Genomic DNA, 43013 nt, shown 5'->3' with positions numbered 1-43013 from the left:
CTTCGCGCGCGCCTTCCAGCAGCAGGAGGCCAACCGCCAACCCAAAGGCTCGGCCTCGGCGTTAGGCGCCGGGCTGTGGCGGGCCCCCGGGACGGACCAGTCCAGTGCCCTGCACCTGTACAGCCTGGGCTTTGACGCGAGCTGGGAGCTGGATCTGTTTGGCGGCACCCGCCGGGCGGTCGAATCGGCCCAGGCCCAGTCCCAGGCGGTGCAGGCCGACCTGGCCGACGCCCAGGTGTCCCTGGCGGCCGAGGTGGCCTCCGCCTATGTCGGCCTGCGCGCCCAGCAGCGGCGCCAGGCCCTGCTGCAGGAGACCGCCAGCGGGGACGCGCGTGCGCTGGCCCTGACCCAGCTGCGCCGGACCCAGGGCGTGGCCACGGCCGACGAGGTGGAGCAGCGCCTGCAGCAAGGTGCGGCCACGCAGGCCGAGCTGGCGCAGCTGCAGGGTGACATCGCGGCCTCGCTGGACCGTCTGGCCTTGCTCACCGGGCAGGCCTCGGGTCAGCTCGACGGGGTGCTGGTTGCCCCGGGCGCCTTGCCGACGCTGCCTGCATCGGTGGCGGTGGGCAACCCGGCCCAGCTGCTGCAGCGGCGGCCGGACGTCCGCGCGGCCGAGCGTCGCCTGGCCAGCCACAACGCCCAGATCGGCCAGCAGGTGGCGAACTACTTTCCCAAGGTCAGCCTGCTGGGCAACATCGGCCTGGCTGCCACGCAGGCCGGCGACCTGTTGCACCGGGACAGCCTCTCTCTGCTGGCGGTGCCCTACCTGAGCTGGAACGTGCTGGACTTCGGCCGCACGGCGGCCGCGGTGCGGCAGGCCGAAGCCGGCCGCGACGAGGCCCTGGCCAACTACCAGACCGCCGTGCTGACGGCCCTGCAGGACGCCAACACGGCCCTGGCCCGCTTTGGGCAGCAGCGGCAGTCGCTCCTGCAGCTGCAGAGCCAGCAGGCCTCGAGCCAGCGGCAGCTGGCGCTGACCCTGCAGCGCCGCCAGGCGGGCATTGCCAGCGACATCGAACTGCTGGACGCGGCGCGCGCCAGCAACCAGGCCAGCATCCAGGCCCTCAACGGCGAAGCCAGCCTGCTGACCGACTTCGTCGCCCTGGAAAAGGCCCTGGGCCTGGGCTGGAGCCAGCCGGGCTGAGCCTCAGGCCGCAGGCGCCGCCAGCGGGTGCGGGATGCCCCCGTCCCCATGGGAGCGCAGAACCTGCGCCACCACCACGTGGTAGCCCTTGAGCCACCGGGCTTGCCGGGCCTTGGCTTCGCGGTGGACCGGGTGATCCATCAGCCGCTGCAGGGCCTCCAGCGTCTGCCAGTAGTAGACGTTGGAGACCAGCCCATTGGCCGGGTTCTCCCAGGCCTCTTCGCCCAGATAACCGGGGATGGCGCGGGCCGCTTCAGCGATGGCTTGATCCAGGCGGTGGAACTCGTCGTCGTATTCGCCCGGGGCGAAGGTGAAGGTGGCGGTGTACATCGCGGTGGCTCTTCCGTTGTCAGGGCAGGGTGTCTCGCATGGCCTGGGCCAGCGCGCCCTGGCCACGGGCATCCAGGGCCTGGATGGCGCCCTCGCGGTCCCGCAGCTCATGGTTCTGACCCAGCTTGCGCTTGCCCACCAGGCGGGTGATGCGCAGCTCGATGCCCACGATGCGCTGCAACTGCTCGGCCAGGTAGTCGGCCGGCGCGTCGCCCATCTTCCAGGGTTGGGGCTGGGTGGCCTCGTGGGTGCGGGTCAGCAGGGCCAGCAGGCGGCGCAGGAACTTCTCGTCCTCATGCACATGCAGGGTGCCGTGGGCATGCACCACCTCGTAGTTCCAGGTGGGCACGCGGCGGTGGGCGTCCTGCTTGCCGGGGTACCAACTGGGCGAGATGTAGCCCTGCGGGCCGTGGAAGATGGCCAGCACCGGCGCGCCGTCGGTCAGCGTCTGCCACAGCGGGTTGGCCCGGGCCACATGGGCCAGCAGCGTGCCGGCTTCACCCGCCTGGGCGTCCAGCAGAAAGGGCAGGTGGTTGGCGTCCAGGCCGTCGGCACCGTGGCTGACCAGGGTGCCCAGCGGGTGGGCCTGGATCAATCGGTGCAGTTCGTCCTGGCGAGGCTCGGCAAAGTGGGCAGGCAGGTACATGGGCAGAAGGGAAGTGGACAGCTGAGCAGGGTATTCTGCAGAACGTGAAGCGTCTTCGGTCCCGTGCCTTGCGCCTGTTGCGCGCCCATCCCCGTCTGTTCGGCTCCATCGTGGTGGGCGTGCTGGCGGCGGTGTTGTTGCCCCATGCCTGGGTGGGGCGCGGTGTCACCCGCCTGATCGTGGGCTGGAACGTGGGCGTGTGGTTGTACCTGCTGCTGGCGGGCTGGATGATGGCCCGCGCCAGCCTGGCACAGATCCACCGGCGCTCCCAGCTGCAGGCCGAAGGGGCCAAGACCCTTCTGGCCCTGGTGGGCGTGTCGTCCATCGTGAGCCTGTGGGCCATCGTGGGCGAGCTGTCGGTGGCCAAGAATTTCAGCGGGGCCGACCGGCTCAGCCACATCGGCCTGGCGGTGCTGACCATCGTGGCGTCCTGGCTGTTCACGCAAGTGATGTTCGCGCTGCACTACGCGCACGACTACCACGCCGCCGTGGCCCGCGGCCAGCCCGGCGGGCTGCAGTTCCCCGACACCGAGGCGCCCGACTACCTGGACTTCTTCTACTTTTCGGCGGTCATCGGCACCTCGGGCCAGACGGCCGACGTGAGCTTTGCCAGCGGGCCGATGCGCCGGGTGGGCACGCTGCACTGCATGCTGGCCTTCGTCTTCAACACCAGCCTGATCGGCTTGATGATCAACGTGGCGTCCAGCCTGCTCTGAGGCTGCGGCGGTGGCACCATGGCGCCACTGCATCGCCTGGAGCCGCCATGGTCGCCCCCCGTGCCGCACATCCCCGTGCCCCTCTGAAAGAGGCCCTGCCATGGGCAGCCTGAACCCGGCCACCCTGGCCTTGGCGCTGGCGGCGGGGCTGGACGCACTGGCTGCGCTGGCTCACCTGGCCTGCATTGCCCTGGGCGCACCGGCCTACCGCCTCATGGGCGCAGGGGAACGCATGGCCCGTGCCGCCGAGGCCGGGCAGTGGCGCCCCACGCTGGTCACCCTGGTCATTGCCACGGGCCTGGCCGCCATGGCTTTCTATGCCGGTGCCGCAGCCGCCCGGTTGCCGCCGCTGCCCTTGCAGCGGGTGCTGCTGCTGGTTTTCGCGGCGGTGCTGCTGGTTCGGGCCCTGGCCTTCCCGTGGCTCAAGCCCATGTTCCCTGACAACTCGGCCCGGTTCTGGCGGGTGTCTTCGGGCATTTGCCTGGTCATGGCGCTGGCCCATGGCTGGGGGGCGTGGCGGTTGGATTGACGGTGGGTGGCGGGTGGCGGCCGGGAACCGCCTGTCTTTCGAGTCCGCTTTCGAGTAGGCTGTGCTCCACCTTTCCGGTAAATCAACGACTGTCGGTGTCGACAATTCGGAGTCAGCCCGAGCCGTCGTATGGTCACTCGCCAGATTAAAGATCCGAGGGCCGTTAGCGATGGGCAAAAGGCCTGCACAGTGCTGATTGATCGAGTGCACCAGTGAAGTCACGCAGTCGCCGGACTCCTGGGAGCGCCTGCCGGATTCGCAACCGGATGACGGAAAAAGATGACGATTGAACAATCTAAAACGCAATTAATCTCGCTCATCGACAACACCGACCTAAAGGTCATCGCGCTTACAGGCGCGTGGGGCACAGGCAAGACCCACCTTTGGAAAGAGATTCGCAAAGAGTCGCAAGATCCAATTGTCGAAGGCGCCCGTTACGTGTCCTTGTTTGGGGTGAAAGACATCAATCAGCTCAAGCTCAAGGTGGTCCAAAGCGCGCTTCCCGTAGGCGGAGAAAGCAGCTCGCTCACAGAAGGGCTGCTGAAGAGCTGGAAGGTCAGTGTCGACGCCCTGAAGAAGGTCCACCAGGGCTTTTCGGCGCTCGATGAGCTTGCGCTGGTGGCAGTGCCTGTAGCATTGCGAAATCGATTCGTAGTCATCGACGACATCGAGCGTAAGCACGGCTCATTGTCAGTTGACGAGGTTCTTGGTTTTGTTGATGAATTCTCTCAGAATTTTGGTACCCGCTTCCTTTTAATTCTTAACACGGAACAGTTCTCAGCGCCCGCCGACAGCGCGCTCTGGGCGGCTTTCCGAGAGAAGGTCGTCGAAGAAGAAATTCGTTTCGCTCCGACATCTGGTGAGGCGTTTGACATCGCGGTCCCGGACTTGAATAGCCCTTACCGTGTGATGGCCAGGACTGCGGTAGACGCGTGCGGAATTACCAACATCCGGGTCATCCGTCAGGCTTATCGTCTTGTGGTTCGGCTCCTCGGTTCGACTGAGGACATGCAACTATCGATACAGGCACGAACCGTTCCTTCGATCGTTCTAATATCTGCTCTTGCCAACAAGGCAATCAAAGACGGGCCAACTCTGGAGTACGTCGCTGGATACAACCGTGGCTCCAACGACTTTGCAAGACTCTACCTAAATGAGAAAGGCGATGCGTACAAGAACAACGTCGAGGACTCCACACCAGCTGCATGGAAAGTTCTGCTGTCAAAGCTAGGGATCAATTCTTCTGACGAATTTGAAGAGCTGGTCGTCGCCTTCGTTCGCGATGGAAGGCACGACGCAGAGGCGATTGAGGCCATCATCCGAAGCTACCGGGAAAACGAGAAACGCACGGAGTCGAGAAATTTAGCGCAAGCATTTTTTGAAAGATTCAACTGGGACGTTACAGCCCCCGACGACGATCTTGTAGCTGATGCAGTCAATCTCATCGCGAGGGTCCCCGACCTCGATGCCTATACTGTCACGGCACTCGGAAAACATATGGCTGAGCTGCCAGGCGGCGCCCAACTTGAAAAAGAGTTGATTGATGGTTGGTTGGCTCACTTTGCGACGATCGCCGACAAGGCCGAATTCGGGGAATCTCCGTTTCACCAGCCGCTGCATGAAAGGCTAAAGGCAGCAGTCGACAGTGCTCGCGATGCTCGAATTCACAGCGCGACCGTCGTCGATGCTATCAAATACCTTCTTGAAAACAGCGGCTGGGGGCATCGTGAAGAAGCCGCGATGAGATCCGCCACGATCGATGATTTCGAGACAGCGATGCGGACTCTGAGAGGACATGATTTCAAGCTTTTCGTACTAAAAGGGTTGGACATCCTTGAGCAGAACCAAATGTACGAAAAGCACTTCGGTCAGGCTGGCACCAATTTCTTGGAAGCATGCCGGCGCATCGCGCGAGCCGAGAAGGAGAACCGTTTCGGACGGTTGTTGCGAACGTTGTTCTCAGAGAGCAAAGTTTCAGCACTATTGGCCGAGGACGTAAGCGGAGCGAAATCGTAGGTAGCGGCAGTCATCGACTCAATACGACGGCGCACAGACGAGGGGACCGGCCCGCGGGCTAGTCCGCTTCGGCGGCCGGACTGCGCGAGCGGCAGCTTTCTGGCCATAGATCCCGCCTTTCCGATATTCGGTATGGGTCGAAAACAGTCCTTGGCCCCTTCGCCCATCACATCGATAGTCGGTGCATCGCGGTGGCATCGACAGCGTCCGCTCGCCAAATGTGATGGCACGTCGTCCAGCGACCGCGGCTGAGTCCCTCCCTTGCGGCGATGCCAGCGCGACGATGAAGCGTCGCCAGCGGGCGTGTGTGTGCCCCCCCGCATGGAATCGCTGCCCTCGATCGGCCCGCACCGTGATGGAGCCCGCGTCGGGAGACGCGCTTCTTCATGACGGCTTGATGAAGTGACGATTGTGAAAACACACCTTGAACGCCACGTCATCGGCTGAGGGTTAACCCGCTGCGGCGGCCACACTTCGCCGCGTTGCTCTCACCGATCCGTGGCGCTCAGGTCTGTGTTCAAGGCTCAGGGCGCCGCTCCCCAGCAGTTCCTCTTTCCGGGAGAAGCCCATGTCCATCCGCCTGCGGATTGCCCTGTTGGTGCTGTCCGTCTTCCTGTCGCTGGCCGCCATCGGCGGCTTTGCCATCCACCGGTCCCAACTCAGCGCACGCGAGGTGCGCAACGTCACCACGGGTGTGGTGCCCGATGCCATCGAGTCCATCGAGCTGATGGGTCAACTCAAGGATGTGCAGATCGCCACGCTGGCCATGGTCAACGAGACCGAGCCGGCCGCCATCGAGAAGCGGCGGCGCGAGATTGCCGACCGCAAGGCCAGGCTGCAAGCCTCCTTGCAGACCCTGGCCACCCACGCCAAGAGCGAGGCCGAAAAGGGCCTGGTGGCCCAGGCCATGGACGGCGTGACCAGCTACTTCCAGTCCATCGACGACACCGCGCAGCTGGCCCTGGCCGGCCAGCACGAGATCGCCCAGGCCAACCTGGCCGGCACGGTGGACCAGTACCTGCGCGAGGAGGGCGAGATCATGCAGACCCTGCAGGTCGAACGCACCCGCACCAAGGACGAGGCCATCGCCAGCCTCAACACCCTGCAGGGCCGCACCACGGCCACGCTGGGCGTGGCCACGCTGCTGACGGTGCTGGCCTCGGCCGTGATCGGCTGGTTGCTGCAGCGCCAGGTGGTACGCCCCATCGCGGCGATGGAGCGGCGCATGACCGACATCGCCACCCACCACGATTACTCGCTGCGCATGCCGGTGGAACGGCAGGACGAGATTGGTCGCTCCATCGTGGCCTTCAACACCATGCTGGCCAAGATCGAGGAGAGCGCGGCGGAGGTGCAGGCCAAGAACGCCAACATCCGCGCGCTGCTGCAGGCCATCCCCGAAGGCATCCTGACGCTGGAAGCGGGTGGGGTGATCCAGCCCGAGTACTCGGCCCACCTGAACCTCATCCTCGGGCCGCAGAACCATGCCGGCTGCAGCGTGATGGATGTGCTGTTTGCCGCCAGCCCGCTGAGCGACGACGAGCGGGCCGCGCTGGCCGCCGCCATCGACGCCAGCATTGGCGAGGACGAGATGAACTTCGCCTTCAACGCCCACCTGCTGCCGGCCGAGGTGTGCTGGCAGCCCGCGGGTGCGTCGGCCGCCAAGATCCTGGAGCTGCACTGGGAACCCATGGCCGACGGGCAGGGCGTGGTGCAGCGTCTGCTGCTGACCCTGCGCGATGTGACGGAAATGCGTTCGCTGGCGCAGGCCGCCGCGCAGCAGGCCCGTGAACTGACCATGATCTCCGAGCTGCTGGCGCTGCCGGCGGGCAAGTTCGCATCCTTCCTGGCGCAGACGCTGCCGGACCTGGACCGCATGCAGGCCCTGCTGGCGCCGGCGCTCAACGCAGAGCCTGACGATGGCGGGTTGTTGGCCCAGCTGTTCCGCCTGATGCACACGGTCAAGGGCAATGCCCGCACCCTGGGCCTGAAGACCCTGGCGAATGTGGCCCACCAGGCCGAAGACAGCTACGACCGCTGGCGCCGGGGCGAGGCCGAGATGGACGTCGCCCAGGCGCGCAGCGAGCTGGGCGAGGTGCGTGCCCTGGCCGAGGCCTACCGCCACCTGCACGACGACACCCTGGGCCGCAACGCGGCGGCATCCGCCTCCACCCTGAGTGAGCACGATGTGGCCCAACTGGGGGCGCTGACCCGCCAGGCCCGCGGCCATGCATCGCCCCAGGCCCAGGACGCCCTGGACGAGGTGCTGGAGATCCTGGCCCGGGCCGAGGCGGTGTCGCTGGACGAGCTGCTGGCGCCGATCGAACGCGGTTGCGAGGCCCTGGCCGAAGAGCTGGGCAAGCCGGTGCCGGCGTTCGAGCACACGGGCACGGCCTTGCGGCTGCGCCCCTCGGCCCAGAAGGTGCTGACGGGGGCCTTCAACCACCTGCTGCGCAACGCCATGGACCACGGCCTGGAAACCGCCGCCCAGCGCGAGGCGGCCCACAAGCCGGCGCAGGGGCGGATCCGCCTGGAGGCCAGCCTGGCCGCGGACGGTCTGCAGCTGACGCTGGCCGACGATGGCCGGGGCCTGAACCTGGCGCGCATCCGCAGCCGGGCCCTGTCCCTGGGCCTGCTGAATGAACAGGATGCGGCCTCGGCCGAGACGCTGGCCCAGCTGATCTTCGCGCCGGGCTTCAGCACGGCCGAACGGGTGACCGACATCTCCGGCCGCGGTGTGGGCATGGATGCGGTGCGGGCCGATGTCGAAGCCCTGGGCGGCAGCATCCGCCTGGTGCTGGGCCAGACCTCTGGCGACTTCGCACCCTTCAGCACCCGCATCAGCTTGCCGGCGGATCAGGCCTGGGCGCCGATGACGCCGGCCGCACCGAGCGCCCCGCGCGCCGACGCCGAACACGCACTTCAGAGCGAACAAACGGGAGAACACCATGTGGTCTGAGCTGGGGTGGCTGGCCGCGCTGGTCAGCGTGGGCGGGCTGGGCGCATTGCTGTGGCGCTGCCGCGGCCGGGCGCAGCAGGCGCTGGCGGCGCAGGCCCATGCCGAGCAGGAATTGGCCCGACTGCGCGAGCAGAGCGACGCCGATCTGTCGCGTTGGCAGCAGGAACTGGCCGATCTGCGCCAGAGCAGCGAGAGCCGGGAGGCCCAGTGGGCCGACCAGGAGGCGGCGGCCCGGCAGCACCATGAGGCGCTGGCGCCCACCCTGGCGGCCTGGCGCGCGGCCATCCAGGCGGCCTGTGAACAGGCACGCCCCTTGAGCGAGGGCCTGGGTGAGCTGCAGGCGGTGCAGACCACCTTCGAGCGCTGGCACGAGGGCATGGACGCGCTGCTGCACCAGAACGCCGACATGCACCGCAAGAACGAGGACTTCGCCCAGATCGTGCGGCAGATGACCATCGTGACGCTCAATGCCTCGATCGAGGCGGCCCGCATCGGCGAGCTGGGGCGCGGCTTCGCGGTGGTGGCCGAGGAGATGCGCGATCTGGCCCGCCGGGCCGAGCGGCTGTCGGGCGATTACCGGCGCGGCCTGCACGAGAACGACCTGCTCACCACCTCGACCTTCCAGGACATCCAGGCCAGCGGCAAGCTCATCGTGGGCACCATCGCGGCGCTGGACCTGTACCAGCGCCAGGTCGTGGGCAGCCTGGAAGGGGTCGGCGCATGATCAGCCTGGCCACCCGCGCCCACTTCGAGGCGCTGCTGCAGGCCTCGCTGCAGGAGGGCCTGCCCGCCGACTGGCGCCCGCGCGCCCAGGCCCTGCTGCTGCCGGCCCTGGCCCCCGTGCGGGACCTGCGGGTGGTGATGCTGTCCATCGCCACCTACCGTTGCCGGATGCATGTGCTGATCCACCATGGCCTGCAGCCCGGGCTGCAGACGGTGTTCGCCCCCGCGGCGGACGAGAAGTCCCAGGCCACGGTGCCCCTGGCCGACCGGCTGGCGGAGTACGGCAATCTGGTCTGCGGCGCCATCAACCGCGAGCTGGGCTGCAGCTGGCACTACGCCGGCATGTCCACGCCCTCGCATCTGACCGGGGATGTGCTGGACCACGCGGCGCTGCTGCGCGACCAGCACCAGATCCATGCCCTGGTCAACGTGGACGGGGAGCGCCTGCTGGGCGCTTCGCTGCTCATCGGCAGCCATGCCCCGTTCGAATTCCAGCGCAGTGAGGATCTGGCGGCGCCGGCCGCCGGTGAACTCGAGTTCTTCTGACCCCTTTTTGTCTTCAAGGAGATCCCATGGCACAGGTTCTGGTGGTCGACGATTCCAGCACGGTCCGCAACGAGGTCGCGGACTTTCTCCAACGCAACGGCCTGACGGTGAGCACCGCCGTGGATGGCAAGGATGGGCTGGCCAAGCTGCGCATGGACAGCGGCATCAAGCTCATCATCTGCGACGTCAACATGCCCAACATCGACGGCCTGACCATGGTCGAGAAGGTGCGCAAGGAGCTGAACAACCAGGCGGTCCAGATCATCATGCTGACCACCGAGAGCGCACCCGCCATGAAGGAGCGGGGACGGGCCGCCGGTGTCAAAGGCTGGATCGTCAAGCCCTTCAACGGCGCGGCGGCCCTGGCGTCCATCAAAAAACTGGTGGGATAGGCACGCGGGGCACGCCACCGTGCCCATGACTCGGAAGGGATTGACGGCCCTTGGCGGTCTGCATTTCAATGCAGGGCCGCTGCCACAGGGAATCTCATGACCATCCACAGCTTCGAGATCATCTCGGTGCCCGTCACCGATCCACAGCGGGCCAAGGCCTTCTACCGCGACGTGTGGGCTTTGCCCTGGTGCGCGAGGCGCCGATGGGCCCCGGCATGGTGTGGATCCAGCTGGCGCCAGCCGGGCAGGGGGTGACCATCGCCCTGGTGACCTGGTTCGATCAGATGCGGCCGGGCGGGCTGCAGGGGGTGATGCTCAACACCGACGACCTGGACGCCGACCATGCGCTGCTGCGTGGCCGGGGGCTGGCCATCGGCGAGATCCACCAGGAACCCTGGGGCCGCTACGCGCAGTTCAGCGACCCGGATGGCAACGGCTGGATCCTGCGCGAGCCGCCACGCTGAGGGCGCCGGCCCGCGCGCTTGTCGTTGGCATTCGGCCCTGCCTGGATCAGGCCGAAGCCGTGGGCGCGCTGAAGCGCTGCCGCCAAGCTGAGACACTCGGGGCATGCCCGACGTGAATCCGCGCACCCAGCGCTATCTCCCCTGGATCGTGGCCTCCTCGCTCTTCATGGAGCAGATGGACGCCACCATTGTCAACACCGGCATTCCGGCCATGGCGGCCGACCTGGGCACCACGCCGTTGGCGCTCAAGGCGGTGTCGGCCAGCTATGTGCTCGCGCTGGCCATGAGCATCCCGGCCAGCGGCTGGTTGGCCAACCGCTTCGGCACGCGCCGGGTGTTCCTGTCGGCCATCGTGGTGTTCACGCTGGCCTCGCTGGCCTGCGGGCTGGCGCCCAGCGTGGCCGTGCTGGTGGCCTGCCGGGTGCTGCAGGGCATCTCGGCGGCGATGATGATGCCGGTGGGCCGCATGACCCTGGTGCGCAGCTTTCCCAAGAGCCAGTTGCTGCAGGCCATGAACTTCATGGTCATCCCGGCGCTGATGGGCCCGTTGCTGGGCCCGACGGTGGGCGGGCTGATCGTGCACTGGGGCAGTTGGCGCGAGATGTTCTTCGTCAACGTGCCGGTGGGCCTGGCCGCGTTGGCCTTCGGCCTGCGTCACATGCCCGACTACCGGGCCGCCAGCGTCAAGCCCTTCGACCTGCGGGGCATGCTGCTGTTCGGCGGCGGTACCGCGCTCTTGTCCTGGCTGCTGGAGGTGTTCGGCGCCCATGGCCTGGGCAACGGCGAGGCCCTGGCCTGGCTGGCCGCCTCGGCCGCCCTGATGGGGGGCTACGTCTGGCACAGCCGCCACCATGCGGCGCCCCTGCTGAACCTGGCCCTGTTGAAGGTGCGGACCTTCCGGGTCTCGGTGCTGGGGGGCATGTTCACCCGCCTGGGCATTGGCGGCACGCCGCTGCTGCTGCCCCTGCTCTACCAGGTGGGCCTGGGCATGCCGGCCTGGCAGTCGGGCCTGTTGATGATGCCGGCGGCGGCCGCTGCGATGGTGATGAAGACCTTGGCCCAGCGGGTGCTGGGCCGCTTCGGCTACCGGCGGGTGCTGATGGTCAACACCTGGATCGTGGCGGCCTGCATCGCGGCCTTCTCGCAGGTGGGGCTGGACACGCCCATCCCGGTCATCGTCGGCCTGGGTCTGGTGATGGGGCTGGGCAACTCGCTGCAGTTCACCAGCCTGAACACCATCGCCTTCGCCGATCTGGGCGAGCGCGACACGGCCGATGGCAGCACCATCGCCAGCACCTTCCAGCAGCTGTCGCTGAGCTTCGGCCTGGCCAGCGGCACGCTGGCGGCGGGGTATTTCCTGGCGCAGGCGCCCAGCGGGGCGGAGGGCGGTGCGCTGCCGGCCCTGCACAAGGCCTTTTTGCTGCTGGCCGCCTTCACCGTCGCGGCGTCCGTCATGTTCCGCACCTTGCGCAACCACGACGGCGACAACGTCAGCCGGCCCGGGCAGGCGGATGCGGAAGAGGCCTCGGCCAGCTTCCGCCCCAGCTGAGCTGACTCAGGCGCCGCCCAGGGCCTTGAACAGGGTCAGGCGGTTGCTCTGCTCGGCCAGTCGCAGTGCGATCAGGCTCTGCCGGGCGCTCCAGTAGCTGCGCTGGGCCTCCAGCACGGTCAGGGCGCTCTCGGCACCCAGGGCGCGCCGGGTCTCGGTGAGTTTCAACGCCTGGGCATAGGCCTGCACCTGCTGGGTCTGGGCGTCCAGGCGCTCGTCGAGCTGGGCCCGCACGGCCAGGGCGTTGGCCACCTCCTCGAAGGCGGTCTGCAGCGTCTTCTCGTAGGTCGCCAGCTGGGCCTGCTGGTCGGCGCGGGCGGTGTCGATGGCCGCTTGCCGGCTGCCCCAGTCGAAGATGGGCAGGCTCAGCGCCGGGGCCACCGTCCAGGTGCCGTTGCCGGCGGTGAACAGGCCGCTCAGGGCGGTGCTGGCGGTGCCGGCCGCGGCGGTGAGCGAGACCGTGGGGAACAGGGCGGCCCGGGCCGCGGCCACGTTGGCGTCGTTGGCCTGCAGGGTGAACTCGGCGGCCATCACATCGGGCCGGCGCAGCAGCACGCTGGAGGGCAGATCGGCCGGCACGCCCAGCAGGGCCGTGGCTGGGGCGGTCTGGTCCAGCGCATTGGGGCCGGCGGGCGGCAGCAGGTCCGCCGGTGGCTCGGTGCCCAGCAGCAGGCGCAGGGCGTTGAGGTCCTGCGCCACCTGGCTGCGGGCGGTGGCGGTGTTGAGCCGGGCCGTCTGGGTTGCGGCCTGCACGGCGGCCAGGTCCAGGGCCGAGATGGCGCCCAGGGCCTTTTGCTGCGTGCTGAGCGCCAGGGTCCGCTGCTGGCTGGCCAGCGTGTCCTCGTCCAGCGCCAGGGACTGCTGGTCGGCCGCCAGGGTGAGCCAGGCGGTGGCGGTCTCGGCGATGAGCGTGGCCTGCACGCTGCGCGCGGTGGCCTCGCTGGCCAGCAGCTTGGCCTGGGCGGCCTCGTCCAGCCGGGCCAGGCGGCCCCAGAGGTCGATCTCCCAGGCGGAGATGCCCAGGCTGGCGCTGTGCTGCCGGCTCACGCCGCCGTGGCCGTTGCTGCTCAGGTCGTCCGCGGTCTTGCTGGTGGTGGTGCCGGCCGAGGCCTTGAGCGTGGGCAGGCGGTCGGCCGTGGCGCTGCTGACGGCGGCGCGGGCCGCATCGATGTTGTGCAGGGCCACCCGCAGGTCGCGGTTCTGCGTCAGCGCCAGGGCGATGGTCTGGCGCAGGCGGGTGTCCAGGATGACGCTCTGCCAGTCTGGCGTGGCGTCGGCACTGGCGGCCAGGGTGGCCGAGCCGGCCACCGCGCTGGCGCCCAGCGTGGCCGGCACCGGGGCCTGCCACTGCGGGTCACCCGGGCCGCTGGGCTGGGTGGTGACACAGCCGGCCAGCAGGGCCACGAGGGCCGCAGCCAGGGCGATGGGCTTGAGGATGGCGCGCGTGGTCATGCCGCGTTCTCCGAGATCGAAGGGGTGGAATGGACCGCCTTGCGGCCCTGGAAGAAGCGGCGCACGACCAGGTAGAACACCGGAATGAAGATCAGGCCCAGCACGGTGGCGGTGACCATGCCACCCAGCACGCCGGTGCCGATGGCCCGCCGGCTGCCCGAGGCCGCACCGGTGGCGATGGCCAGCGGCAGCACGCCGAAGCCGAAGGCCAGCGAGGTCATGACGATGGGCCGCAGCCGCAGCTTGATGGCCTGCAGCGTGGCCTCCATCAGGTCCATGCCCTCGTCATAGAGCTTCTGGGCGAACTCCACGATCAGGATGGCGTTCTTGGCGGACAGGCCGACGGTGGTCAGCAGGCCGATCTGGAAGTAGACGTCGTTGGACAGGCCGGCCATCCAGGTGGCCAGCACCGCGCCGATGACGCCCAACGGCACCACCAGCATGACCGAGAAGGGCACCGACCAGCTCTCGTACAGGGCCGCCAGGCAGAGGAACACGAACAGGATGGACAGGGCATAGAGCGCCGGGGCCTGTGAGCCCGAGAGGCGTTCCTGGAAGCTCTGGCCCGCCCATTCGTAGGTGATGCCGGTGGGCAGGGTGGCGGCGATCTTCTCCACCTCGGCCATGGCCGTGCCGGTGCTCACGCCCGCGGCGGGCGAGCCCACGATCTCGAAGGAGGACATGCCGCTGTAGCGCTCCAGCTTGGCCGGGCCGCTGCCCCAGCTGGCGCTGGCGAAGGCGCTGAAGGGCACCATGTCGCCCGCGTTGTTGCGCACGTACCAGTGGTTCAGGTCTTCGGGCTGCATGCGGTAGGCCGCATCGCCTTGCATGTAGACCTTCTTGACCCGCGACTTGTTGATGAAGTCGTTGACGTAGGTGCCGCCCAGTGCGACCGACAGGGTGTCGTTGACGTCCGACGTGGACAGGCCCAGCGCGGCGGTCTTGCTGTCGTCCACGTTGATCTGCAGCTGGGCGGTGTCGTCCAGGCCGCTGGGGCGCACCTGGGTCAGCAGCGGGCTCTTGCGGGCCGCCGCCAGGAACTGGTCGCGTGCGGCCAGCAGGGCGTCGTGGCCCAGGCCGCCCAGGTCTTCCAGCTCCACCGTGAAGCCGGCGCTGCTGCCCAGGCCGCGCACCGCGGGCGGCATCATGAAGAAGACGCGCGCGTCCCGGATGCCGGAGAGGTCCTTGGTGAAGCGTCCGGCCAGCGCGGCGGCGTCCTGGCCTCGGCCCTTGCGCTGCGACCAGTCCTTGAGCCGCACGTACAGGTTGCCGCTGGCCTGGTCGCCGTTCATGCCGATCAGCGAGATGGTGCTGGTGACCTCGGCCTGGGCCTTCAGGTAGTCCTCCACCTGGCCCAGCACGGCGCGGGTGCGTTCGGCCGAGGCGCCGGCGGGCAGCTGCACCATGGCCATCAGCAGGCCCTGGTCCTCGTCCGGCAGGAAGGAGGTGGGCAGGCGCACGAAGCTCACGCCCAGCGCGGCCACGATTGCGCCGTAGATCACCATCATGCGGCCGGCGCGGCCCAGCGTGCGGCGCATGAAGTTCTGGTAGCGCTGGGTGACGTGCTGAAAGCCGCGGTTGAAGGCGGCGAAGAAGCGGCCCACCGGCCCATGGGGCGCCGACTCCACGGCCTCGTCGTCCAGGCCCGGTGAGGCGTGGTGGCGCAGCAGCGAGGCGCACAGGGCGGGCGTCAGGCTCAGGGCCATCAGCACGCTCAGCACCATGGACGAGACGATGGTGATGGAGAACTGGCGGTAGATCACCCCGGTGGAGCCCCCGAAGAAGGCCATGGGGATGAACACGGCCGACAACACCAGCGAGATGCCGATCAGCGCGCCGGTGATCTCGCCCATGCTCTTGCGGGTGGCGTCCCGGGGGGAGAGGCCTTCCTCGCGCATCAGCCGCTCGACGTTTTCCACCACCACGATGGCGTCGTCCACCAGCAGACCGATGGCCAACACCATGCCGAAGAGGGTGAGCGTGTTGATCGAGTAGCCGAAGGCGGCCAGCACGCCGAAGGTGCCCAGCAACACCACCGGCACGGCGATGGCCGGGATCAGGGTGGCGCGCAGGTTCTGCATGAACAGCACCATCACGATCACCACCAGCACCATGGCCTCGGCCAGGGTCTTGACCACCTCTTCCACCGAGATGGTGACGAAGGGCGTGGTGTCGTAGCCGATGCTGTAGTGGATCTGGTCGGGGAAGAAGGGCGCCAGCTCGGCCAGCTTGGCCTTGACGGCCTTGGCCACGCCCAGGGCGTTGGCGCCCGAGGCCAGCTTGATGCCCACGCCAGCGGCCGGGCGGCCGTTGTAGCGGGTCTGGAAGGTGTAGCTGTCGCTGCCCAGCTCCACGCGGGCCACGTCGCCCAGGTGCACCAGCGCACCGTCGGTGGCCGACTTGACCACCACGTTCTGGAACTGCTCGACCGTGCGCAGCTTGCTGCGGGCCGAGACCACGGCATTGATCTGCTGGCCGGGCACGGCCGGCAGGGCGCCCAGCTGGCCGGCGGAGACCTGGGTGTTCTGCGATTCCAGCGCGTTGTTGATGTCCGAGGGCATCAGCGCGTACTTCTGCATCTTGGCCGGGTCCAGCCAGATGCGCATGGCGTAGCCCGAGCCCAGCGTGGTCACGTCACCCACGCCGTCGATGCGGCTGAGCGTGTCCACCAGGCTGGTGGAGACGTAGTCGCCCAGGTCGGAGGCGGTGACCGAGGGGTCGTCGGAGATGAAGTTGGCGATCAGCAGGAAGTCGGTGCCGGACTTGGTCACCGTCACGCCCTGGCTCTGCACCACCTGGGGCAGACGGGTGAGGGCCTGCTGGACCTTGTTCTGCACCTGCATCTGCGCCACGTCGGGGTTGGTGCCCGCGATGAAGCTCAGCGTGACGGTGGCGCCGCCGGTGGAGCTGGAGGTGGACTGCATGCTCTGCAGCCCGTCCAGGCCCTTCATGTTCTGCTCGATCACCTGGGTGACCGAGTCCTCCACCGTCTGCGCGTTGGCGCCGGTGTAGGTGGCGTTGACCGACACGCGCACCGGGGCGATGTCGGGGTACTGCTCCAGCGGCAGGTCCAGGATGGACAGCGCGCCGGCCAGCATGATGAGGATGGCAAGGACCCAGGCAAAGATGGGCCGGTCGATGAAGAACTTGGCCATGGCCGCTCCCGCTCAGCGGCTGGCTGCCGAGGCCGCCGCCGGCGCCGAGGCGCCCAGGGCGGTGGGCACCGCGTGCACCACCTGGCCAGGCCGCACCTTGGCCACGCCTTCGACAATGACCCGGTCCCCTGCCTGCAGACCCTGGGTGACGCGCCACTGGTTGCCGATGGCCTGGGCCACGGTGACCGGGCGCTGCTCGACCTTGCCGTCGGCGCCCACCACCAGGGCGCTGGCCGCCCCGGAGGCATTGCGCTGCACGCCGGCCTGCGGCACCAGCAGGGCGGCCGGGTCGACCGCCTGGGTCAGCACGGCGTGCACGTACATGCCGGGCAGCAGCACATGCTCGGGGTTGGGCACGGTGGCCCGCAGCGTCACTGCGCCGGTGCCGGTGTTGACCGACACGCCGTTGACCTTGAGCGTGCCCTCGTGGGCGTAGGCGCTGCCGTCTTCCAGCACCAGCCGGATGCGGGCGCTGCCGTCCTTCAGGCCGCCCTGGCCGAGTTGCTGGCGCAGCTTGAGCAGGTCCACGCTGCTCTGCGGGATGTCGACGTTGATCGGGTCCAGCCGCTGCACGGTGGTCAGGGCCGTGGTCTGGCTGGCGGTCACCAGGGCGCCTTCGGTGACGCTGGAGGTGTCCACCCGGCCGGCGATGGGCGAGGTGATGCGGGTGCGGGCCAGGTCGATGCGGGCGCTGGCCAGCGTGGCCTGGGCCGAGAGCAGGGCGGCCTCGTCCTCCTTCAGCGCGGCCTGGGCATCTTCCAGGGTCTGCTGGCTGCTGGCATCGGCGGCCCGCAGCGCCTGCTGGCGCTGGGCGGTCAGACGGGCGGCGGCCAGCGTGGCCTGGGCCTTGGCCACGTCGGCCTCGGCGCTGCGCACCGCGGCGTCATACGAGGCCGCGTCCAGCTGGTAGAGCGGCTGACCGGCCTGGACTTCGCTGCCCTCGGTGAACAGGCGCTTCTGGATGATGCCGCTCACCTGGGGGCGGATCTCGGCCGACTGCAGGGCCACGGTGCGCCCGGGCAACTCAGTGGTCAGGGGCAGTGATTGGGCGCTGACGGTGAACACGCCCACGTCGGTGGCCGGTGCCGTGGGGGTTTCATTGGACTTGGAGGAGCAGGCGGAGAGCCCGATGCCCAGGCACAGCAGGGCGGCAGCGGCGGCGAGCGCCAGGGGCGTGCGTTGGAGGCGTTGATCCATCACGGCGGCAGACAACTTGGATGAGGATGGACCGATGCTGACCCCCGAATGTGCAGAAAAAACGAGGAACCCGCGGGCCGGCTCGGACGGGCTTGCCGGACGGGTGCGGCTTTGGCCCAATCCAGGCATGCGCTTTCTGCGGTTCTGGCGGCGTCCCGTGCCGCGCACCAGCCTGTCGGTGCGGATCTTTCTGGCGGTGTTCGGCACCGGCATCCTGGTGTCGGCCCTGGTGGGCATGGCCACGCACTGGAATTTCCGCCGCGAGTTCCTGGGCTACCTGAATGACCTGGCGGCCGAGCGCATGGCCTATGTGGGGCCGCGGCTGGAGCGGGCCTATGCCGAGCATGGCAGCTGGGACTTCCTGCGCGAGGAGCCGCGACGCTGGTTCCACCTGCTGCGGCCGGTGGCCGGCGAGGAACTGCCCGCCGATGCCAACCCCCTGCAGGGTGTGCCGCCGACCTCGGACCTGACCGGTGCCTCGGTGCGCCTGGGTGTGGTGGACAGCCAGAACCAGTGGGTGGCGGGCTTTCGCTACCAGGAGCCGGGCATGCAGCGCCTGCCGGTGCAGGTGAACGGGCGCACGGTGGGTTGGCTGGTGCTGGCGCCCTTCCAGAGCGTGACCGAGGGTGGTGCCGTGCGCTTCGGGCGGCGGCAGGCCCAGGCCAACCTGCTGATTGCCGGGGTGGCGGGCGTGCTGGCGGCGCTGATCGCCTGGTGGGTGTCGCGCCGCCTGCTGGCGCCGGTGCGGCGCGTGGCCGCGGCCACCCACCGCCTGGCTGCGGGGGCCTATGACACACGGGTCGAGGTGGACAGCCCCGACGAGGTCGGGCAGCTGGCGCAGGACTTCAACGCCCTGGCCAACACCCTGGCGCGACACGAGGCGTTGCGGCGCGACTTCCTGGCCGATGTCTCGCACGAGCTGCGCACGCCGCTGGCCGTGCTCTCGGGCGAGGTGGATGCGCTGGTGGACGGCATCCGCCCGGTGACGCCGCAGGCCCTGGCCTCGCTGCGCGGTGAGGTGGAGCGCCTGGGCGAGCTGGTGAACGACCTCAACGAGCTGGCCCTGTCCGACGCCGGGGCCCTGAGCTACCGCATGGCCCCGGTGGCGCTGGCCGATTTCCTGGAGCGGCGGGTGGCCGAGCACCGCTGGCACTTCGGGCAGCACGGTCTGGACCTGCGCCTGCTGCCGCTGCCGGCCGGTGCCCAGGACTGGCGGGTGCAGGGCGACGAGGGCCGCCTGCAGCAGCTGCTGGACAACCTGCTGGCCAACAGCGACCGCTACACGGATGCACCCGGTCGGGTGGAGGTCTCGCTGGAGGCACGCGCCGATGTGCTGTGGGTGGAGATCCATGACTCCCCGCCGGGCGTGCCCGAGGAGGCGCTGTCGCGCCTGTTCGAGCGCCTGTACCGGGTGGAAGGCTCGCGCAGCCGCGGTACCGGTGGCGCAGGCCTGGGCCTGTCCATCTGCCGCAACATCGCGCTGGCGCATGGCGGACGGGTCGAGGCGCTGGCCTCGCCGCTGGGCGGCGTCTGCGTGCGTCTGAGCTTGCCGCGCCTGGCCCATCCTCCGCGCGCGGTCGGCAGGGGGGGCGCCGGATGAACAAGCTGGTGACATCGTCCGGGCCGGGCACGGTGCTGATCGTCGAGGACGAGCCCAAGCTGGCGGCCCTGCTGCAGGACTATCTGCAGGCCGCGGGCTTCGGCACCGAGATCGTGGGGGACGGCCGCGGGGTGCTGGACGCCATTCGGCAGCGGCCGCCGGCGTTGGTGCTGCTGGACCTGATGCTGCCCGGCCGCGATGGCGTGAGCCTGTGCCGCGAGCTGCGCAGCTTCAGCCGCGTGCCGGTCATCATGGTGACGGCGCGGGTGGAAGAGGTGGAGCGCCTGATCGGACTGGAGGCCGGGGCCGACGACTATGTCTGCAAGCCCTATCGGCCCCGCGAGGTGGTGGCCCGCGTGCAGGCTCAGCTGCGGCGCCAGGCCTGGCTCCAGGCGGCGACCCATCCCGCGAACGGCCCCGCGGCCGAGCCTGCGGCGCCGGAATTGTTCATCGATGAAGCGGCCCTGCGGGCGCGATGGCAGGGCGAGGCCCTGGACCTGACCCCGGCCGAATTCCGCCTGCTGCGCCACCTGGCCCGCACGCCGGGGCGGGTGTTTTCGCGCGACCAGCTGCTGGATGTGCTGCACGAGGACGGCCGGGCCGTGACCGACCGCGCGGTGGACAGTCATGTCCGCAACCTGCGGCGCAAGCTCGAGGCGGCGCGGCCCGACAGCGACCCCATCCGCTCGGTCTATGGCGTGGGCTATGCCTGGGAGGGCGGGGCCGGCGGCTGAGTGTGGCCCAGCCAGCGCAGCAGCGTGGCGTGCAGCACCTCGGGGGCCACCGGTTTGACGATGTGGTCGTTCATGCCGGCGGCCAGGCAGGCGGCACGGTCCTCGGCAAAGGCGCTGGCGGTCATCGCGATGATGGGTGTGCGGGCATGGCCCGACAGCGCACGGATGCGGCGCGTGGCCTGCAGGCCATCCATCTCGGGCATCTGCATGTCCATCAGGATCAGGTCGTAGGCCCGCTCCGCCGCGGCCCGCACGGCCAGGCTGCCGTCGGTGGCGGTGTCCACCTGCAGGCCGGCATGGCGCAGCAGCTCGGTGGCCACCTCCAGGTTCACCGGGTTGTCCTCCACCAGCAGGATGTGGGCGCCGGCGCATTGTTCGCGCAGGGCCTTCTCGTCGTCCAGGGCCAGGGGAGCAGGAGCGGCCTTCGGCAGCGCCACCCCCTGGTCCGAGGCCAGGTTCATCAGATGGTCCAGCAGCGCCGAGGCGGTGACCGGCTTGAGCAGCACCGCCGCGCAGCCGGCGGCCCGGGCCTGGTTCCAGAGGGAGGCGTCGTCGCTGGCGGTCACCAGCAAGGTGGGCGGCACATGGGCTGCTGACCGCTGGCGCATGTGCCGCAGGGCCTCGAGGCCGTCGATGCCGGGCATCAGGGCGTCCAGCACCAGGAAGTCATAGGGGCGGCCATCCTCCAGGGCCGCATGCCAGCGTGCGACCGCCTCGCCTCCGTCCGCGGCCTCCTGCACGTCCAGCCCCATCTGACGCAGCATGTCTCCCAGGGCCTGGCGCGCCTCGGCCAGGTCATCGGCCACCAGCACCCGCCGGCCGGACAGCCGCGCGGCCCGGGCCCGCTCGGCCGGCGCTGCGGCGGGCTGGAAGCGGGCGGTGAACCAGAAGCGGCTGCCTTGTCCGAGCTGGCTGTCCACCCCGATGCTGCCACCCATCAGCTCGGCCAGCCGCTGGGTGATGGCCAGACCCAGTCCGGTGCCGCCATGGCGTCGGGTGCTGGAGTTGTCGACCTGCTCGAAGGCCTGGAAGAGCTGCCCCTGTCGGTCGGCGGCAATGCCGGGGCCGGTGTCCTGCACCTCGAACAGCACCCGCAGCCAGCCCGCACTTTCCTCGACCAGGGTGCAACGCAGGGTGATGACACCCTGCTCGGTGAACTTGGCTGCGTTGTTGAGCAGGTTCAACAGCGCCTGCGACAGTCTTGTGGCATCGCCGCGCAGGCGGGCGGGCATGTGGTCGGTGTCGATCACCAGCTCGATGCCCTTGGCCCGGATCTTGTCGGCCACCAGCGTGGTGATGCGCGACAGCAGGGCATCGAGCGCGAAGTCGGTGATGTCCAGCGTCATCTTGCCGGCCTCGATCTTGGAGAGGTCCAGGATGTCGTTGATGACGCCCAGCAGGTGCTGGGCAGCGCCTTCCACCTTGCCCAGTCGCTCCCGTTGTTCCGGCACCGTGAGCTCGCGCTGTAGCAGGTGGGTCAGGCCGATGATGGCGTTCATCGGGGTGCGGATCTCATGGCTCATGTTGGCCAGGAAGGCGCTCTTGGCTCGGCTGGCCGCTTCGGCGTGGTCGCGGGCCTGCATCAGCTGCAGGTTGAGTTGCTGCAGCGCCACCTCGGCCTGTTTGCGGGCGGTGATGTCGCGGAAGCCGGCGAACACGCCACGCACTTCGCCGTTCTGGATATCGGGCTGGTAGGTGCACCAGAAGACGCGCTCGCCCTGGGGCGACAGCGTCTCCAGCTCGAATTCACGCGTCTGGCCCCGCAGCGCGGCCTGCGCGTGGGCGTGGGCCATGAGGTAGCTGGCATGCACGGCGGTGTGCTCGATGGCCGTGCCCACCAGTCGGTCCGGGGTGGTGCCGAAGGTCTGGGCGTAGGCCTTGTTCGCGAAGCGACAGACGAGCTTCGTGTCCCAGTAGCTCATGGCACCGGGCATGTTGTCTGCGACGTCCTGGCTGAACTGCAGGGTGCGCAACTGCCGCGCGGTGGCACGCTGGAGGGCCTCGGTGCGTTCGACCACCAGCTGTTCGAGATGGTGGCGGTGGCGTTCCAGCTCGGCCTGGATGCGCTTGCGTTCTGTGATGTCCCGGCAGTCGCACAGCACCAGCTGCCGATCGCCCAGGGTGATGTGCTTGGAGCTGATCTCCACGTCCACCGAGCCGCCGTCGGCGCGGCGGAAGCGGGTCTCGATCAGGTATGTGTCGACGGTCAGGTCCTGCAGTTTGGCGAGCAGTTCCTCGCGTGACCACTGGGCGTCCCAGTCCCACACATGCAGGTCGGCGGTCTCCTCCAGGCTGCGCCCCAGCAGCGCCGCGAAGCTGGGGTTGGCGATGACCACCGCGCCCTGGCTGTCCAGCACGACGATGCCGTCATGGACATTGGTGAGCAAGGCCTGTCGCAGCGCGGTCTCCTCGCGGGCCTCCTTCTGCAGCTGCCGGGACTCGCTGACATCCCTGAGCACGCCGAACAGGCCGATCAGCTGCCCTTGCGCGTCGCGCAGCGGCCCCTTGGTGACCAGGAGGTGGCGACCGTCGGCCTGACTGCGGTCGTAGTGGAAGGTCTTCTGCGTGTCCAGGACCTCCTTGTCTTCGCGGGCGCGTTGCTCGGCGATCTCCGGGGCAAACAGTTCGGCGTCGGTGTGGCCGAGCACCTCCTCGGTCAGCGGGCCCGGTGCCTGGGGATCTCGGGGCGTCCAGAGAAAATATCGGCCTTGCAGGTCCTTGGCGAAGATGAGGTCGGCCGCGCCCTGGGCGATGGCAGCCAGCAGGCCGAGTTCCTGAAGGTCGCGCTGGCGGTGGCGGTCCAGATGTGCGGCGTGTCGCAGCTGGAACTGCTGTCGCAGGGTGCGCCGCCCCAGCGCGGCCACAGCATAGAGCAAGCCCGACAGCATCAGCGTGCCGAGGGCCCCCCGCCAACTGGCCTGCCAGAGTGCATCGGGAGCCGGCCCGACGGTCAACCACCAGCCGGTGCCACGCAGCGGGCTGCGCGAGCCCAGGTCGTCTGTTGGCAGGGTTGGCGCCGTGATCACCGCGGCGTCTGGTGCCTGTCCCAATGCGAGGCCACGCCAGTTCCCGTCTCCGGGCTGCCACCAGATGCGGAGCACCTGCTCAGGCCGCGCCTGGATGCGCTCCTGCAGCAACTGCGACACACGCTGCTGAAAAGGCAGCTGCAGTACCGCATGGCTTTGCAGAGGCTCTCCCGATTTCAGCAGCGGAACCACGATGCGCAGTTCCCGGGCATCTGCCGAGGGGACGCCGATGAGCTCGGCCCCATCTGGCGGTTCGGTGTGCAGGGGCGCTCGGGCGGCAGGCATGGGCAGCCCGGGCATGGAGGCCGCCTGAGGAGCGATGGCCAGGGTGGCGCCGTCGTGGTCGATCAGGGCGACGCGGTCGGCGCCATTGGGTCGGACAAAGGTTTGCAAGCGGCTGCCCAGCTGCTCATGGGCGGTTGGCGAGCCGGCGCGGACCTGTCGGCCGAGATCGGCCAGGTATTCGCTGCTCTGCAGAAAGCGGAGCTCGGCGTTGCGCTCCTGGATCCAGCCGCCCAGGATCTGGGCGTCCAGGCGCGCTTCCGAAGCGAATGAGTCGGCCAGCTGCTTTTGCTGCCACCGAATGCCCTGCTGAAGTGCCACGCCGGTCAGGAGGCACCACAGCAGGCTGAACCCCACGAAGGTGGGGCGCCCCAGCCAGCCTGGCAGGTCGGGGGGGCGTGTTGAAGCAGAGGAGCGCGAAAGAGGCACGGCGGTACTTCAGCAAAGACCCGCCATCATGATCAGGGTCGGGCAGGCAGGCCCTGCCACGCTAGCACAGCCTTCCATCCTGACAATGGGCATCAGGCCGGTGTGTGCCGGCCTGTTTCGCGCTCGGCGCGCCTGGCGCGAGATCAGTTGCGGCGACGCGGGGCACCGCCGCCGCCGGCGGGCTGTGCACTGCGGTCCAGGTGACGGAAGGTGATGCGGCCCTTGCCCAGGTCGTAAGGCGAGAGTTCCAGGGACACGGCATCGCCCGCGAGGATGCGGATGTGGTTCTTCTTCATCTTGCCGGCGGTGTAGGCCACCAGCTCGTGCCCGTTTTCGAGCGTCACGCGGAAACGAGAGTCCGGCAGGACTTCGTTGACGATGCCGCGCATCTCGATGAGTTCTTCCTTGGCCATGTTCTTCTCCAGATGATCAGCGGGGCGTTTTTGGCATGACGCCACACAGTGTGTGGTGCGGAACCCGCACGGCCACCAGGCCTGCGTCGGGTCTCCGCCCATGTGGGTGGGGCCGCAGGCGCTTCGCTTGGGGGCTCCGGCGGTCTGCATGACGATGCAGCGCTGACCACGGACCCAGTTCACCGGCCGGACCGCCCGGGATGGGCCGAGGACCGAGGTGCGCCTGGAGCCCGGTTGCCGCAACCCTCCCGCCGTGTTTGCGTGAGTGCCGAAAGCGAACCCGAGATCGCTGGTGTGGTCAAGCTAATTATTTTATGAGGTTTCCTGCAGCCATGCAGCCTCTTCCAGCATCTCTTGGCGGATGCGCTGATAACGCTCCAGGACGTCGGGTTCGGTCACCCCCAGCCATCGACCGAGTTCGGCCGGCGGCGTGCGGCGGTGCAGCGCATGCAGGGCGAAGCTGTGGCGCAGACCGTAGGCACTCCACTGGGCAGGGTCCAGCCCGGCCGCCTGCAGCACCGACTTGATGCCCTCGTGATGAGACACCTTGCCCCAGGGCTTGCCGGTGGACCGCGTCGAGGGCAGGTATTGCTCGCCGGGGATGCCGAGCTCGGCCCGAAGCTGCTGCCAGGAGGCCTGCGCCCGCTGGGCCCAGGGCGGCAGGGGCAGTTGGCGCCCCGGCTGCCCGCCCACCGCCGGCAGGTGGACGACCGTCGCCATGCCCTGGGAGGAGACATCCCGCAGGCGCAGCGCACGCAGCTCGGCCGGGGTCAGGCCCGCGCCCAGGTGCAGCGCCACGGCTGCCCGGTTGCGCTGTGCCTGCCAAGGCTCGCCTTGCTGATGAGGCTGGGCCAGGTGACGCGCCACGCACGCCGCTTCGCGTGGGGGGAGGGCCTCGGGCAACTCGTCGAATCGGCTGGCGTTGGCATACCGGATGTCGGGGCGTTGTTCGAGCAGTTGTCCGACCGCGGAGGAGGGCGGAAGGCCCAGTTCCTGGTGGTAAATCAGCAACACTCGTTCGACCAACCGGGTGATGCGCCAGGCGTGGCGCGGTGTCAAACCGTGGGCCGCAGCCCGGTCCGCCAGAAAGGCAGCCAGGTCGCTGGCGCGCAGGGCCTGCGGGGCCAGGCCCCGGCCACTGGACCACAAGGCCAGCGCCCGCCAGACGGAGGCATAGACCTCCTCGGAGGTGGTCTTTCTCAGTAGCGCGCGTGCCCGAGCGCGCTGCTGCCAGAGCGCCCAAGCCAGATCAAAAGAGGCGGCCGGCGTGACGGGAGCAGAGAGTCGATTCATAAATGAACTAACAGCGATGGGCCGAGATGAACAGCCAATAGGCTGCCCAGAGAACAAATTTGCCGTTAGTTCATTTTAGAGCGTGCTTGAGCCCACGGGAATGAGCGGGAGCTCCCGCTCCCGCCGGAACCTCAGTCAAAGGAAGGTTGCTCGGGCCGCGTCACCGGATAGCCGGCCGACAGCCAGCCGTCAAAGCCGCCCGCCAGCGACACCACATGGAGATAGCCCATGTCCTGCATGGAAGCTGCCGCCAGCGCGGCGCGGCCACCGCTCTTGCAGTACACGACAACCTTCAAATCCCGCGGCGTCATGCCCGGTGTGCCGCTGAGCTTGAACTCCAGCAAACCACGGGGCACCGACACCGCACCAGGCAGGTGACCTGCCGCGTACTCGTCCGGCTCACGGACATCCAGAACCAGATCCGCATCCCGGACCGCCTGCTCGGCGTGGGCCAAAGCCACTTCCTCGATGCGTTGCTTCGCCGCGGCGACCAAGTCGTGTGCTGACTTCATGGTGGTGTCTTCAAGAGGTGATGAAAATACCCCCCATCGTACATGGTCGACACCGGCTCACGGAGTCGCATCGTCCTGAGTCGGGCGATCCTCACCAAAGGCCACATCCATCTCCTGCTGCAGGCGTTCGAGCTGGGCGTGCGCATAACGCATGGTTGTTCGCGGATCGGCGTGGCCGAGTTGGCGCTGCACCACCTCCAGCGGCGCACGGCGTTCCAGAGCACGGGTGCCGAAGGTGTGCCGCAACCAGTGGGGCGAGGCACGCAAGGCCACGTCCTTTTCGGCCGGTGTCAGCCCACTGCCCAGGATGGCCTCACGCACCCAGCGCTTCATGGTCTGGTAAAGCGCCTGGTAGCCGATGGCCTGTGCCGGATCTCCCAGCCGCGCCAGCAGCGGAGTCTCTGGCGGCTGCTGGCCCAAGGGGCCCAGACCGCGGTCCAGAAGATAGTCCTGCAAGGCCTCCCGGGCCTGGCCCGGCACCGCCACCAAGCGATTGCGCGCCCCCTTGCCGTGCACCTGCAAAACCCAGCGACCCCGATGCTGGCGGAGTGCCCCCATCGTGGCGCCCACCAGTTCGGAGGCCCGCAGCCCCGTGGCTTCGACGAAACCCAGAATGAACAGCATCCGGGCCCGGGAAGGATCGGGCGGCTGTGCCTGCAGGTGAAGCAGCATCGCGGACCAGGCTTCGGGCGTGAAGGCCCGGCTGTCCAGCATCGACTGCTGAGCGTCGTCGCCGGTGCGGCGGTTGATCAGCATCCAGGGATTGCGGGAGGGCAGGTAGCCCACATTGACCATCCAGCCGAAGAAGCTGCCCAACACCACCACCGCCTGACGCCGACTGGCCAGACTGAGCGGCCCGCGAAACGGGGCCCAGCCCTCGCCCAGCACGGTGCTGTGGCGACGGGAGATCCACGCCGGGGGCAGGTGCTCGAGAAAGCTCATGTAGGCCAGACAGTCTTCGACCTGCACGTCGGCAAAGCCCTTGCCCCGCTCGTGGGTGAGCCACAAGAGCAGACGCAGGGCTTCGCGCCGGTAGCTCTTGGCCGTGGGGGCCGTTCCAGCACGGGCGGCCACCCAGGCTTCAATCACCTCGGCGTCGCTGCGGGCACCGGTGAGCACCGCGGTGCCAGGCGCACCGTGCGTGACCGGCCGTCCAGAAAACAGCCCCGCCTGGACGAGCGCGCCGCCGGCATCCGGAGAAGCCAGTGCCCGCGCTGTCTCCGGATTTTGAAAGGGGCACGGTGCCAGCGGCTCACTCTCAGGCAGCAGCAGGTTCAGATACTGGGCCAGACGGTGGGCCTTGACCCTGCCGACCGCCGGCAGTCCTCGCCACCAATGGCCGCCACCCTGGATCCTCTGCTGAAGGTCCCGCAGCAGGAGCAGGCCAGCCTGCGCCAGGCGTGATGTCGTCACCGGATCGAACCAGCCTTCCAGGCGATCTTCGGGAGAGGGCTTTTCAGCGGCGAGCGACTGAAGATCTTTCAGCAGGGCGAGTTGCCGGTCGCGCAGGCGGCGGCGCCGCTCGGCGCGGGCATCTGCCGGAAAGGCCTCTTCGTAGAGCTGAGCGACCTCGGCCTCGGTCCAACCATCCAGATCCCGCTCGGCGATGAAGTCTTCCAGGGAAGGGCGCACATCCCCGGTGCCCACCCGGATGGTCAGGCCCACCAGGCGCCAGGCGGAGAGCCCCCGGCGACGGGCCAGGCCGCGCAGGCGGTCCACCACCTGTCGGTGGGCGGTGATGGCCTGGTGTCCGTGGTCGATGCCGAGGTAGCGCAGCGCCGACTCTTGAATGGACAGACCCTCGGCCACCGCGCGCAGGTGCGCGAAATGGTGCTGGCCGATGCGAGGCCAGGTGGCGCCTGTGGAATGGGATGGCGAAGAAACAAGCGTCATGGCGAAAGCGAGCGATGCAGGCACTGCAGGATTCGGCTGCGAGCATCCCGACCCATCGGGCCGAGGTGCGCCGAGGCCGATACGCCCCAACAGCGGGGGCCGCTGCGCGCCCTGCCCGATCATAGCCTCTTTTAACTAAGATTATCGTAATAATCTTAGTATTAAAAATTGCCGTCAAATCATGCAATAAATTAAGGCCCGACCGAAAGTCCTGGCATATCAATGACTTAGCCAGAGCCCGCCAGATCGAATGCAGCGGCGCACCGCATTCGGCCAAGTTCCACAGCAGTGAGCGCCTGTTCGTGAGGCCGGCTGATCACGCGCAACGTGAGCGGCGCGGATGCCCCCGCAGCCTCACGAACTCCTGGCGCCCCATGGCCCACAGATGACGCACGAGGAGCCGCCTCGGTGGCATCGCCCGACGGCCAGCACCCGTACCCGCACCGGGTGATGTACGGGAAGCCCGCCAAGAAGGAGCCCCCCCGTTGACCGACATGCACATCAACAACCAACCGATCGACGGAGACAGATCCGGTCAGAGATCCTGATGAAGGGCGCTGCGCAGGTGGCTTGCAACAGGTCCGAAGACGTCGAAAGATCCGAGTGCGGCTCATCGCCTCACCGCCCCGGATCCGTTTCGGCGAAGGCGCGCCGGCGCCAAAGGCACGGGCAATGTGCGCAAGGCGGTGCGCCGCCGCATCTGACTTCCGGAATTTCTGCCACGGACCGGTATGCCCCTGCGCAGGCGCCATCGCGTCGAGAGCGGCCCGGAATCCACAGCCTCCCCTGTGTCGGCTGAGCGAGCCCTGTGGCGATCCCTGCCATGCCCTCCCCCACCCTCCCCTGCCCTGTCTCCATCCACCCGACTGCCCTTCACGCGCCCTTCCCGACTCGGTTGACCCGCTCGGCTCGTCAGGAGACGGACAACTGCCGGCGCACAAAAAAGAAGGGGCCGCAGCCCCTCCCTTTTCTTCTCTGCTCAGACGCAGCGCGTGCTCAGGTTTTCACAAAGCCATCCAACCAGCCCAGCAGTTGCTGATAGCGCTCTGGCGTGATCGCCCCAGGCTCCAGCTTGACAGTCACCCGGCCCTTTGCGTCCGACTGCACGGTCGCGGCCAGCTTTCCCTGTCGGAGCAGCCGATGGGAAGACACCTCCACGCGATCGCGCGCACCGTCACCCTCTTCCGGCTTGCAAAGCCGGTCAAAGACCTGAACGGGGGCAAGCGCCCTGCCCTCCTCCTTGATGCGTTTGGCGCGTTGCAAAACCCCATCCGGATCCTTCTGAAGCGCCTCGGCCAGCGGCTGAGCCCAGCGGAACTGAATGTCCAGCGGAGAGGGAAAGGCGGCCACCACCGCCTCTGGAAGGCGGGCCAGGGACACGCTCTTGGACACCAGGGAGACATCCACCTTCACCGATTCCGCAAGCTTGCGCAGCGAGGGATACAACCCCTCGTCCAGGGCCTTGCGGTACATGCAGCCCTGCTCCCAGGCACTGAGATTCTTCCGACCGCGGTTCTCCCGCTCCATGGCCTCGAAGAGTTCCTGATCGGAGGCATCTTCCACCAGGGCACGCACGGGAATGCCGAGCTCCAGGCAGGCCCGATGCCGACGATGCCCGAACACAATCTCGTAGGCCACGGCGTCTGTTGAACCGTTCAACGCATTCGCCAGAGGGCGCACGCGGACGGGTTGCACATTGCCGCCGGCAGACTCAATCTCCGCCTTCAGCTCCGCAAAGTCCGCACTCTCGAAGGAAGCGTCATGTCGATTGGCCCATTTTGAAGGGCGGACCGACCGTGGGTCCAGCAAGCGCACGGGACTGGCACCGTCGAAGGCCTTCAGCCGCTCCTTCAGATCCTCGGCTTCCTTGATCGCCGCGCTCTGCGACGACATGAACTGAAGCATGGAACCCGGTGCTGTCTTGGGCCGAACCGGTTCCGGCGTCGGCTCCGCAGCAGCTCGCTGAGAGGCCGTCGGGGGCAAATTCAAGGCCTGAATCAGGCCGGCCTTGGCCGCCAACTTCTTGCTCATCGCTTAGCCCCCTGCTTGCCGGTGCCTGTTGAACCGTTCAACACCCCTGCCCTCCCCTGCCCTGCCGCGGTGGCCTGCTTGGCCCACACAGAGCGGATGGACCCATCGATGTGGCCGACAAAGGAATCGTAGGCGTCCCGAGCGCGCTTGAAGGTCCGCGCGGAGCCGTCGTACTTCGCGACGTCGTAGACGGTGCCGAACTCCGCCGCGGTCACACCCGTGACGGCCGTCTTGGGGATCTCCACCGGCAGCACCTTCTCGGCATAGGTCTGCCCGATCCACTGGCGAACGATGTTGCTGGCGGCGTCGGTTGAATCAACGCGGGCCAGCAGGATGTGGATGAAATCGAACTCCTTGGTCAGCCCGCGGTTGGTGAGCAGCTCCGCGGTTAGATCCGAGAACAGACTCCAGAACTGGGAGGCAGACGCGAAGTCGAGTGCGTTGGGCGGCAGCGGCATGATGATGCCGTTGGATGCCATGAAGGCATTGATCGTGGTGTAAGACAGGGCCGGCGGCGTGTCGATGATGATCACGTCGTACTCGTCACGCACATCGTCGATGCCCAGGTCCAGCACCCGCCAGAACTCGAAGCCAGGCTCCTGGGTTTGGCGCGCCGGCAGGGCAAACTCCGCACCGAACAACACCGGGGCTGCCGCCACGAGATCGATGCCGGTCCAATAGGTGGGTCGGATGGCATAACGGATCGAGGTCTCCGTGCCCATGGCCAGCGGCAGGATCGTGTCACCCTCCTCCACCTCCGTGTCGGGAAGAATGCCGAACAAGGTGGTCAGCGAGCCCTGAGGATCGGTGTCGATCACCAGTACACGGTGCCCCAACAAGGACAGCCCTTGTGCCAAGGTCACAGCGGTGGTGGTCTTGCTCACACCGCCCTTGAAGTTGCCGATGCTGATGGTCACGGCCTCCGCCCCGGGAGGGCGCAGCCAGTCCTTGCGATATTCACGGATCCAGGCCCGGGCTTCTTCCAGGCTGAATTCACGGCGACTGCCCGCCTCGTTGAGCTTGCCAGCGGGCAGATCGCTCTTCCCCAGGCGATGGCTCAATGAGCCCTTCTCGATGCCACAGAGCGCAGCCAGTTGGCTCAGGTTGAAGATCGGTGGCAGCTTCCGGGCGGTGGGGGCCAGCATGGCCGTGCGAATTTGCGCCATCATGGCGACAGCGCGTTCTGCCTGGTCAGCGATGTCTGCCAACGAGATCGGCGCAGGCGATTTGAAAGCTATGCGGTCCAATGGAATTCTCCTTCCCGACGGGTCGGTGCGACCTTGACGGTGATGTGCGTACAAGCCCGTATTTTGTCAAGGAACGCTCTCGGTGGAAAGGGCAGAGCTTCGTCAAATGCGTGTTGAACCGTTCAACACTGCGGAAAGTGATCAAGCCCAGGCCCTTTGGTTCGAAGTCTCGGGCTTGTTTTGTTCCATTCGGTGCCCCACCGGTTTAGGAAAGTATGAATCCTTCAGACCCTTTAATACCTTTAGCGGGCAAATTCTCCATGGATGACAAGTACTTAAGGGTGCCTGCGTGAGTGGATTCGGGATTGGGTGGAGCCTTTTCAGGAACGGACGTGTGCTGAAGCGGGAGCCCTCGGCGAGAAAGCAGGATCCAGCGTGAGGGGACACGGGGAATGGGCGCCTCATGGCCCCGCACCCCTCTGCCCTGCCCCCTCTGCCGTGGCTTGGTGACCCGTCATCAGGCCTGCAAGACCTTGGCCCGGACCGAAGGTGAGAGAAAACGGGAGCGATCGCCTTCCTCGCAGGCCCCGGTGCAGGTTGCAGAAGGCCGGCATCCTGAAGGACAGGCCCGCCAGGGGCTCGCCAAACGCCCTGCCCTGGCCTGAGATGGCGGGGCCCCCGAAAACTCTCCACCTGAATGGGTGCCGAGGCGCCCTTCTCCGAGCGATCTGGAGACTTTTCAGGAAAACAGGCGCTGTGTTGTGCTGGGCGATTTGTTCGAACGGACAGATCTCCCGAAAAATCTCCGTGTGACTCCGGGTGAGACTCTTCAGGAGTACGGATGCATGAGACTCCTCACCTTCTCCCAAGGCCGTTCCGGCGATCCGGGAACACCGCCCTCCCCCCGGGAAATACAGGTGAGTGGGCTGATTCACATCTGAGGTAGAGTCGCGGCATGCCGACTCCGGAGCCCGACGCCCCTGCCCTTTCGACCCCGGACACGGGATCGAGCGCCCTGCCCCCTCGCCTGCACAGAACGCCGGCCCACAGCGGGGCCCGTCCGCCGGCGCCTCTGAAGAAGCCGGTCAACACGCTGGCCATCGTGCCCAAGTCGGCCCGCATCACCTCGCTGGGGCGCAAGGCCTACAACGTGCTGTTGTACGAGGCCCAGGACCAGGGCCTGGACAAGGACGTGTTCCGGGTGCCGCTGGACCGCGTGGTCCGGGGGGTGGATTTCGATTCCAACGACCACGCCCTGATCAAGAAGCACCTGCGCGCCATGGTCTCGACCACGGTCGAGTGGCAGTCGCCCACCACGGGCGAAGGCGCCGCCTGGAACGTCTCGGGTCTGCTGGCCCATGCCCGCCTGACCAAGGAACGCGGGCAGGTGTGGGTGGAATGGTCCTACGCCGTCAACCTCAAGCAGGAGCTGCTGGAGCCCACGGTGTTTGCGCGCCTGAAGCTGGAGATCATCAGCCAGCTGCGCTCGCATGCCGGCATCGCTCTCTACGAGATCTGCACCCGCTACAAGGACATCGGCCGCACCTCCCGCCAGCCCTGGCGCTGGTGGCACCCGGTGCTCAGCGGCCAGCCCCCTTCGGAGCGCACGGCCAAGCTGGAATACCGCATCTTCAAGCGCGACACGCTCAAGCCCGCGATGGCCGAGGTCAGTGCTGTCACGGACCTGGAGGTGGAGTTGCAGGAACACAAGGACGGGCGCTTCATCAGCGAGATCCAGTTCCTGATCCGCCCGAAGTCCCAGACCCCGCTGGCCTTGAAGCAGCCGCCCGAGCCGATCGACCTCAGCCTGGTGGCCCGCGCACGCGACCTGGGCGTGGACGAAGACAAGGCCGAAGATCTGCTGCAGGCGTTCGGCGGGCAGGCCATGGCGGCGGCCCTGGAGATCCTGGCGCAGCGCATCGCCTCGTCCTTCCCCCAGCCGCTGAAGGACCCTTACCGCTACCTGCGCGCGCTGATGCCCGGGCAGGTGCCACCGCCTGCGGAGCCCGAGGCGGCCGAGGCGGCCGAGCCGGCCGCGCTTGCGGCGGCCAGCGGGGCCGGTGGCGAGGCGCGCGCTGCCGACAACAATCGGGAGGCCCAGGCCAAGCGGCAAACCCGCTGGGCCGAGGAGTGGATCCGCCGACGCCGCGAGCAGGTGGTCGCGCAGATCGCCGCGATGTCGCCGGAAGGGCAGGGCGCGCTGTCGGCCGATCTGCTGGCCGACATGGAGCGCCGCCAGGTGCATCCCTCCATCCGCAAGCGGCTGCAGACCAGCGGCTGGCAGCACCCGATGGTGTTGCCCGAGATGGTGCGCTACTACGCGGTGGGCAGCCTGGGCGAGCAATGGGACAAGCCCACGCCGCAACAGCTGCTGCAGATCGCGGCGGAACTCGGCGACGCCTGACCTCGTCGGCATGGGCGCCTTCTGCAGCAGGCCAGAAGCGCGCGACAATCGCGGGGCGCCGGCATGTCGCCGGTGAAGAGAGACATCGATGAAGAAGAGCGAACTGATTGAACTGCTGGCCACCAAGGCCGAGGTGAGCAAGGCGGCCGCAGCCCGCATGCTGGAGACCCTGACCCAGACCGTGATGACCTCGGTCAAGAAGGGCGAGAGCTTCACGATCGCCGGCTTCGGCACCTTCAAGCAAGCCCAGCGCGCCGCGCGCAAGGGCCGCAACCCCGCCACCGGCGAAGCCATCAAGATCGGCGCCATGAAGACCGCCCGCTTCACGCCGGCCGCCGCCTTCAAGGCCGTGGTGGATCCGCGCACGGCCGCCAAGAAGGCTGCCAAGAAGGCCGAGGCTGCTCCGGCCAAGAAGGCTGTGAAGACCGCTGCCAAGGCGCCTGCCAAGAAGGCCGCTGCCAAGAAGAAGTGAGGGTCTTGTGAGCGCCTCGCGGCGTTCACCAGCCAAGCGAAAAGGGCTGCCGCACAGGCAGCCCTTTTTCATGGGAGCGCGGGCCGCTCAGTCCTGCGCGAGCGGCAGGCTCAGCGTGAAGCAGGCGCCTTCGCCGGGGCGCGAGACCAGGGTCAGGTGACCCTTCATCAGCTCGGCCAGGCCACGGGCCAGGGCCAGACCCAGACCGGTGCCGCCATGCTCGTAGCTGACGCGGGCATCGCCCTGGCGGAAGCGCTCGAACACCGCTTCCTGCATCTCCGGCGGGATACCGGGGCCGGTGTCCTGGACATGGAAGAGCACGCTGGTCTCGCCACGTTCCACCCGCAGCTGGATTTGTCCTTCGGGCGTGAACTTCACGGCGTTGGACAGCAGGTTGTTGAGGATCTGCTTGAGCCGCAGACCATCGCAGCGAAGTTCCTCGGGCACATCGTCGGCCACCTGCGCCTCCAGGTTCAAACCCTTGGCAGCCGCGGCGATGGCGAAGAAGTTGGCGGTCCCATCGATCAGCGGGCGCAGCACCACGGGCTCGGCATTGAGTGGCATGGCGCCGGCTTCCAGCTTGGTGAAGTCCAGGATCTCGGTCAGCAACTCGTTGAGGTGCTCGGCCCCCTTGCGAATCAGCCCGGCCTGTTCGCGGAACTTGGGCTGCTCCAGGCGCAGCTCCATCAGCTCGGCGAAGCCGCGGATGCTGGTCAGCGGCGTGCGCAGCTCGTGCGAGATGGCGGCCAGGAACTCGCTCTTGGCCCGGCTCGCGGCCTGAGCCTGGGCCTCGCTGATCCGCAGCGCGTCGTTGGTGCGCTCCAGCCGGCGCAGGCCGATCACGAAGCTCACGGTGGCCACCATCACCACCCCGCTGAGCACGGCCGTCAGGGTCAGCATCACCGAGCGGGTGTTGCGCCAGGCGGCCAGCGCGTCCTCCAGCGAGGTGCCGACCGTCACGTCCAGCGGGTAGCTGGCTACGCGGCGGAAGGCGATCAGGCGGGGGATGCCATCGGTGCTGCTGGGGGCCATGTAGCTGCCCGCCGGATCGGCCAGATAGGCCTGGATCGGGGTGTGGGTCAGCTGGGTGCCCATGCCCTTGCTCTGCCCGCCCATCACGCGGGCGCGCAGGCTCAGATCTGCCCCGATCAGGGCCACCGAGCCTTGAGGGCCGACATCCACCCCGCGGTAGACATCCTCGAAGTAGCTGGGGTCGAGCGAGGCCACCACCACGCCCAGCACATGTCCTTGCGCATCGCTGATCCGACGTGACAGCTGGATGGTCCACTTGCCTGAGACCTTGCCCAGCACCGGCTTGCCGATGAACAGGCCGTCGCTGATGAGCTGCGGCGTGTCCTTGGGCAGGGACGCCGGATCCAGGTGGACCCGCACATGCTCGCGGGTGGACAGGTCCACGTGCTTGCTCTTGCTGCCGTCCGGGTCCAGGTTGCTGCCGACGAAGCGGCCATCGGCACCGACCAGCGAGAGCTGGGCCAGGATGCGCGGCGCCATGCCGGTCTCGTTGGCAAAGCGGACGAGGTCGGGGACCTGGTCGGGCTGCTCCACGACTTCGTCGGCCACGCGGCGGCAGGCCTGGTCCAGGGTCGCGATGACGCGCAAGGTTTGCTCACCCAGCACGTTGGCGACGTTCACGTTCTGACGTCGCTCGGCCTCGATGGCATCGCTGCGCTTGGAGGCCAGCACGGCGAACACGGACAACCAGACGATCACCAACAGCAGGGCCGCGAAGGCACTGGCCATCACGCTCAGACGCAGGCGGCTGGAAGGGGGAGGGCGGTGGGGCATGGCAGGACGGGGCTGGGTTGGAGTCAGAGCAGCAGGGCCGGTGACGTGTCCTGCAGGGCCAGGTCGCCGGAAAGGGTGTCGGAGAAGCCGCGGCTGGGCAGGTGCAGCTCGAACTGGCTGCCGCCGTCGGGCATGTTGCACGCCGTGATGCTGCCGCCGTGGGCCTGCATGATCTTGCGGCTGATGGCCAGTCCCAGCCCGGTGCCGCCCGAGCCGTCCTTGGTCTGGCTCGACTGCACAAAGGCTTCGAAGATGGTTTCGAGCTCCGCTTCGGGAATGCCGGGGCCGTGGTCGCGCACCCACAGGCGGATGTCGCCTTCCACGGTCAGGTCGCCGCCGACCTCGACGCATCCTCGCTCGGGGGAGAACTTGATGGCGTTGGCCAGCACGTTGCGCACCACCTGCTGCAGGCGCAGCGGGTCCACCTTGGCCGACAGCGGCAGTTCCCCCAGCTGCAGATCCAGCTGCAGACGCTTGGCGCCCAGCAGCGGGGCCAGCTCGCCCACCACGGTACGCACCGGCCGGCGGATGTCCATGCGCTCCAGGTGGAAGGTGCCGACCGTGCACTCGATCTTGGAGACGTCCAGCAGGTCGTTGACCAGGGCCAGCATGCGCTGACCGGCGGCGTGCACATCGGAGAACATGGCGGCCAGGCGGGGCTGCTCCTGGGCGCGCAGGGTGCCCAGTTCCGAGAAGCCCAGGATGGACTGCAGCGGTGTGCGCAACTCGTGGCTGATGTTGGCCACGAACTCCGACTTGGCGCGCGAGGCGTCTTCGGCCAGGTCACGGGCCTCGCGGATGTGCCGCTCGGCGTCGCGGAACTCGCTGACGTCGGTGAGGGCCGTGAGGATGCCGGCCGGATGGCCATCGCCCTTAGGCACCAGCACGCGGGTGATGATCACGTCGCGCTCGATGCCCTGCGCGTCGGGGATGCGGGCTTCGTAACGGATGCGCTCGCCCGTGCGCAGCATCTGCTGACGTTGCTCCTCGTGCATGGGCAACTCGGCCGGATTGAGCAGGCTGGCCGCGCTGCGATGGATCACCTCGTCGCGCCGCAGCCCGCGGAAAGCTTCCCAGGCCTGGTTGACGGTGATGTAGCGGTCTTCCTCGTCCACCAGCGAAATGGGCAGAGGGCTGATCTCCAGCAGCAGGGCGCTGAAATCCCGCTGCGCGCTCAGGCGCTCCTCGATTTCGACCCGCTCGGTCACGTCCACCGCCGAGCCGGAATAGCCGGCGATCTGCGGGCCGGTGTACCAGGGCACCACCGACACATCGAAATGCCGCACCGCGCCGTCCGCGCTCTGCACGCGAAAACGCCCCTTGCGGCGGGCGGCGCCCATGCGGGCGTCCAGCAGTGGCGCGAAGTCGCTGCGGCAGGACGGCGGCACCAGGTTCAGCAGGGGCCGGCCCAGGGCCCGGCGGGCCGGTTCGCCCACCACGTTCAGCCAGCGGTCGTTCAGGTAGATCACCCGTCCCTCGGCGTCGGTGCGGAAGATCAGCTCCTGCACGCTGCGCAGCAGCACGTGCAGCTCGCGTTCGCGTGTGCGGATCTCCGCTTTCGCGCGCGCGAGCTCGTTCTGCAGGCGCTGGCCGCGTGCCCGGCTGCGCCGCAGCCCGTACAGGCCGAAGGCCAGGATGCCCAGGCCCAGCAGGGCCACCAGGGCCGGAACGCCGATGAGCAGCGCGTTCATGTCGTCATTTCGCTGGCTGCGCGGGGACTGGCTGCGGGTGCGGTGCCGAACTCGGCCAGGAACCTGCGCACATGGAGCAGCGGGGCACCGGCCAGGCTCTCCACCGCGCAGCCGCTGTCGTTGATCCGTTCGCGCAGGGCCACCAGGGCCGGGGCGTGGGCGAGGAACATGTCGACCACGGCGGGGTCGAAGCTGCGGCCCCGTTCGCCGGCCAGCATCGACAGGGCCACCTCCACGCTGAAGGCGCGGCGGTAGACCCGGTCCATCGTCAGGGCGTCGAAGTAGTCGGCCACGGCGACGATGCGGCCGGTGATGGGAATGGCCTCGCCGGACAGGCCGGTCGGATAGCCGTGGCCGTCCCAGCGTTCGTGGTGGGTCTGGGCCACCTCGGCCGCCATCTGGAACAGCGGAATGCGCGAGCGGCCCAGGATGTGGGCGCCGATGGCGGCATGCTCGTTCATCTGGCGCCGCTCCTCGGGGTCCAGCGCGCCGGGCTTTTTCAGCACCGCATCGGGCACGCCGATCTTGCCGATGTCGTGCATGGGCGCGGCCTTGCGCAGCATGGCCGCGGCCTCGCTGCTCAGGCCCATCAACAGGGCCAGGGCCTCGGACAGGTAGCCGATGCGCAGGATGTGGTTGCCGGTGTCCGTGTCGCGGTAGTCGGCGGCCAGGGCCAGTCGCAGCAGGGCCTCGTGGTGGGCCGCGGCCACTTCCTCGAGCGCGGCATTGCGCTCGTGGTACATCTGCCGCAGGTCCATGACCAGCTGCTCCATCTGCGCGGCCGATGCGGTGTCGAACCGGTTCGCGTCTCCCGGCAGGGGAGGGTTGCGCAGCGGGGCGTTCATGGCTGGGCGCCGGACGGGCTGAGTTCGTCGATCACCTTGATCAGCTGCAGCGGGCTGAAGGGCTTGACCAGATAGGCATCGCAGCCGGCCTGCTGGCCCCGCTCCACGTCCGTGGCCGTGCCGCGGGCCGACAGGATCACCACGCGGCTGTGGGCCAGCGCGGGGTCGGCCTTGACCCGGCGGCAGACCTCCAGGCCGTCGAGTTCGCCCGGCATCATCACGTCCAGCAGGATGACGTCCGGGCGCAGTTCCTGGGCCTGGGCCAGACCGCTGGCCCCATTGTTGGCCTCGAACACCTCGCAGGCCTCGAATTCCAGCGTCATGCGGATCAGGCGGCGGATGTCGGCGTGGTCTTCCACGACAAGCACTTTTTTCATGATGGGGTCCGGGAGCGGTTCAGAAATCGGATGTGATTATCATATTTGCAGATTTTGCAGGATCAAGATTGATACAATAGCTGCAATTGCGCAAGACGGTACTTTTCCACGGATGAACAGCCCAGACGACACCCCGCCATCGGGCGCCTACACCACCCAGGAGGTGGCCCGCCTGCTGGGGCTGGCGGTGCGATCGGTCCAGCTGATGGTCGACCGCGGCGATCTGCGGGCCTGGAAGACGCCGGGCGGCCACCGCCGCATCGATCCGGCCTCGGTGGCGGCCTGGCAATCCCGGCAGCAGGGGGCGAGCGTCTCCGGCGCCGCGTCGGCCAGCGTTCCGGCGGCGCCGGTCCGGCGGCTGCGTGCGCTGCTCATCGAAGACTCGGTCCACTACCAGAACCTCGTGGGCCTGCTGCTGCGCCGGGCCCTGCCCGAGGCGGATTTCCAGGTGGCCAGCGACGGCATCGTCGGTCTGGCCCAGGTGGGGCAGTGGCAGCCGGATCTGCTGATCGTCGACCTGCTGTTGCCTGGCATCGATGGTGCGGCCCTGATCTCCTCCCTGCGCTCCCAGCCCATGTTCAGCGCCATGCGTCTGTTGGTGATCACCTCGCTGACGCCTGAAGAGCTGGGGCCTTATGCGCTGGCCCTGGACGGGGTGCCGGTGGTTCACAAGACCCAGCTGGTGACGGCCCTGCCGCCGCTGCTCTTGGCACAGGCTGCGGCCGTGGGGGGCGGCGCATGACAGACGCCCGCGCCGGGGTGCTGCTGGTGGAGGACGATGCCGCCATCCGGCAGTTCGTGACCCTGGCGCTGGAAGATCTGCCCGTGGTGGTGCGGGCCTGCGCCACGGTGGACGAGGCCCTGGCGGCCCTGCAGGAGGCGCCGGCGCGCCTGGTGCTGACCGATTTGCACCTGGCCGGCGAGTCCGGCCTGCGGCTGCTCGAGCACCTGGCGGGTGATGCCACGCTGCGCGGCCACGCCCGCCTGGCCGTGTTCAGTGGCGAAGCGGGGGCTCACATCCCACCGGCCTGGCGCGCCCTGGGGGTGTGGCGGGTGGTGCCCAAGCCGGCCTCGGTGAAGGCCTTGATCGACTGCGTCCAGGCCGCTCTGGCCGCTGGGCCCGGAGACCCGGGTGACACGCCCGACCCGGTCGGGGTGCCGCCTGACGGCATGGCCGAGGAGCCTCAGGGGGCGGCCGCGGCCATCGCCACGCATTTCGATGGCGACCAGGCGTTGTACGAGGCCTTTCGCACGGGGGCGCAGGCGCAGTTCCCGGTGGACCGCGCCGCGGGTGCACAGGCCTGCGCGCGCGGCGACGCCGTGGCCCTGAGGCACCTGGGCCACAGCCTGCGCACGGTCCTGGGTCTGCTGGGCGAGCCACAGGCGGCCCAACTGGCCTGGCAGCTGCAGAAGACGGCGGAAGCGCCGGGCGTGGACGCCCATCGCCTGGGCGAGCTCTGGCGCGCGCTGGACGCCGTGCTGGCCCGGCTCAGCCGCTGAGCGGGGACGGCGTCAGGCCAGCGTCGGCTTGGACTGGCGCAAGGCCTGTGCGACGAAGTTCACCAGATCGCCGGCGCGGCCGGCCAGACCCAGCGCGGGGTCCAGCCGGTGTTCCAGCTGCCGGGCGGCCCGTCGGGCGCCTTCGAGGGCCCGCTGCGCGCGGGCCCGGTAGCCCCGGGCTTCCTCGCCTTCGCTGTGCTCGACCAGGGCGGTCAGGGCGTGCAGGGCCTGCAGCCGCAGGCCCAGGCGACGCGCCGGCCGCGCCAGCTCTGCGTGGCCGGACAGGACAGCACCCGCTTCGGCCGCCACCCCGGCCAGAGCCAGGTCCAGGGCCGCGCGGCGGCGGTTGCGGCTGAGGCCGCGGGCATCGGGCTCCAGCGCGCGGTTGTCCTGTTCGCAGGTGCGGGTGATGGTGCGCGCGACCCGGTCCAGCACCGGCAGGTCCCGGCAGCGGATCAGCACCTTGAAGGCGGCGCTGGTGAGGTAGTCGCCGGCCAGCACGCAGGGGCCGGTGCCCATCATGGCGGGCACGCCGGTGCCGTCCTCCAGCCGCACATGCAGGCGCTGCAGGCTCACATGCACCAGATCCAGGGCCACGCCCACGTCCATCGCCGGCTGTGCCTCGCCCAGGCAGCAGGCCAGCAGCCCCCGCAAGGCACCCAGCCGCTGCGCGAAATGCATCTCGAGCGCGAGCTGAACCGTCTCCGCCTGGCAGGTGAGGGTCTCCTGCACCAGAGTGCGGATGCGGGGCAATACGGAATCCGGGTACTTCGAGGTCACGGGGCGCAGATGAGGCGGGCGGCCAGGGGCAGCGCCGGGTTCGCCGGCGTGGGGAGCAGGCATTTTAGGGGAAGGCCTGCTCCGCTCGTTTCGGGCCTGTGGGTCGCCCTTACAGCCCGGCCAGGTAGTGCGCGATGTTCTCGATGTCGGCGTCCGACAGCGTGGCCGACACCGCAGTCATGTTGCCAGCATCATTGGTCCGCTGACGGGTCTTGAACGCGGTCAACTGCTTGACGATGTAGGCGTAGTGCTGACCGGCCACGCGGGGAATCTCGTTCTGTCCGGCAAAGCCGCCGAGGTGGCACATGGTGCACAGCGTCTCATCGGCCTTCGCCTTGCCCAGCCGGGCCTTCTCCGCGTCCACCTGGAAGGTGGACTGCTCATACGGCTTTTGCGCGCCGTACCAGGCAGCCAGCTCGCGCATCTGGTCCCGCGTGAGCGTGGCCGCAATGCCCGACATCATCGGGTCGTGGCGACGCCCTTCCTGGAAGTCGCGCAGCTGCAGGTAGATGTAGCGCGGCGTCTGCCCCGCCAGGATCGGGTACTGCGGTTTGTCCGACTGGCCGGCGTGGGCATGGCAGGCCACGCAGATCTCGGCACCGGCGGGTGCCCCTGCAGGCAGCACTGGGTTGGTGGGTGCCATGCGCGAGGGCACGGGCGCAGACGCTGGGTCGGTCTGCGCCCGGGACAGCATGCTGACCAACGCCGCACCCACCAGCGCGACGGTGACGATGGTGCGCGCCCTCATGGCAGGGCGAACACCACCACCGAGTTGCCGCGCTTGAAGTCCAGCTGCGTGTTGCCGCCGGCGGCCACGGCCACGTACTGTTTGCCGTGGACCATGTAGGACACGGCCGGGGCGTTCACACCGGCCCCCGCCTGGTATTCCCAGAGCTTCTTGCCGGTGCTGGCGTCGAAGGCGCGGAAGTAGCCATTGCCTTCGCCGTTGAACACCAGTCCGCCAGCCGTGGCCAGCACCCCGCCGATCAGGGGCTGCTCGGTGTCCACCTTCCAGGCCAGCTTGCCGGTGTCGACATTGACGGCGGCCAGCCGCCCCCACTGCTTCTCGCCGGGGATCACCTTGAAGGCCCCGCCCAGCCACAGCTTGCCTCCGGGGTACTGGGCCTCCTCCACGTGGTAAGTCATGGGCTGGTGCAGGTTGGCCGCGTAAACCAGGCGGGTCTTGGGGCTGAAGGCCATCGGGCTCCATTCCACGCCGCCGTTGGCGCCCGGCAGCATGCGCGCGCCCGTCTTGGTGGGCAGCGACCACATCGCCTCCTGGGGCACCATGGCCTCGCTGAAGCGGATCAGCTCGCCGGTGGCCCGGTCATGCACGTAGACATGGCCCGTCTTGCCGCCGTGGATGGCCACCTTGCGCATCTGGCCGCTCTTGTCCCTGGCCTCCGTCAGGATGACCGGTGACACCGCGTCCAGGTCCCACACGTCGTGGGCCACGTACTGGTAGTGCCATTTGTAAGCGCCGGTGTTCAGGTCGATCGCCACCATCGAGTCGGTGTAGAGGTTGTCTCCCGGCCGTTCGACACCGTACAGATCGGGGCTGGGGTTGCCCACCACGAAGAACACCGTGTGCGTGTCCCGGTCCACCGCTGGCGCCATCCACACGCCACCGCCCAGCGTCTTGTAGAAGTCGCCACCCTGATTGGGCAGTTGAGCCTTTTCCAGGCTGATGACCAGCACCATATTATCCGCCGCCCGGCATCCATGACTGGCCAGATGCCTTCACGCTCCTTCTCTGGAATGCTGTATAAATCCCATACTACAGCCCCCGTGCTACCGACAGATCGCTTCAGCAACTCCCACATGCCATACTCTCCATCGTTGGCGCCGACTAGCCACTTGTGATCGAGTGCTCCGGCTGCAATGGTCTCGATGTAGCCCACATGCGGATCAGGGATCTGC

General features: G+C 68.3%; 34 protein-coding genes and 1 pseudogene. 16 read left to right on the top strand and 19 right to left on the bottom strand.

The window, feature by feature from the left end:
• On the top strand, window positions 1-1144 hold a 1144-nt coding region (locus tag I73_RS30020; protein ID WP_022982722.1), incomplete at its 5' end, for an efflux transporter outer membrane subunit.
• 3 nt (window positions 1145-1147) lie between these two features.
• Here I73_RS30020 and I73_RS22720 read toward each other — a convergent pair.
• Together I73_RS22720 and I73_RS22715 are read right to left on the bottom strand one after the other, a co-directional pair.
• Window positions 1148-1474, bottom strand: a complete 327-nt coding sequence (locus I73_RS22720; protein ID WP_022982721.1) for an antibiotic biosynthesis monooxygenase — start codon at window positions 1472-1474, stop codon at window positions 1148-1150.
• A gap of 19 nt (window positions 1475-1493) precedes the next feature.
• On the bottom strand, window positions 1494-2120 hold the full coding sequence (locus tag I73_RS22715; protein WP_022982720.1) for an FMN-binding negative transcriptional regulator: 627 nt from the start codon (window positions 2118-2120) through the stop codon (window positions 1494-1496).
• A gap of 68 nt (window positions 2121-2188) precedes the next feature.
• Between I73_RS22715 and I73_RS22710 the strand changes: the two genes are divergently transcribed.
• From I73_RS22710 to I73_RS22665, 9 genes are all read left to right on the top strand, one after another.
• Window positions 2189-2836 (top strand): DUF1345 domain-containing protein, encoded by a 648-nt coding sequence (locus I73_RS22710; protein WP_022982719.1) that lies wholly within the window; start codon window positions 2189-2191, stop codon window positions 2834-2836.
• Between the two features lie 100 nt (window positions 2837-2936).
• Entirely contained in the window at window positions 2937-3365 is a 429-nt protein-coding gene (locus I73_RS22705; RefSeq protein ID WP_022982718.1) for a hypothetical protein, read from the top strand.
• Window positions 3366-3644: 279 nt separating this feature from the next.
• Window positions 3645-5381 (top strand): P-loop NTPase fold protein, encoded by a 1737-nt coding sequence (locus I73_RS32880; RefSeq protein WP_148289893.1) that lies wholly within the window; start codon window positions 3645-3647, stop codon window positions 5379-5381.
• Window positions 5382-5949: 568 nt separating this feature from the next.
• Window positions 5950-8340 (top strand): Hpt domain-containing protein, encoded by a 2391-nt coding sequence (locus I73_RS30010; RefSeq protein ID WP_022982715.1) that lies wholly within the window; start codon window positions 5950-5952, stop codon window positions 8338-8340.
• Window positions 8330-9064: a methyl-accepting chemotaxis protein gene (locus tag I73_RS34640; RefSeq protein ID WP_022982714.1), complete on the top strand. Its 735-nt coding sequence runs from the start codon at window positions 8330-8332 to the stop codon at window positions 9062-9064. Before I73_RS30010 ends, I73_RS34640 begins: the two co-directional genes overlap by 11 nt.
• Window positions 9061-9609, top strand: a complete 549-nt coding sequence (locus I73_RS31160) for a hypothetical protein (RefSeq protein ID WP_022982713.1) — start codon at window positions 9061-9063, stop codon at window positions 9607-9609. Before I73_RS34640 ends, I73_RS31160 begins: the two co-directional genes overlap by 4 nt.
• Before the next feature lie 26 nt (window positions 9610-9635).
• Entirely contained in the window at window positions 9636-10001 is a 366-nt protein-coding gene (locus I73_RS22675) for a response regulator (protein WP_022982712.1), read from the top strand.
• A 173-nt stretch (window positions 10002-10174) separates the two neighbouring features.
• The gene (locus tag I73_RS30000; protein ID WP_199899083.1) at window positions 10175-10465 is read left to right on the top strand and encodes a VOC family protein; all 291 of its coding nucleotides are present in this window, start codon (window positions 10175-10177) and stop codon (window positions 10463-10465) included.
• Between the two features lie 103 nt (window positions 10466-10568).
• Window positions 10569-12014 (top strand): DHA2 family efflux MFS transporter permease subunit, encoded by a 1446-nt coding sequence (locus I73_RS22665; RefSeq protein WP_022982711.1) that lies wholly within the window; start codon window positions 10569-10571, stop codon window positions 12012-12014.
• 6 nt (window positions 12015-12020) lie between these two features.
• Here I73_RS22665 and I73_RS22660 read toward each other — a convergent pair whose 3' ends face one another.
• Genes I73_RS22660 through I73_RS29995 form a run of 3 tightly spaced genes read right to left on the bottom strand, consistent with a single transcriptional unit; the run spans window position 12021 to window position 17818 of the window.
• Window positions 12021-13466 carry an efflux transporter outer membrane subunit gene (locus I73_RS22660; protein WP_022982710.1) on the bottom strand — a complete coding sequence of 482 codons (1446 nt, stop codon included), beginning with the start codon at window positions 13464-13466 and terminating at the stop codon, window positions 12021-12023.
• Window positions 13463-16621: an efflux RND transporter permease subunit gene (locus I73_RS22655; protein ID WP_022982709.1), complete on the bottom strand. Its 3159-nt coding sequence runs from the start codon at window positions 16619-16621 to the stop codon at window positions 13463-13465. The genes I73_RS22660 and I73_RS22655 overlap by 4 nt, the downstream gene beginning before the upstream one ends.
• 12 nt (window positions 16622-16633) lie before the next feature.
• Entirely contained in the window at window positions 16634-17818 is a 1185-nt protein-coding gene (locus I73_RS29995; RefSeq protein ID WP_022982708.1) for an efflux RND transporter periplasmic adaptor subunit, read from the bottom strand.
• A 127-nt stretch (window positions 17819-17945) separates the two neighbouring features.
• Here I73_RS29995 and I73_RS22645 point away from each other — a divergent pair, with 127 nt between their 5' ends.
• Window positions 17946-19418 carry an ATP-binding protein gene (locus tag I73_RS22645; RefSeq protein ID WP_022982707.1) on the top strand — a complete coding sequence of 491 codons (1473 nt, stop codon included), beginning with the start codon at window positions 17946-17948 and terminating at the stop codon, window positions 19416-19418.
• Window positions 19415-20152: a response regulator gene (locus I73_RS22640; protein WP_022982706.1), complete on the top strand. Its 738-nt coding sequence runs from the start codon at window positions 19415-19417 to the stop codon at window positions 20150-20152. Before I73_RS22645 ends, I73_RS22640 begins: the two co-directional genes overlap by 4 nt.
• On the opposite strand, the gene I73_RS31155 is transcribed toward I73_RS22640, so the two are convergent.
• The 7 genes from I73_RS31155 to I73_RS29975 form a co-directional block, all read right to left on the bottom strand.
• A complete protein-coding gene (locus I73_RS31155) occupies window positions 20122-23889 on the bottom strand; it encodes a response regulator (protein WP_148289892.1) in 3768 nt (1255 codons plus the stop codon). The genes I73_RS22640 and I73_RS31155 overlap by 31 nt on opposite strands.
• 143 nt (window positions 23890-24032) lie before the next feature.
• Window positions 24033-24302 (bottom strand): translation initiation factor IF-1, encoded by a 270-nt coding sequence (gene infA, locus I73_RS22630; RefSeq protein ID WP_022982704.1) that lies wholly within the window; start codon window positions 24300-24302, stop codon window positions 24033-24035.
• Window positions 24303-24614: 312 nt separating this feature from the next.
• Entirely contained in the window at window positions 24615-25595 is a 981-nt protein-coding gene (locus I73_RS29985) for a site-specific integrase (RefSeq protein WP_083877009.1), read from the bottom strand.
• Between the two features lie 131 nt (window positions 25596-25726).
• Complete coding sequence (locus tag I73_RS22620; RefSeq protein ID WP_022982702.1) at window positions 25727-26107, bottom strand: rhodanese-like domain-containing protein; 381 nt, start codon at window positions 26105-26107, stop codon at window positions 25727-25729.
• 57 nt (window positions 26108-26164) lie between these two features.
• Complete coding sequence (locus I73_RS22615; protein WP_022982701.1) at window positions 26165-28000, bottom strand: tyrosine-type recombinase/integrase; 1836 nt, start codon at window positions 27998-28000, stop codon at window positions 26165-26167.
• Window positions 28001-28996: 996 nt separating this feature from the next.
• Window positions 28997-30031 (bottom strand): ParB/RepB/Spo0J family partition protein, encoded by a 1035-nt coding sequence (locus I73_RS29980; RefSeq protein ID WP_083877007.1) that lies wholly within the window; start codon window positions 30029-30031, stop codon window positions 28997-28999.
• Window positions 30028-31278 (bottom strand): AAA family ATPase, encoded by a 1251-nt coding sequence (locus I73_RS29975; protein WP_022982699.1) that lies wholly within the window; start codon window positions 31276-31278, stop codon window positions 30028-30030. Before I73_RS29975 ends, I73_RS29980 begins: the two co-directional genes overlap by 4 nt.
• Window positions 31279-32173: 895 nt before the next feature.
• On the opposite strand from I73_RS29975, the gene I73_RS29970 reads away from it, so the two are divergent.
• Entirely contained in the window at window positions 32174-33622 is a 1449-nt protein-coding gene (locus I73_RS29970; RefSeq protein WP_022982698.1) for a replication initiation protein, read from the top strand.
• A gap of 88 nt (window positions 33623-33710) precedes the next feature.
• Window positions 33711-34094, top strand: coding sequence for an HU family DNA-binding protein (locus tag I73_RS22595; protein WP_022982697.1), 384 nt, complete (start codon window positions 33711-33713; stop codon window positions 34092-34094).
• An 87-nt stretch (window positions 34095-34181) separates the two neighbouring features.
• Here I73_RS22595 and I73_RS22590 read toward each other — a convergent pair whose 3' ends face one another.
• Genes I73_RS22590 through I73_RS22575 form a run of 4 tightly spaced genes read right to left on the bottom strand, consistent with a single transcriptional unit; the run spans window position 34182 to window position 38813 of the window.
• On the bottom strand, window positions 34182-35900 hold the full coding sequence (locus I73_RS22590) for a hybrid sensor histidine kinase/response regulator (RefSeq protein ID WP_051049338.1): 1719 nt from the start codon (window positions 35898-35900) through the stop codon (window positions 34182-34184).
• A 23-nt stretch (window positions 35901-35923) separates the two neighbouring features.
• A complete protein-coding gene (locus I73_RS29965) occupies window positions 35924-37591 on the bottom strand; it encodes a PAS domain-containing sensor histidine kinase (protein ID WP_022982695.1) in 1668 nt (555 codons plus the stop codon).
• Window positions 37588-38436: an HD-GYP domain-containing protein gene (locus I73_RS29960; RefSeq protein ID WP_022982694.1), complete on the bottom strand. Its 849-nt coding sequence runs from the start codon at window positions 38434-38436 to the stop codon at window positions 37588-37590. The genes I73_RS29965 and I73_RS29960 overlap by 4 nt, the downstream gene beginning before the upstream one ends.
• Complete coding sequence (locus I73_RS22575; RefSeq protein WP_022982693.1) at window positions 38433-38813, bottom strand: response regulator transcription factor; 381 nt, start codon at window positions 38811-38813, stop codon at window positions 38433-38435. Before I73_RS22575 ends, I73_RS29960 begins: the two co-directional genes overlap by 4 nt.
• A gap of 112 nt (window positions 38814-38925) precedes the next feature.
• Here I73_RS22575 and I73_RS22570 point away from each other — a divergent pair, with 112 nt between their 5' ends.
• Together I73_RS22570 and I73_RS29955 are read left to right on the top strand one after the other, a co-directional pair.
• Complete coding sequence (locus I73_RS22570) at window positions 38926-39555, top strand: helix-turn-helix domain-containing protein (RefSeq protein ID WP_022982692.1); 630 nt, start codon at window positions 38926-38928, stop codon at window positions 39553-39555.
• Window positions 39552-40313 carry a response regulator gene (locus I73_RS29955; RefSeq protein WP_022982691.1) on the top strand — a complete coding sequence of 254 codons (762 nt, stop codon included), beginning with the start codon at window positions 39552-39554 and terminating at the stop codon, window positions 40311-40313. The genes I73_RS22570 and I73_RS29955 overlap by 4 nt, the downstream gene beginning before the upstream one ends.
• Before the next feature lie 12 nt (window positions 40314-40325).
• Here I73_RS29955 and I73_RS31150 read toward each other — a convergent pair whose 3' ends face one another.
• The 3 genes and pseudogenes from I73_RS31150 to I73_RS29940 form a co-directional block, all read right to left on the bottom strand.
• On the bottom strand, window positions 40326-41093 hold the full coding sequence (locus I73_RS31150; RefSeq protein WP_148289891.1) for a polyprenyl synthetase family protein: 768 nt from the start codon (window positions 41091-41093) through the stop codon (window positions 40326-40328).
• 109 nt (window positions 41094-41202) lie between these two features.
• Window positions 41203-41841, bottom strand: a complete 639-nt coding sequence (locus I73_RS29945; RefSeq protein WP_022982689.1) for a c-type cytochrome — start codon at window positions 41839-41841, stop codon at window positions 41203-41205.
• Window positions 41838-43013: pseudogene (locus I73_RS29940) on the bottom strand (PQQ-binding-like beta-propeller repeat protein); the annotation flags it as partial. The gene I73_RS29945 and the pseudogene I73_RS29940, both read right to left, overlap by 4 nt.

Origin of the sequence: Ideonella sp. B508-1 (genome assembly GCF_000333615.1) — a bacterium.
Taxonomy (GTDB): domain Bacteria; phylum Pseudomonadota; class Gammaproteobacteria; order Burkholderiales; family Burkholderiaceae_C; genus Ideonella.
The sequence above is the reverse complement of the archived record's forward strand: the minus strand, read 5'-3'. Positions and strand labels throughout refer to the sequence as shown.

What these genes read in the sequence shown, in the direction of transcription:
- I73_RS22620 (WP_022982702.1), bottom strand. Translation starts at nt 26,107, where the DNA reads ATGAAGTCAGCACACGACTTGGTCGCCGCGGCGAAGCAACGCATCGAG.
- I73_RS22715 (WP_022982720.1), bottom strand. Translation starts at nt 2,120, where the DNA reads ATGTACCTGCCTGCCCACTTTGCCGAGCCTCGCCAGGACGAACTGCAC.
- I73_RS29945 (WP_022982689.1), bottom strand. Translation starts at nt 41,841, where the DNA reads ATGAGGGCGCGCACCATCGTCACCGTCGCGCTGGTGGGTGCGGCGTTG.
- I73_RS22705 (WP_022982718.1), top strand. Translation starts at nt 2,937, where the DNA reads ATGGGCAGCCTGAACCCGGCCACCCTGGCCTTGGCGCTGGCGGCGGGG.
- I73_RS22590 (WP_051049338.1), bottom strand. Translation starts at nt 35,900, where the DNA reads ATGCCCCACCGCCCTCCCCCTTCCAGCCGCCTGCGTCTGAGCGTGATG.
- I73_RS22720 (WP_022982721.1), bottom strand. Translation starts at nt 1,474, where the DNA reads ATGTACACCGCCACCTTCACCTTCGCCCCGGGCGAATACGACGACGAG.
- I73_RS22660 (WP_022982710.1), bottom strand. Translation starts at nt 13,466, where the DNA reads ATGACCACGCGCGCCATCCTCAAGCCCATCGCCCTGGCTGCGGCCCTC.
- I73_RS22665 (WP_022982711.1), top strand. Translation starts at nt 10,569, where the DNA reads ATGCCCGACGTGAATCCGCGCACCCAGCGCTATCTCCCCTGGATCGTG.
- I73_RS22645 (WP_022982707.1), top strand. Translation starts at nt 17,946, where the DNA reads ATGCGCTTTCTGCGGTTCTGGCGGCGTCCCGTGCCGCGCACCAGCCTG.
- I73_RS22655 (WP_022982709.1), bottom strand. Translation starts at nt 16,621, where the DNA reads ATGGCCAAGTTCTTCATCGACCGGCCCATCTTTGCCTGGGTCCTTGCC.
- I73_RS29985 (WP_083877009.1), bottom strand. Translation starts at nt 25,595, where the DNA reads ATGAATCGACTCTCTGCTCCCGTCACGCCGGCCGCCTCTTTTGATCTG.
- I73_RS29960 (WP_022982694.1), bottom strand. Translation starts at nt 38,436, where the DNA reads ATGAACGCCCCGCTGCGCAACCCTCCCCTGCCGGGAGACGCGAACCGG.
- I73_RS32880 (WP_148289893.1), top strand. Translation starts at nt 3,645, where the DNA reads ATGACGATTGAACAATCTAAAACGCAATTAATCTCGCTCATCGACAAC.
- I73_RS22575 (WP_022982693.1), bottom strand. Translation starts at nt 38,813, where the DNA reads ATGAAAAAAGTGCTTGTCGTGGAAGACCACGCCGACATCCGCCGCCTG.
- I73_RS29970 (WP_022982698.1), top strand. Translation starts at nt 32,174, where the DNA reads ATGCCGACTCCGGAGCCCGACGCCCCTGCCCTTTCGACCCCGGACACG.
- I73_RS22615 (WP_022982701.1), bottom strand. Translation starts at nt 28,000, where the DNA reads ATGACGCTTGTTTCTTCGCCATCCCATTCCACAGGCGCCACCTGGCCT.
- infA (WP_022982704.1), bottom strand. Translation starts at nt 24,302, where the DNA reads ATGGCCAAGGAAGAACTCATCGAGATGCGCGGCATCGTCAACGAAGTC.
- I73_RS29965 (WP_022982695.1), bottom strand. Translation starts at nt 37,591, where the DNA reads ATGAACGCGCTGCTCATCGGCGTTCCGGCCCTGGTGGCCCTGCTGGGC.
- I73_RS22675 (WP_022982712.1), top strand. Translation starts at nt 9,636, where the DNA reads ATGGCACAGGTTCTGGTGGTCGACGATTCCAGCACGGTCCGCAACGAG.
- I73_RS31160 (WP_022982713.1), top strand. Translation starts at nt 9,061, where the DNA reads ATGATCAGCCTGGCCACCCGCGCCCACTTCGAGGCGCTGCTGCAGGCC.
- I73_RS29980 (WP_083877007.1), bottom strand. Translation starts at nt 30,031, where the DNA reads ATGAGCAAGAAGTTGGCGGCCAAGGCCGGCCTGATTCAGGCCTTGAAT.
- I73_RS34640 (WP_022982714.1), top strand. Translation starts at nt 8,330, where the DNA reads ATGTGGTCTGAGCTGGGGTGGCTGGCCGCGCTGGTCAGCGTGGGCGGG.
- I73_RS29955 (WP_022982691.1), top strand. Translation starts at nt 39,552, where the DNA reads ATGACAGACGCCCGCGCCGGGGTGCTGCTGGTGGAGGACGATGCCGCC.
- I73_RS30010 (WP_022982715.1), top strand. Translation starts at nt 5,950, where the DNA reads ATGTCCATCCGCCTGCGGATTGCCCTGTTGGTGCTGTCCGTCTTCCTG.
- I73_RS29995 (WP_022982708.1), bottom strand. Translation starts at nt 17,818, where the DNA reads ATGGATCAACGCCTCCAACGCACGCCCCTGGCGCTCGCCGCCGCTGCC.
- I73_RS22640 (WP_022982706.1), top strand. Translation starts at nt 19,415, where the DNA reads ATGAACAAGCTGGTGACATCGTCCGGGCCGGGCACGGTGCTGATCGTC.
- I73_RS22595 (WP_022982697.1), top strand. Translation starts at nt 33,711, where the DNA reads ATGAAGAAGAGCGAACTGATTGAACTGCTGGCCACCAAGGCCGAGGTG.
- I73_RS22570 (WP_022982692.1), top strand. Translation starts at nt 38,926, where the DNA reads ATGAACAGCCCAGACGACACCCCGCCATCGGGCGCCTACACCACCCAG.